The sequence below is a fragment of the Vibrio sp. 99-70-13A1 genome (genome assembly GCF_013114625.1).
Taxonomy (GTDB): Bacteria; Pseudomonadota; Gammaproteobacteria; order Enterobacterales; family Vibrionaceae; genus Vibrio.
On record NZ_VTXD01000011.1, the window covers coordinates 1 to 57,671 of the forward strand.

Here is a 57,671-nt window from a genome sequence, read left to right on the forward strand (position 1 = left end):
TGATGTGTATAAGAGACAGAATTTATAGTTTATTGATCAGTAATTACGTTAGAAGTGAAGCAGAGGTAAATATGAGTTATTCCATTCCGTGGCATGCATTAGCTGGAGGTATGTTGCTTGGTGTTTCAGCGAGTATTTTATTGTTGTTTATAGGGCGCGTTGCCGGAATTAGCGGGATCGTCAGCGGTTTGTTGAAGCCAGTAAAAGGCGAGTCTAGTTGGCGGATTACTTTTATAGTGGGAATGATTGCCAGCGTATTTATCTTGCTACCGTTTGGTGTTGAGCTGCCAGTCGTTGAAAGCAGTAATCTTGTTTTAGTGGCTATCGCAGGGCTTCTTGTCGGGTTTGGAACCAAAATTTCTAATGGATGTACGAGTGGACACGGGATTGTTGGGTTAGCGAGATTTTCTAAACGTTCAATCGTTGCAACATTAACATTTATGGCTTTTGCTGCTTTGACTGTACTCGTCACCAAAGTTACAGGAGTCATGTAATGAATGAATCAATGTATAAATCTGTTATTGGTTTAGTGTCTGGAGTTCTATTTGGTAGCGGTATGGTGATATCTGGAATGGTTGACCCTATTAACGTTCTCGGTTTCCTTGATATAACAGGAGAGTGGAACCCAAGCCTTGCATTTGTAATGGGAGGTGCACTGGCAGTATTTACACCTGTTTACCATCTAGTCATCAAGAAACGAAAACAGGCGTTTAATGGAGACGAACTCAAACTACCAACCAATCAAGTGATAGATAAGAAGCTAGTTGGCGGAGCTGCACTGTTTGGGATTGGCTGGGGGTTAGCGGGTTTTTGCCCCGGTCCAGCGGTAACCAGTTTAGGTGGCGGGGCGACAAGCGTTATTGTATTTATTATTACAATGCTCATTGGCATGAAAGCCGCTGTGGCTTTGCAAAGTAAATAATCAAAATCGAGATTAACGGCTTGGAGTGACTAATTGCACAACACTACTCACAGGGCAATGGTCACTAAGTTTAAAATCAAGTACATCTTGAGTCTTAAAAAGATTCTGCTCTGCAGGTTGAAAGCTCAGTGAATCACTCACCACAATATGATCTATAACAGAACGAAACTGGTGAGTTTTACCTTTATGTCTATTGGAGCGAATTTTACACTTAGCCTGAGTGTTTTTTGTCGCTAGGGTTGCTGATGTGTTATCGGTTAAAATATCCCACATCCAATCATTGGAGTAACCAAGGTTATGGTTGAAGTCACCAAGAATGATATAAGCATCATTACTTTCCTCTCTAGCTCTAATCCATTGATTTAATCTTTTACCTTGAGCTTTTAAACGCTGGCAATTCTTATTCCCTCTATAGGCTCCGCTGCAGCCTGCTTTCAAATGAATTGATAAGAGATGCACCTCGTTTCCATCAATCTCCACAGATATATAACTCGCGAATCTGAGCTTACTGTTCTTTTCAAGTGGGAAGTCAGCGTAGTTAGTGAAAGAGGTTCCTTTTCGTACAGCAAAGCCTGTGTATTGATTTATATGGCTGAATTGATGTTGTTTATTAACAGGATCAGCACGTTCTGATAAGAATAAATCGTACTCATTACCTGATATCCGACTCAGAGCTTCAATACTGTCTACTTCTTGAAAAGCGACTACATCTGAATTTAACTTGTTGAAGTACTCACTAAGCTTGCTTTTATCTTCTTGGGTGCGTTGAGGGATGCTTAATTGGTTAGAGGTTTTGGTTGTTAACCACTCTATATTCCACGTTGAAACGGTTAATGGAGTAGCAGATGATGAGATGCTAAAAAAGCAAAGAAGTGCAAGCCATTTATTTCGTTGTGTCATGCGAATTGTCCATAATAGAGTCTGCAATTGATAGTTAGCCTTTATCCTACAACACCTACAGAAAATTCAACTCTTTTAAGTTTTTTTTCATCAGTTACATTGTTTCTTTTCAACTGAGAAGTCGAGCGACAAGATCGAATTGTTATTAGTCAGCTTACGATTATTCTTGATCTAGATCAATGCTCTATCTCGGTGGTTCTCGTTAAATACGCCACAACATCTAGTGTTAGTTCAATAATAAATAGCTCTATATAGTGTATCTGTGGATAACCCTGTGAATGCACTCTGAGTAAGGAGACGTGGTGAAATCAATCGTAATCAAACGTGATGGCTCAAGAGCGCCGTTTAGCAGAGATCGTATTCAAGCTGCAGTAGAAGCCGCTGCTGAAAAAGTCAGCCAAGATATCGCTATTTATGCGTTGAATGTGGCATTAGCTGTTGAATTAAAGCTCGAAGAGTACGATGAAGTTCATATTTCTGAAATTCAAACCATCGTCGAAAATGAACTCATGCAAGGTCCATATAAATCACTTGCTCGTTCATACATTGAATACCGACACGACCGCGACATTGCACGTGAAAAGCAAAGTGCTTTAACTCGTGAAATCGAAGGTTTGATCGAAGAAAGTAACGTTGATTTAATCAACGAAAATGCAAACAAAGATGGCAAGGTAATTCCTACTCAACGTGACTTACTTGCGGGTATTGTGGCTAAACATTATGCAAAAACACACATTTTGCCACGAGATATCGTTCAAGCTCACGAAAGTGGTGATATTCATTATCACGATCTAGATTACGCACCGTTTTTCCCAATGTTCAACTGCATGTTGATTGATTTAAAGGGCATGTTAACTCATGGCTTTAAAATGGGTAATGCGGAAATTGACACACCAAAATCAATTTCAACTGCAACAGCGGTAACCGCGCAAATCATTGCACAAGTTGCTAGCCATATTTATGGTGGCACAACAATTAACCGTATCGATGAAGTGCTCGAACCTTATGTAATGGCAAGCTATGAAAAGCACCTGTCATTAGCAAAAGAGTGGGACATTCATAGCCCTGAAGCATTTGCTATCGCTCGCACTGAAAAAGAATGTTATGACGCATTCCAGTCATTAGAATACGAAGTAAACACGCTGCACACTGCAAATGGACAAACGCCTTTTGTAACGTTTGGTTTTGGCTTAGGCGAAAGCTGGGGCTCAAAGTTAATTCAAGAGTCTATCTTGAAGAACCGCATTGCAGGTCTTGGTAAGAACCGTAAAACAGCGGTTTTCCCTAAACTAGTGTTTGCAATTAAAGATGGCTTAAACCATCAGAAGCAAGATCCTAACTACGATATCAAGCAACTGGCTCTAGAGTGCGCTTCTAAGCGTATGTACCCAGACATTCTAAACTACGACAAAGTAGTAGAAGTGACAGGGTCATTTAAAACACCTATGGGCTGCCGTAGCTTCTTGAATACATACGAAGAAAATGGCGAACTGATTCATGAAGGTCGTAACAACTTAGGTGTTGTTAGCCTTAACTTGCCACGTATTGCGATTAACGCAAAAGGTAATATTGATGACTTCTATACATTGCTTGATGAAAAACTGCACTTAGCACGTCGAGCACTAGAAACGCGTATTAGCCGTTTAGAAAACGTGAAAGCAAGAGTTGCCCCAATCCTATATATGGAAGGCGCATGTGGTGTCCGTTTGAAAGCGGATGATTCAATCGCGGATATTTTCAAAAACGGCCGCGCTTCGGTATCACTTGGCTATATCGGTATCCATGAAGCGATGACGGCTTTGTTTGGTACTGATTCACACTTATACGACGATGCAGAGCAACGCAATAAAGCGTTAGAAATTGTTGAGTACATGAAGAAAGTGGTTGATTCATGGACTAAAGAAACAGGCTATGCATTCAGCTTATATGGCACGCCAAGTGAAAACTTATGTAGCAGATTCTGCAGCATCGATACTAAAGAGTTTGGTATTATTGAAGGGGTAACTGACCGTGGTTACTACACAAACAGCTTCCACTTAGATGTTCAAAAGAAAGTAAATCCGTACGACAAAATTGATTTTGAAATGCCGTATCCTCAAATTTCTAGTGGTGGTTTCATTTGCTACGGTGAATTCCCGAATATGCAAAAGAACATTGAAGCACTAGAAAACGTTTGGGATTACAGCTATACCCGCGTTCCTTACTACGGCACAAATACGCCAATTGATGAATGTTATGAGTGTGGTTATAACGGTGAGTTTGACTGTACCAGCAAAGGCTTCACTTGCCCTAAATGTGGTAATCATGACTCGACTAAAGTGTCAGTAACACGTCGTGTTTGTGGGTATTTAGGTAGCCCAGATGCGAGACCATTTAACTTCGGTAAGCAAGAAGAAGTTAAACGTCGCGTAAAGCACTTATAAACGGTTTGTAGATAGATATGAATTACCAGCAATATCATCCGATTGATGTGGTAAATGGACCAGGAACACGCTGTACATTGTTTGTTTCTGGTTGCGTTCATCAATGTCGCGGTTGTTACAACCAATCGACTCAGAGGCTTGATTCCGGTCACTTGTTTACACAAGATCTTCAAGATCACATTATTTCTGATTTGAATGACACGAGAATTAAACGAAGAGGGCTTTCGCTTTCTGGTGGTGATCCATTACATCCAGCAAATGTGAGTGAAGTGCTTGCATTAGTTAAACGTGTAAAAGAAGAGTGCCCCGGCAAAGATATCTGGCTGTGGTCTGGATACATGCTTGATGAACTTACGGTAGAGCAACGTGAATTGGTTAACTTAGTCGATACCCTTATTGATGGTAAATTCATACAAGAAGAAGCCGACCCAAGCTTAGAGTGGCGTGGCAGTGCGAATCAAATCATCCATCGATTTACTGATTTATAAGTCGATAAAAAAGGGCTTTATCGTTGGCAAATGCCGCAGATGAAGCCCTTGGGTGTGAGTTCTTTAACTTTCTGTCTACCTAAAGCTTGTTTTAGTTACTGTTAGATTCAATGTTGCATCGATATCTACAATTAGACTCTAAGTTTTCCAATAACCTATGCATTAACACCTAAGTGGGGTAGGTTCTTCAATAAGGTTATTAATCCACTTCTTAGAATTAATTCTCTGTGTGGTTAAACCGATTTTTACCACTTCCTCTATGATGACAATCAGTAATACCCATTCTAACGACCAACCATAGACAATCGCAGTTATGTACGCGAGTGGTATCCCAATTGCCCACTGACCAAACAAGTCGATGAAAATACTGTAATTTATATCACCGCCACTTTTCATCACTCCACCAATACCCACCATATTAAATACTCGGAAGATCATTCCGAAGATCATAACTAAACATACATTTACAGCAGTGTCTTTAAACTCTAAGTAAGTAAGGTCTATCGCATGAACAATCAGAGGTTTCGCTAAGAAACACAGGACTGCGAGTAAAATAGCGAGTGAGCAGCTGACCAAGACATATCCCCAAGCCGTGTTCTCGACTCTACTGTAGTTTTTAGCACCAATTTCATTACCAAGTATGATTGACGCTGCAACCGCAAACCCCATGAAAGCAGAGATTAATACACTTTCAACCGGTGACAAGAGGGAGATAATCGCCAATTCTCCAACCCCCATTTGCCCCACAATCACGTTATAAACGATTAACCCTCCAGCCCAAGCTGTATCGTGCACCATCATAGGAATAGCGACAGAGAGGTACTTCTTTCTATAGACAGGCATCATCGCTTCATTAAAGCTTTGGCGAGTCGGGAAAATATTTTTATGGTGTTTCATCGCAAGATAAAATAGAGCAATAGTCTGAATGAGTCTTGAAATTGTTGTACCTATAGCAGCACCAACAACCCCTAACTCTGGGAAACCAAACATACCAAAAATGAGCAGAGCATTTAAAACTGCATTTATAACAATAGCCAGAATGCTAATTTGAGTCGGTAATTTGGCATTTCCAACAGAACGAAGAGCACATTCAAGAGGGACGACCAACGCTGTACCTAAAATGCTGGCTCCTGTTATCCATAGGTAATCCTTTGCCATGAATATGTAATCAGGATCTGAGGCCACCACAGACACGACTGATTCAGGAGCCAACAAGTACAACGCAATGAAAGGAGTCACAGCCAGTAAAGAGAAAGCCCAAGACTGAACTAATGTCCTGCGAATACCATTAAAATCACCAGCCCCAAAATATTGCGAAGCTAGTATGCTAACCGCACCACTTATCCCTACCACCATGATTAAGTTGAAGAAAAAGATACGATTTCCCACACCAACAGCGGCAGTTGCGGCATCACCAAGCTGGTTAACCATGAAAATATCGATAACGCCAAGCAATGAAAACAGCATAGATTGCAATGAAACAGGTACACCTATCTTGATGATTTTTTGCCAGAATTCTTTGTCTAAATGATTATATGTATTGAGCATCGCAAATCTCCTTCTCCTAATAGGGAAAAAGTGTATAGAGATTTTTAGAATGTGTATTTTCTTAACTAATCATAAACTTTTGCCAAACTATCAAAATGAATGACAAGCAAGAAAAGTATGTAATATCTGAAAGTACCCACCAAGAATTTGTAGATCAAAGTCATGTCCTTGCATTTCAAGAACTAGGCATTGTTCAATGTGGAACAGCAACGTGTCGTGACTTTTTTTCGGTTTATCGTAAGAATCAACAAAAGCACATGCTGCTGTTTACCGTAAGAGGAAAAGGTTGGCTAGAAAGTGGGGCTTGTAGATACATACTTGAACCTGGCTCTTGCATAAGTGTGCCTGCTTTTATAGAGAATGGATTCGGGATAGAGGAAGAAACATGGCAAATCGCGTGGATCTTTCTATCAGCAGATAAAAAATGGAATGACGTTATTGGGTGTGAAGTGAATTATTCATTAACGCCGGCAGCAGAGGTGGTCGCATCATGCGTTCATACTTTGTTGAGGAGTATCTCTCTTCCAATTGACCTTGGAGGAAAAGTTGCAATTCACAGCGTTGCTCAAATTGAAGCCATAATTAATGCACCAATACCTCAAGAACAATCAAGAAACTCAATTCGATTAAGACGCGTATTTGATAATGTCCAAAAGCAATTGCATAAAGAATGGAATGTAAAAGAGCTTGCCGGTTTATTTCCTTGCTCGGAACCTCATTTCCACAGGTTATGCCAGCAATATCATTCTCATAGCCCAATGGAACATATAATGAGAATGAGAATGGAATATGGCGCAAGGTTGTTGAGGTCGAGTGATTGGTCCATTCAGCACATTGGAGAAATTGTTGGTTATCCGAATGCTGCGAACTTCAGCACAAGATTTAAAGCTTGGTCAGGTATGACTCCAAGGCAATTTAAGAAGAATGCTCCAACTTGATAGTTTGATAAACAGTAAAGGTTAGAGCGGTAAAAAATAGATCTCTCCAAAAGTGCTCATGAGTCATTTAGTCGTTAAATTAACCTAAATGAAACATACTAAACGCTTCTAATAAAAAACGTTTTTGATTTTGCTACGATAATGTTAACTTGAAACTATTACTTGAATTTCAAAGGGCTGTGACTTTCATGTTCGCACAACTTCCAAAACCAACTTTAGATCCAATTCTTTCCCTTTCTGTTGCTTACCGAGCTGATACTCGCGCTGATAAAGTCGACCTCGGCATTGGTGTTTACCGTAATAATCAAGGTGAAACACCAATCATGAAAGCCGTTTCTATGGCGCAAGACATTGTTGTTGAGACTCAAAAAACCAAAGCTTATGTAGGTCTTGCTGGCTGTGAAGAGTTTAACCAAAGCATGGTTGACCTTCTTCTTAAAGGAACGTCAGCAATGGATCGAGTTGCTGCTATCCAAACACCTGGCGCTAGTGGCGCTTTACGCATGCTAGGAGACTTATTAAAAGTTGCCCAACCTGATACCACTATTTGGATATCTAATCCGAGCTACGTGAATCATAAACCAGTCATGGAAGCTGCTGGCTTAAAAGTAAAACATTATTCTTACTTTAGCCCTCAGACTAAACAAGTCGATACTGCTCGTATGCTTGATGACTTAGCAAAAGCAGGTCCTAAAGATGTGGTCTTATTGCATGGTTGCTGCCATAACCCAACAGGTGCAGATATTGACTTTGCAGCTTGGCAAGAAATTACGTCACTCTCTCAAAAGAATGGTTTCTTACCTTTTGTTGATATTGCATATCAAGGTTTCGGCGATGGCCTAGAAGAAGACGCTAAAGGTCTTCAATTTATGGCTAATAACGTTGAAGAGATGATGATCACGACTTCATGTTCTAAAAACTTTGGTCTGTACAGAGAAAGAACAGGAGCCGCAATCGTTATTGGTAAAAACAGTGAGCATGTAGGGAACGCAAAAGGGAAGTTACTCACTCTGGCACGCTCAACTTACACTATGCCGCCAGATCACGGCGCTGCACTTGTCAAAACTATTCTTCAAAATCAAGAGCTAACAACGATTTGGAAGACAGAGTTAAGTGAAATGCAGCAGCGTTTGTTAAATTTAAGACAAACATTGTGTCTGGAATTGCGAAATATTCATAACACGTCACACTTTGATTTCATTGAAAGTCATAAAGGTATGTTTACTGTACTAGGCTTTAATGAATCGCAAATGCAACAGCTTCGTGAAGAGTATGGCATTTATGGTGTTGGTGATGGTCGAATCAACATAGCTGGTCTTTCAGAATCGCATATTCCTTATGTTGCTAGCGCGATTGCAAATGTATCTAAATAAATGGTGAATAAATGTACAACTGGAAAGTAATCATTACTCTTATGTTAAGTGGTGGTCTTGTTGCTTGTTCTACAACTAATCAAGTACCAGCAGAGCCAGAGCAAAAACCACAAATCGAACAACCTGTTGAGAAAGAAGTGACAGAGACTGAATCAACAGTTAAAGAAGAAACGGATAAGACGGAAGATAAAATATCGGAAGCAAAACCAGTTGAAGAACCAAAAAAAGAAGTAAAGCCACCAGTTGAGAAAGTAAAGAAGACAGCTGATGGAAAGCTAATTCTAGGTGAAGAAGAGTGGGTATTTGTTCCAGGGTTGAAAGAGACGCTGAAAGCAAGAATTGATACAGGTGCAACCACATCTTCTATCAGCGCTGTTGATATCGTGCCATTTGAAAGAGACGGCAAAGATTGGGTTAAGTTTAAAATCGAACACGACGGTATTAAAACTGCTGAAATTAGCTTACCAGTTGAGCGTTGGGTTAAAATCAAACAATCAAGTGCTAATAAGTCACAAGAGCGTGCAGTTGTTTCCACATGGATTCAAATTGGCGATCTAAAAGAGAAAACTGAATTTACTCTAGCCGATCGAACTCATCTGACTTTTCCATTACTAATGGGACGCAGTTTCTTTAGAGATGTTGCAGTTGTCGATGTAGGTCAAAAATACGTTCAGGATAAAATCACAAAATAATTCTTAGCGTTTACTCCATTTAATTAAAGCCCATTAGAAGTTATTTCGATGGGCTTTTTATTTATTAAAGACAAGCTCCGTATTTAGCCTCGACAATGTGATCCTGATCTCTGTATAATTCGCGCCTCAATTTCCTCTTTAATTCTTACTATCCTTGTTTTATTTTGCGTTGAACGCTGGATACTATTAGGCAAGTACTCTCCTAGGACATAATTTTTTGATCTCTACTGCGAACATCACAATGCAATTTGGCGCTGAACCTTTGTTTGAAAACATTTCAGCTAAGTTTGGTAACGGTAACCGCTACGGCTTAATCGGTGCTAACGGTTGCGGAAAATCGACTTTTATGAAGATCCTAAGTGGTGTTCTTACTCCTAGTTCAGGTAATGTTTCTATTACTCCTGGAGAGAAACTAGGCGTATTGAGCCAAGACCAATTTGCCTTTGAAAAATACAACGTAATTGATGTTGTGATCATGGGAGATAAGAAGCTTTGGGAAGTAAAACAAGAACGTGAACGTATTTATTCTTTGCCTGAAATGAGCGAAGAAGATGGAATGAAAGTAGCGGAACTTGAAAGTGAATTCGCAGAAATGGACGGCTATACCGCAGAAAGCCGTGCTGGCGATATTCTTATCCAAGCTGGTATTGAGGAAGAACTTCATTTCGGTTTAATGCAGCAAGTTGCACCAGGCTGGAAGTTAAGAGTACTCCTAGCTCAAGCATTGTTTGCTAACCCTGATATTTTGTTACTTGATGAACCAACAAACAACTTGGACATTCACACAATCAACTGGTTGGCAGAAGAGCTAAACCAGCGTAAATGTACAATGATCATCATTTCGCACGATAGACACTTCTTGAACTCTGTATGTACTCACATGGCAGATATTGACTATGGTGAACTAAGAGTTTACCCAGGTAACTATGAGTACTTCTTAGAAGCATCTGGTTTGATTCGAGATCAACTCCTAGCAAGCAATGCTAAGAAAGCTGCCGAGATCAGCGAGCTTCAAGATTTCGTAAATCGTTTTGGTGCTAATGCATCAAAAGCAAAACAAGCCAGCTCTCGTGCTAAGAAAATGGATAAAATCTCGTTGGATGAGGTGAAATCTTCAAGCCGTATGAGCCCATCAATTGATTTTGGTGAAGGTAAAAAACTTCACCGCCAAGCTCTAGAGCTAACAGAGCTTAGTCATGGTTTTGATGGCGAGACTCTTTTTGAAGGCGGTAACTTACTACTAGAGGCGGGGACACGTCTTGCAGTAATCGGTGAGAATGGTGTAGGTAAAACCACCTTCCTACGTTGCTTAGTTCAAGAATTAGAGCAAAATCAAGGTACGGTAAAATGGTCTGAAAATGCATCTGTTGGCTATTGCCCACAAGATAGCACTGCAGATTTCGATAACGATTTAAGCATTTTTGATTGGATTTCTCAGTGGCGTACAGTTAAGCACGATGACTTAATGGTCCGCGGAATTCTAGGGCGCTTGCTATTCACTGCTGATGACGCAAATAAGAAAGCTAGAAACTGTTCGGGTGGTGAAAAGAACCGTCTGCTATTTGGAAAATTGATGATGCAAGATATCAATGTTCTAGTAATGGATGAGCCAACAAACCACATGGATATGGAAGCAATTGAAGCGCTTAATGAAGCACTAAAAGTCTATACTGGCACATTGATTTTCGTCAGCCATGACCGTAAGTTCGTTTCATCTCTAGCAACTCAAATCATTGATGTTAAAGACAAGAAGCTGATTAATTTCCAAGGTACTTACGACGAGTACTTAGCACATCAAGTAAAAGTATTAGCGACTTCATAGTTTAGTTAGCTGTCTGGTTATCTAGACAAGATCTGAGTTATATAAAGACAAGAAAGCCCCAACGCAAATGCGTGGGGCTTTTATTTTATCTAATCAATTAGTGACCATTTATAGAGCCTAGCTGTACATACAGTGTTGCTTACTCAACTATATGTTTTCATCGGCTGACTGTTACAAACCGACACCATCTCATTAGTATTTGAACAACTGAACTTGTGTATTTAGTTGCTGAGCAATACCACGAAGCTCTTCTGATAGATGACGTGAATTATCCGCTTCATGTGACATGTTGTCAGACACATCATTCACCAATTGGATATTCTTACTCACTTCACCCGTCACGGTGCGTTGTTCACTCGCGGCATTAGATATGTGAGACGCCATATCCGAAATCTGTTGAATAGAAGTTGCAATCTCTTCTAGTGCTGTCGTGGCGTTATTTGCGTCATCAACACTTGATTGAGCCAAGTCTTGGCTGCGCTGCATTGATTCAACCGCATTAAGACTATTCTTCTGGAGCGTTTCGATCATGACTCGAATTTCATCGGTTGAACTGTGCGTACGCTGTGAAAGAACACGAACTTCATCAGCCACAACCGCAAATCCACGACCTTGTTCACCGGCACGTGCCGCTTCGATTGCCGCATTAAGCGCGAGTAGGTTAGTTTGCTCTGCAATATCCGAAATAGTAGAAAGAATGGTATTGATATCAAGTGCATTCTTTTCCAGTTCTTGAATAATGCCTGAAGCATTCTCAACTTGTTCTGCAAGGTTGGTGATTGAATCTTGGTTTCGAATAATAACTTGCTTACCTTGCTCACAGTTCTCAGTAGAGCTAATTGCAGAATCCGCTGTCATTTGAGCATTATTTGCCACTTCTTCAGCAGTAGCCGACATCTCGTGTACCGCAGTAGCAATTTGAGAAATCTCGTGCAGCTGTACAGATAGACCTTCACTCGTTTGACGAGCAACATTGGTACTTACTTCAGACTGCTGGTTTAGCTTTGAAGAGGAATCTGCAATATCACGAACGATCTCTTGCAACTTCGCAATAAACGCATTTACGTGAGTCGCTAAAGTGCCAATCTCATCTTTACTGTTCACTGTGATTCGTTGTGTTAAATCACCATCACCTTTAGAAAGCGCTTCCATAGCTGAACTTAACGTTGTAAGTGGAGATAGAGCCTGTTTAATAACGAACATCGCGACAAATGCGATAACCGCTAATTGCATCAAGCCAAAGATAGCAGACTGACGCAGTAGAGAACGATAAGAAGCAAAAGACTTTGTTTTATCGATAACAACCGTTAAATACCAATCGGTATGAGGGACTTTCTGAACGGATAAGAATGCTTCAGAATTGCTAATGACAGTTTCTTCAAATGAACTGCTCAAAGACATTGATTTGATTTTATTCGCATTCAGGTTATTAGAGATGTTCGAAACAGATTTTAGAGTCAGGTTTCGATTCTTATGGGCAACAATGTTGCCATTTCCATCAACTAAGAAAGCATAAACACCCGGTTGTTCAATACTTACAATGTCGTCAACCAACTGATTTAAGTTTAAATCGGCTCCAATTACACCTGAAAATCCATTCGTATTAAAAGGTGATGAAATAGTAACAACAAGGTCATTAGTCGCTACATCGACATAAGGTTCAGTAACAACGGTTTTACCTTGAGCCATGGTTTCTTTATACCAAGATCGAGTTCTTGGGTCGTAACCTACAGGAACAGGAAGGTCTACACCTTGTAAGAATCTACCATCAGATAAACCGGCATAAGCGATTTGAAATTGACCTGCATTGGTACTTTGAGTGAAATAGCTCGTAGGATCATCAGAGTATTTGAATGCATCTTTAGCGGCATTAACAACGTTAATACGACCTTCAATCCATTTTTCAATACCCGAAACATTAGAAGAAGTGAGTGTATCAGCGTATTGCTGAACAGAGCGGTATGTCTCGTTAAGTAGTTGTTTACCCGTAATATAGGTTTGAATCATTGTCATCGTAAAAATAATGACAACAAAGATTAGCGTCAGTTTATTTTTAATCGATATGCTGTTAAGACTCATGTTTAATGGTACTCCATATTAATCAGCAAGGTTATTTTTGCGAGATTACCAGTACGCTATACGCTGGTAAAGCTATTTATGCAACCTTGCTAATAATATGAGTATCATATGCAACAGAGAGAGGCTTACAACTATGAGTATGGATTAAAATCCAAATTTAGCTGACATTAAAATTTGGTGACCGTAGGTACCATTGTTACGAAAATCTAAACCAAGAGAGAGTTGATCTGTCGAATGGAATCGACCACCAAAACCAACAATTGAGTTTGTGCCATCGTTGTCTATCAATTGACCTAGACGAGCATTAACTTCTACGTTTGCCATCAACCATGCTCTAACGCCTAAGTTGATTTCTGTTTTAAAAGCATCGTCTTTACTGCTATCTGAATCATATTTGATATTATGAAGTAGCATTTGACCATACATATCAGCAAATTGACCGGCAGGACCATTAAAACCAATGCCACCAGCAAGATCCCAATCGCCATCAAACCCACTATCAAAACGACCTATAAAATGCGTATTTTCAGTAAAGTAAGTGGTAAATTCACCGCCAAATGTACTTGGGCTAGCTCCCATACGAACTTCAAAGGCATTGTAGTTAAAATTATTTGCTGAGACCGAAAATGAACTCAATACAGCTAATCCAATTAGCAACTGTTTGTTAGTTATGCCAAACATGGGAACTCCAAAAAATATAATTGTTTGCATTATAATACAAAAAGGTCTGCAAAATGCAGACCATATTTCAAAGAGTTTGAATAAATAGATGAATTAAATCAGTAATTCAGGCTCGTTCTAAAGAACTTGAATATGATCAACTTCAATCTCTGGTGTTTTTCCACCTTCGTACTCACCAAATATTCTTATGTTTGTATCTGCAGTTAACGGTTGAAGTAATTGAATGTCATCATCCAATTCAATTTGAATCTCACCGCTTCCGTCAGAAAACACAAAGGTGTCTTTATTAATTTGGCGAACTATTTTCCCGTCAACAACCGCATCCTTTTCAGTAAACATGCCTGTATCAGTAAGTAATGATTCAATTGAAATAGCTTCTACAGGTCCTGTATAGGTAACATTGTTTGAATCATTACGGTCATGCTCGACACCTGCAAATGCAAGAGTTGGCGCAAGGATGATAGTTGATGCGATAGCAATAATTGTCTTTTTCATAATAAATCCTATTGGGTCTGTTCGTTTAATGAAACGTTTTGTTTCGATGGAGCTATTAAACAACAGTCAGCTTGAATCTAGAGTGAGTAAGACATTCATTTTCCATTCATTTTATTGAGCAACTGCATGATATGGCGGTAAGATAGGGGTCAAGTTTGTAAGGAATTCAAATCAATGCTCACACCTCTCGACGCCCTTATGGTTCAAGGGACAACATCAGATGCCGGAAAAAGTGTTCTAGTGGCAGGCTTATGCCGCGTTTTAGCTAGGAAAGGGATAAAAGTCGCCCCTTTCAAACCACAAAACATGGCACTAAATAGTGCGGTAACTTCAGATGGCGGTGAGATAGGTCGAGCGCAAGCGGTTCAGGCGCAAGCATGTAATGTCGAACCAACGGTTCATATGAATCCTGTCTTATTAAAGCCAAATTCAGACACTGGCGCACAAGTTATTCTACAAGGCAAAGCCTTAAGTAATATGGAAGCAACGGGCTACCACGATTACAAAAAAGTCGCCATGAATACCGTAATGGACTCATTCAAGCGTTTAACGGATGGTTTTGAAAGCGTGATGATTGAAGGCGCTGGCAGCCCTGCTGAAATTAACCTTCGAGAAAATGACATCGCCAACATGGGATTTGCTGAAGAGGCGGATGTACCTGTAATCATAGTTGCGGATATCGATAGAGGCGGTGTTTTTGCACATTTGTATGGCACATTAGAGCTCTTATCTGAATCTGAACAAAATAGGGTGAAAGGCTTTGTTATCAACCGGTTTAGAGGTGATATCGCACTTCTTCAGTCAGGATTAGATTGGCTAGAAGATAAAACGGGTAAACCCGTAATTGGGGTACTTCCTTATCTGCATGGTTTTAATTTGGAAGCTGAAGATGCCATTACTTCTGAGCAAGTATCTGGAAGCCATATAAAATTAAATGTAGTAGTTCCCGTGTTAACACGTATCAGTAACCATACTGACTTTGATACTTTACGCCTTAACCCTGACATTAACCTTCGATATGTCGGTAAAGGGGAGTCCTTAAACAACGCCGATTTGATTATAATTCCTGGAACTAAGTCAGTGAGAGCTGATCTTGAATACCTTAAAAGCCAAGGTTGGGACAAAGACATTCAAAGACATGTCCGTTTAGGTGGCAAAGTGATCGGCATCTGCGGAGGGTATCAAATATTAGGGAACATAATTGACGATCCAGCTGGTGTAGAAGGACATCCTGGTCGTAGTTTAGGTTTAGGCTATTTAGATATTGATACGGTATTAACGCAGCAGAAAACATTAACAAAAAGTTCGGGTACTTTGACGTTAAATGGTAATACACAAACCGTCGACGGCTATGAAATTCATGTCGGTTTAACGAAGGTCAAAACTAAGTCTCCAATCATACTCAATTCAAATACTCCTGATGGAGCGATTAGTTCATGTAATCAGATTTTTGGTACGTATCTGCATGGTCTTTTTGATAACAGTGAAGCTATGAATCTAATCTGCGAATGGGCAGGCGCAAAAGATATTGCTGAAATAGACCATCAAGAATTAAAAGAGATAGGGATCAATCGAATTGCAGATGCGATCGAAAAATATATGGATTTATCCTTATTGTGGCCTGAACTAAACTTTGAAAGGAAATAGACGATGAAAATGCTCTACATCTTTCTGTTTAGCATGCTGATATCAACCACTGCATTTGCAGATGAAAAGCTGAGAATCTACGCAGCGTCATCAATGACAAATGCAACGAATGCATTAATAGAAGATTTTCAGAAGAAGCATTCGGTAGACATTATTCCAGTATATGCCAGTACTTCATCTTTAGTGCGTCAAATCGAAAGAGGGGCGCCAGCTAATATTTTCATTTCAGCAAATGAAAAGTGGATGGATTACTTAATCGATAAAGGCCCAGTAACAGGTGACAATGTCACTAGCTTGTGTGAGAACGAACTAGTACTTATTGCACCTAATAGTTCTTCACTTGATGCGCCAATAAACCTAGACCTGTCATTTGATATTCAATCTAAAGATGAGTGGGAGAAAAAACTGATTGGAGAACGCCTTGCTATTGGAAATGTTCAGTCAGTGCCAGCTGGCATCTATGCAAAAGAGGCATTAGAACATTTGAAAATATGGCACACCGTTGAAAGGCGACTTGCTCCGACGAATAATGTACGGATGGCACTCGCATTCGTTGAGCGCGGTGAAGCGGCAATGGGAATTGTATATAAAACGGATGCGATCTTATCTGACAAAGTGCAAATCATAGCTAGCTTCAATCATGATTACCACTCGACGATACGTTACCCTGTAGCAAAAATATCCAATTCAAAAATGACTAACAACTTTTACGCTTACCTAAAGACTGCTGAAGCAATCAGTATCTTAAATAGTTTTGGTTTTAAAACGATTAAATGATGTATTTATCTGAATATGAATCTCAGGCATTAGTATTAAGCTTGAAAGTCGCTGGTTTTTCGATTCTTTGGCTTATTCCAATTGGGATATCACTTGCTTGGTTAATGGCTAAAAAGCAATTCATTGGAAAAAGTTTGTTAGAAAGCCTAATTCATTTACCACTTGTTTTGCCTCCAGTAGTCATTGGTTACTTATTATTGATCGTAATGGGGAGGCAAGGTGTCGTCGGAGAGTGGCTCTATGATGTTTTCGGCATTGTCTTTAGTTTCAGTTGGAAAGGCGCTGTTCTCGCTTGTATTGTTGTTTCTTTGCCGTTGATGGTGCGTTCTATTCGACTTAGCATTGAAACCGTGGACAGTAAATTAGAAGAGGCAGCCGCAACACTGGGGGCTTCACCTTTAAAAGTTTTTTTTACCATTACACTCCCATTGATGCTTCCAGGCATAATCACAGGCACTATGTTGTCATTCGCTAGAAGCTTAGGGGAATTTGGTGCAACAATCAGTTTTGTTTCTAATATTCCAGGTGAAACGCAAACCATACCATTGGCAATGTATACATTTATTGAGACTCCAGGTTCAGAGATGGAAGCCGCTCGTTTGTGTGTCATTTCAATCGTCATTGCATTGAGCTCATTGATGTTTTCTGAATGGTTGGCTCGCAAGTCAGCCAACAGACTTGGGGGAGGATTATGAGTTTGATCACCTTAAATTATCAGCAAACCCTTGGGGAAACAGAATTTGATATTGATATCGAACTACCAAGTACTGGTATTACCGCAATATTTGGTCGCTCTGGTGCCGGGAAAACATCTCTAATTAATGTTATTAGTGGTTTAAAGAAACCAGATTCAGGTGTGATTGATATCGCCGGGCATCGAGTTTTTGACAGTAACAAATCGATTAACTTACCCATCCATAAGCGTAATGTAGGCTATGTTTTTCAAGAGTCTCGCCTGTTCCCACATATGAAGGTGGATGCGAATCTTAAATACGGAATAAAAACCGTAGATAATGATCACTTTGATCAAATCGTAACTTTGCTTGCACTCAAAGATATTCTTGGTCGATATCCAATTCGCCTTTCTGGTGGGGAAAAGCAACGTGTTGCAATTGGGCGTGCGCTTCTATCCAAACCAGATATATTATTGATGGATGAACCTTTAGCTTCGTTAGATCTACCTAGAAAAAGGGAAGTCATGCCGTTTCTAGAAAATCTCGCTGAAACCGTTAATATCCCGATACTGTATGTGACACACAGTTTGAATGAAATCCTTCGATTATCAAATCACCTTGTCATTATTGATCAAGGTAAAGTTGTGTCTTCTGGCGCGACGGAGAAAGTTTGGTCTTCTAGAGCGATGAGCCCATGGCAGTCATTCTCTGAACAAAGCTCCTTATTTGAGGGGACGATTATTGAGCATAATTCAGAGTATGGTTTATCCAAGCTTAAATTATCTGAATCAACGTCATTATGGGTTCAGCAGATTGAAAATAGACTCGGTACCTCAGTCAGGTTACAAGTAAGAGCAAATGATGTTTCTATAACGCTTGATAAGCCCTCTAACACCTCAATAAGAAATATTCTGCCAGCGGTAATACGTAAAGTAGAAACGCAGCAGAAGGGCGCTCATAAACAAAGTGTATCGGTTGAGTTAGAACTTGATGAAGGTTGTTACCTTTGGGCAACGATCACACTTTGGGCTTTGGATGAGCTTAATCTAACCATTGGGCAGAAGGTGTACGCTCAGGTTAAAGGTGTGAGTGTTACTCAAAGAGACATAGCAGTGACTCATTAACTAATTTGTATTGACTCATACACATTAGTTATATATTGACCTCAATGATGATTTGATTAATCAGACACCTACACTGTAGCGAAATAGCTTTAATCACATAGATAGTAAAAAAGCCGTTGAATCCAATATTCAACGGCTTTGTTTTATCAAAATTAATCGATAATTCTTAGAAAAAGTTGGAACGAAATAGAGGGGGAGAACCCAACCTATTACTTCGTAAACACTTCTTTAAAATCAGTTTTCAAGATTGGGTCACGACGAGCTTTCTTGATTTGTTTAACCATATCTTTCACACAGTTGTGTAAAACTTGATCAAGCAACTGCGCGCGGTACTCTTCTTTTCCTTCATCAGTCATGTCTTCAGGTAACTTAAGAGTCGGGAACTCTTCCATTACGTTCACACCTGCGAATGATTGGCTAACAGTAATCAATGCATGAAACTGTTCGAAGTTATCAAGAACATTTTGTGCGCTTGCAGGTAGAGTATCCCATGCTTCACGTACTGCTTCTTCAGACACTTCGTGAATAGAAGTAACCATGTTGTGCATCTCTTTTGGAACTTCATCAAATTCGATAACTTGGCGTAGCTCAGGTGAGATAGTGGTTAAATCAACTTCTTGTTGGTCGTTGTTTGTAGCGTCTGACATAGTATTTCTCTTCAAAAAGAAACAATGCTAAAAAAATCTGTAAAAAAGTCAATCAAATATAGTAATTAGTGCATGAATTAGAGCGGTTTTTCATATACTTTAGAGTATTCGGTAACCTGCAGGGTAAAGGAATGACAGGTAAAGGTTCTTCTATGCGTATTTTATTGGTGGATGATGTTCAGTTGGATAGAATGCAGCTGGCTATTAGACTCAAGCAATTAGGGCATGATGTTGAAGCTGTTTCCAGTGGTAAAGAAGCATTATCTTTGTATTCCCAGTTTGACCCAGAGCTAGTTTTACTTGATATAAGCATGCCAGAGATGGATGGTTTTGAAGTGGCTAACCAAGTACGAAAAACATTTCCTGAGTGGGTTCCTATTATATTTTTAAGTGGTCACGAAGAACCAGAGATGATCGCTCAAGCGATCGATGCTGGAGGCGATGATTATCTTATTAAGCCTGTAGACAAAGTCGTTCTAAATTCCAAGCTCATCGCAATGCAGCGAATTGCCTATATGAGAAGAGAGCTGAAACAAGCAAGTGCAAAACTTGAAGAGTTGAACACACTTCTTCAACTACAAGCGAATGAAGATGGGTTGACCAAAATTTATAACCGCCGCTTTATGGATACCAAACTTGAAGAAGTTTTAGCATGGCACGGAAGAAGAAAAGCTGCGATGACCTTAATATTACTCGATGTGGATTTCTTTAAACCTTACAACGATAATTATGGGCATATACAGGGCGACAAATGCTTACAAAACCTAGCCGCAACATTAAATCGCCTTTTTGAGCGAGCTGGTGAGTATGTGGGACGATATGGTGGTGAGGAATTTGTTGTTATTCTCAGCGATAGCGGTACTCAGAGTGCGTCTAAGCAGGCTTTACGGATTCAAACAGAAATTCACAATATGAATGACAAGCACGAGCATTCAAGTGTTTCAGATAGAATAACCCTCTCTCAAGGTGTGGTTTCTTTTAACCCCAAAGGCGCTGAATCATTAAATGAAGTGTATGAAGCCGCTGATAAAGCCTTGTATCAAGCGAAACAAAATGGGCGTAATACGTTTGTTTGTGGTTCATTAATATAGCGTGTAACTGAAAAATCAAACGCCTAATTATAGTCTTACCATCTTTAATTAGGCATGGTGGCTAACGAGGCAGTTTCTACCTGCTTTTTTCGCGCCATATAAAGCATTATCCGCAAGCTTTATGACTTCTTCCGGTTGGCGCGTTGTACTGCTATCTGCCACACCAATACTCACCGTAACATTCACTATTTTTGACGTAGGCGCTACTTTGCCACGCTTTTTCATTCCAGTTTCATCACTTTCTGGTCGCGACTGGTTATTGCGTATCGTCATATCATAACTTTCAATGTCATGAATCAAATCTTCAAGGTGTTCTTTCACTTGATGAATCTGCTTTCCTTTGAAAATAATAGTGAATTCTTCACCTCCATAACGGTAGGCTTTGGCACCGCCAGACGTTAACTTTAAACGGCTAGCGACCAATTTTAGAACATCATCTCCAGTATCATGGCCGTATGTATCATTGAATGATTTGAAATGGTCAATATCAACCATCGCCATCGTATATTTACGACCCAAGTGCTTCATGTCGACTTCAAGAGCGTGTCTTCCAGGGATGTCCGTTAATTGGTCATTGAAAGCCATAGCATGGCTCGCAGACATCACATAAACAATAATAAGTATCCCAGAAAGCGAGAACATAGTGCTGGAGATGTATTGTATATGGAAGAAAACAAAGGTAGTAGAAGCAAGCAAAATCGAACTGTATACAACGACATCAATAGGGCGGTTGTAAAGCAGAACCAGAATAGACGTTAACCCTGATAAACCTAATCCATATAGTACTAAGATTAAAGGAAGCTTAGACACTGAAGGGACAGTAAATAAGACCCCTTCACTCCAAGTTTCAAACCCACCATCGTTGAAGTGGTTAAGGATAAGCTGAGACCAGATGATGAAGAGCAATAAGATGCTCACATATAAGGCAATGACTTTTGAGTTCACGCCAGTATCAGGAAATGCATACACAAATAAGCAAGCAACTGGAAGTAAGGTTGCTAGAAGAGACAATTCAAGCAGCGTAGTTCCGCTACTTAAAGGGGTCTGTAACCGATATTGAATAATGCTATAAGCAGTAAGCATGGCAAGAGACACCATCGCCATTCTGCCTTGCTTAAAGGTATGACAAAGTACCCCTGCCACAATTAAGAGGATATAGGGTAGATTACTTGCGATACCTAAATTAGAGTTGGTGACTAATATGACGTTGTTCATGCCAATTAATAGGACGCCCAACAGTAACAAAGGAAAGAAAAATCGAAATAAACTCGATGTTACAAATGAAGATGTCATTTAAGTAATGTGCCTAGCTAAACTGATAATCTTATAATTAGAATTGACTTGTAGGATACGGCTAAAAAACAAATGGCCAAGCTTTTTACCCAGTTTCTAGGTAAAAATACAAAGCACTAGCTTAAAATATGATAGATGATTGACAATAGTTCAACCTTATTCATATTAGTTTCTATTTGCTATTGCACATTAATGAGACTAAATAGTATATAAGAGTTAAGTAGTTACTGATGGAGAAGCAGGATGCAGATTAGTGTCGATGTACATAACTATATGGAAACACTGGTAGGTCACGTACTCGCGAAAGACGAATATATTGAAAAGTATGATAACGAGCAGCTAGCTGATTTGGCCTGTTTGGCCCTAGGCCAGCTTCGACCTATTTACATTCGTTTCGACATAGACTTTCTTTCGGCTTTAGCTGAAGAAAAACTCGTTCAATACAAGAGCAACAGTGAAGTTGCTGTTAAAAATGCAGAGGCGATGATCCAGCAAGATCGTCGAAAAAACAGAGAAGACGATATTCCTGTCATATTTGCACATCAAAGTTTTGATGATGATGTTGAACTAGAGTGGTTCGAGAAGCCACTGCTGAAAGGCAATAAATAGTTATAAACAGATAAGGAGCAATACGTGGGGTTATTTTCTAGGTTATTTGGTGGCAAAGAAAAAGCAGTAAAAGAAGTCAGCATTGAGCCTGTTGAATATAAAGGTTTTCACATTTATCAAGATCCTATTGCTGAATCTGGGCAATACCGAGTTGCTGGTCGAATTGAAAAAAAAATTGATGGAGAAGTAAAATCTCATCGCTTCATTCGCTCTGATGTGGTTTCAAACAAAAATGATGCAAACGAATTAATGCTTAAGAAAGCACAAATGTTTGTTGATCAAATGGGTGATGGCATTTTTAGTTAACCAATTAGGGTTAGACTTGATGTTAGTCATAATTTTAAGAGCTTTCAGTGTATATGCTGAAAGCTCTTTTAGTTTGGGAAGGCAAACTCAACTAGCTGTCTGTTATTAAAGGGAAAATATTAAGGTGGTTTGACCTCTTGAATTATTTCCTATTAATACTCAGACAACCCAAGTGATTTATAAGCGTACAAAACTGTTATATGTAATAACATTTTCGATTCTTGTTACAAAAAACTTGAAGTATTAGTTGCCGTTAGATACAAACGAATAATCATTGTGCCAATAGTAAAGGAATCGCTATGCAAATTGGTGTACCAAAAGAGATACTCGCGGGTGAAACTCGAGTCGCTGCTTCACCTAAATCTGTAGAGCAACTGCTCAAATTAGGGTTTGAAGTTTGTGTTGAATCGCAAGCAGGAGCGCTAGCCAGTTTTGATAACGCTGCTTACGAAAAAGCCGGCGCTTCAATCGTAACGAAGGAAGACGTTTGGGATTCAGAATTGATTCTGAAAGTGAACGCTCCAATCGTTGACGAAACGGCTGACATTAATGAGATTGATCTGCTCAAAGAAGGCGCTAGTTTAGTCAGCTTTATTTGGCCTGCACAAAATCCAGAGTTAATGGAGCAATTGTCCAGCAAAAACATAAATGTTATGGCAATGGATTCGGTTCCTCGAATCTCACGAGCTCAAGCTCTTGATGCATTAAGCTCTATGGCAAACATTGCGGGTTACCGTTCAGTTGTTGAAGCCGCTCATGAATTCGGACGTTTCTTTACAGGGCAAATTACAGCCGCTGGTAAAGTGCCGCCAGCAAAAGTTTTGGTAGCAGGAGCTGGGGTTGCAGGTCTAGCAGCTATTGGCGCTGCTGGTAGCCTAGGTGCTATTGTTCGCTCATTTGATGTTCGACCTGAAGTAAAAGAGCAAGTTGAATCTATGGGTGCTGAATTCTTGGAAGTTGACTACCAAGAAGACACAAGTGCAGGTGACGGCTACGCAAAAGAGATGTCAGAGGCATTCAACAAGAAAGCTGAAGAACTCTATGCAGCACAAGCAGAAGATGTCGATATTATTATCACGACTGCACTTATTCCAGGCCGTCCAGCTCCAAAGTTAATTACCAAAGAAATGGTTGATAGCATGGCTGCAGGCAGTGTGATTGTCGATCTCGCTGCAGCTAACGGTGGTAACTGTGAATACACAGTCGCAGACCAAGTTATTACAACGGCTAATGGCGTAAAAGTAGTTGGCTATACCGATATGGTCGGTCGATTACCTACGCAGTCATCTCAGCTATACGCAACCAACTTGGTAAACTTGCTTAAGTTACTGTGTAAAGAAAAAGACGGCACTATTGATATCAACTTCGACGATGTTGTATTACGTGGCGTAACGGTGGTTAAAGAAGGTGAGATCACTTGGCCAGCTCCACCAATTCAAGTTTCAGCGCAACCTCAACAAGAAAAACCAAAAGCAATCAAACCAGAGCCAAAAGTAGAAGAGCCTACTTCTCCAGTTAAGAAGTATATTGGCTTAGGGGCTGCAGTAGGGGCTTTCGCTTGGGTAGCTTCTGTAGCACCAGCGGCATTCTTATCTCACTTCACAGTTTTTGTTTTAGCTTGTGTAGTTGGTTATTACGTTGTTTGGAATGTTTCTCATTCATTGCATACACCATTAATGTCTGTAACGAACGCAATTTCAGGCATTATCGTTGTGGGTGCACTGCTACAAATCGGGCAAGGAAGTGGCGTTGTAACGTTTTTATCTTTCATTGCCGTTCTAATTGCAAGTATCAATATATTTGGTGGCTTTACTGTGACCAGACGTATGCTTGAAATGTTCCGTAAAGACTAGTGAGGAGTAACCAATGTCTGAAGGATTAGTACAAGCGGCATATATTGTTGCTGCTGTGTTCTTTATTATGAGCTTAGCGGGTTTATCTAAGCAAGAATCGGCTCGTGCGGGTAATTACTACGGTATTACTGGTATGGCTATCGCATTACTTGCCACAATCTTCGGCCCTGATTCTCAGGGTGTAGTATGGATCATCATTGCAATGGTGATTGGTGGGGGTATTGGTATCCATTACGCCAAAAAAGTTGAAATGACCGAAATGCCAGAGCTTGTTGCTATTTTACATAGCTTCGTTGGTATGGCTGCCGTTCTTGTCGGTTATAACAGCTACATTGATGCACCAATCGCAGCAACTCATGCTGAGCATGTTATCCATTTAGTTGAAGTGTTTTTGGGCGTATTCATTGGTGCGGTAACGTTTACTGGCTCAATTGTCGCATTTGGTAAATTACGCGGTGTAATTTCATCATCAGCTCTGAACATTCCTCATAAACATAAATGGAACTTAGCGGCTCTAGTATCATCAGCATTACTTCTAAGTGTCTTCGTGAATGCAGATGGTAGCATGTTCGCTATGATTGTGATGACTCTAATTGCTTTCGCATTTGGGTATCACTTAGTGGCTTCAATTGGCGGTGCTGACATGCCAGTTGTTGTGTCAATGCTGAACTCTTATTCAGGTTGGGCTGCGGCTGCGGCTGGTTTCATGCTTGCAAATGATTTGTTGATTGTAACTGGTGCGTTAGTTGGCTCATCTGGTGCAATTCTTTCTTACATCATGTGTAAAGCAATGAATCGCTCTTTTATCAGTGTTATCGCAGGTGGTTTTGGCCAAGAGGTTTCAGTTTCTACAGAAGTTGAAGACCAAGGTGAACACCGTGAAACTTCTGCTGAAGAAGTCGCAGACATGCTTAAGAACTCTAAGTCAGTCATCATTACTCCTGGATATGGCATGGCAGTAGCTCAAGCTCAATACCCAGTGCATGAAATTACTGAAAAACTTAGAGCTCAAGGCATTAATGTTCGATTTGGTATCCACCCAGTAGCTGGTAGGTTACCGGGTCACATGAATGTACTGCTTGCTGAAGCAAAAGTACCTTACGACATCGTATTAGAGATGGATGAGCTGAATGACGACTTCGGCGAAACCGACACGGTACTTGTAATTGGTGCCAATGACACAGTTAACCCTGCTGCACTTGATGATCCAAATAGCCCAATTGCCGGCATGCCAGTACTTGAAGTATGGAATGCACAAAATGTAATTGTATTTAAGCGTTCAATGAATACTGGTTATGCAGGGGTCCAAAACCCATTGTTCTTCAAAGAGAACACGCAAATGTTATTTGGTGATGCTAAAGAAAGTGTGGATGCGATTTCTAAAGCGCTTTAAAAAAGCTGATTACTAATAACTAGAAGTTGTAGTTAACTAAAAGCCAGCAATTTGCTGGCTTTTTTGTGTTTATAAACCAGAATCGGGGCAGTAAAAGTCTAATCAATTTATCTTTGCCTTGTTCTGTTATATATTTGATTTAATAGAATGTAATTACGTATCGCTTGTGACTATAAAAACAATACTATCCTTCATTTCAGTGTCACTTTTAATTTCTGCAAATTCATTTGCAGATTCACTACCTGAGCGCATAGATAATTTCACAAAATTATTTGACCACCAAACTGCCATCGATTCATATGACATACGTGTTTTACAGTCTGATTACCCAAACAAGTTAATCACACCTTCTTCAATGCTACCTCAAACAGCTAAATATCCTCTAAAAGATATTCAACGGCTTTATCAATTATCAAAGACCTGTAGTGGAAAGCTTCCTTTAAGCCCTCTTATCACCGAACCACTCGTTTTTACCCGCGCATTATGTAAAGGAACTAAATTATCTGTTCGCTGGTTTAGTCGAAGTGGACTTATACACCCAGGTGGCGGCTCTTATGCCGCAAGGTATGTCGAAAAGTACCCGGAAAAATTTGAATCTCTTAAGCAGTTCATGCATATACAGGAACGTAAAAGTACAGATAGCAATGAGTTATTAGGTCGCCTTAAGAATATGGACAGTGATGCTATTACTGCATTAATTGCTGGCGCTAGTATGTTTGTCGAGTTAGACGAGATTTGGCTCAAACGTGGTGACCAGTACTATCTATATAGTGAAAGTATCTGGAAAGATAATGCCAAGCTATCAGGTCTTTCATTCAGTTTGCCTTCAGAAGGTCAAAGCTGCTTTGTTCAAAGAGGTAACATATGCTGGGAAATTGAAGATCACTCGGAACTTCTACAGCTATCAATGCTTGTTCTTGTTGTAGCGAACATTTTACTTGTCATCGGCTGGGCGCTTTATCGCTGGAATAGCAAGAAACAAGAGCTAAAAAGTAGAATGCTGGTACTCCAAATTTTGACTCATGAACTTCGCACTCCAATTGCAAGCTTGTCACTAACAGTTGAAGGTTTTCGCAGAGAGTTCGAACATTTGCCTGAGTCAGTATATGATGAATTTCGGCGTCTATGTGAAGACACAAGGCGCCTTAGACAACTTGCCGAAGCCAGTAAAGATTATCTTCAGTCAGATAATCAACCACTAGCAACTGAGTGGCTTCCTAGTGTCCAAGATTGGCTTGAATATAAATTGGAAGAAGAATTTCCAGCAGGCATCACTCTAAAAATTAATGCTGATATTGCAGCTAAAGTGAATATATACTGGCTAGGCACGTGTATTGATAATTTAATTCGCAATGCAGCTAAGTATGGTATTGCACCAATCACCGTCGATGTAACAACTTCTAACAAAAGTCTGACATTCAGAGTGATAGATAATGGAGACTTGACCCGAAAAGATTGGGAACAGTTAAAGAAGCCGTTTGTAAGTAAAAGCGGGCTCGGCTTAGGGCTAACGATAGTTGAATCTATGGTTGGCAAGATGGGAGGGAAAATGACATTAATTGGCCCACCAACGACATTTATTTTGGAGATACCTTGTGAAACAGACACTGCTACTCGTTGAAGATGATAAAAATTTAGCCGATGGCTTATTAGTCAGTTTAGAACAAGCTGGATATGAATGTTTACATGCTGAAACCATTTCTGAAGTAGAAGGATACTGGGAACAGGCAGATCTTGTAATTTTGGATAGACAACTTCCTGATGGCGATTCAGTCGATCATTTACAGGGTTGGAAACAGCTAAAAGATGTACCCGTTATCCTGTTAACAGCATTAGTGACAGTGAAAGATAAAGTTGCAGGGTTAGACTCTGGTGCAAATGATTATTTAACGAAACCATTTGCTGAAGCAGAGTTATTTGCAAGGATCAGAGCGCAGTTAAGATCTCCCGATTCTGAAGAACAAGACTCAACAAAAGTTTTCTCTCAAAACTTAGTAATAGATAAAGCGACACGCGAAGTATTCTTCAATGAAGACGCGGTAACTTTGACAAGAACTGAATTTGATTTGCTTTTATTCTTAGCGAGTAACCTAGGCAGGGTATTTACACGCGATGAATTACTTGATCACGTGTGGGGGTATAATCACTTTCCAACAACAAGAACAGTTGATACACACGTTTTACAATTAAGACAAAAACTACAGGGCTTAGAAATAGAAACTTTACGCGGTGTTGGCTACAAGATGAAAGCTTAATGAGAATAACGACCTTATCAGTGATGTTACTTGCTAGCTTGTGCAATTTTGTACAAGCTGCGGATTGGTTTGATAATAATGATACGCTTACACAAGTTCATAAACATTTATTGGACGACGACCTTCCTGGAATGTTTGAGTCTCTTGTTGAAGTTTGGCAAAACAACCCAACACAAGTGAAAGAAGAACACCTGAATGAACTTTTCACCCAAGCTCTTGATAGAGACTGCGGTAAAAGCCTAGCAAAACCAGCACTTCCTAGCTGGATAAGTTCATTAGTGATTAAGCGCATAGCAATCCAAAGCCCAGGAAGAGACAGTTACCGCGTTGTTGTCGATGCTGAAACTGAAGGCTTAATTCAAAATATCGAATTAAGTCAGTGGGTCGATAAACCAATTTCAAGTGATAGTATTTTCTCTGAACCTCCTTTTCAAGATTCAGATAAGTCTACGAAACTCTACAGAAAGCGTTATAACTTAAACTCACCCCTTGATTCAGGCTTATTTAGATTAACGGTAAAATCAAAAAGTAACGAAACTTGGAGTTCATGGGTAATACTAGGCGAAGTCATACTTAAGCAGCAAGTGCGCTGGGCTTCAAAAGATTCATGGCGAGTGGATAAAAAAGAATTATTAAACCCCTATTGTCCATTACCTCGTCTTGAGGTTGGACTGTTCGATTATATCGACGGACAATATGAAGAAGTCTGGGGTAAAAGGTATGAATCTGATTATCCAACAACCGTAGAAAGTGGAAATATATCTAATGATCGATATGTTTTAGCAATCTCAATGGTTCATTCCCGCTGGCAAGGTGATATTGCTATCGAACAAACGCAAAGTATTAGCAAAACATTCGATATTTCTGGTAGTGAATAGTTAAAGTAATTTAAAATTATGCCGTTAACAATGTTAGGGATATAACAAAGAATTATCAGCATGAATAAAACAATAAAACTACTCGCAGCATCTATTTCAATAGCCAGCCTTCCAATAAGCGCTGCCAATTACGCGATCGAAGCAAGAGGAGATGCAATGGGGGGAGTTGGTGTTGTATCTGCTAATTTCTTAACCGCTCCTTTCTATAACCCTGCACTTACTGCTATATATCGACGAAATGACGATGTAGGCATGATCACTCCAAGTTTTGGTATTTCTTATAATGACCCTGATTCACTAGTCGATGATATCGATGCGGTTTTGGGGGCATCATCCTCTGCTGATATCACAAGCGCTTTAAATGACTTAAATGGCGATAAGCTAAAATTAGAGATTGGGGGTGTCGTTGCTTTTGCAATCCCTAATCAATTTATTGCCGCCAATGCATTTGGTAAAGCGTACACAGAGTCATTTGTCACTCCCGAAGTTTATACTGCTTCCGGGACTGCTTTAACAAATGCTGAACTTACAGCAATCAAAGCAGTCTCTATTGGTGTTACGGAAGTTGGTATTTCACTTGCCAAATACCAAACTTTCATGGGACAACATATTTCATTTGGTATATCTCCAAAACTTCAAAGAATTTATACATATAACTATATTGCATCGGTAAACGACTATGACTTATCAGATGTAAGAGAAAATGATTCAGCAGATACACAATTCAATATGGATGCTGGAGCCTTATGGTTTTTTGGTCCATTCAGAGTCGGCTTTGCTGCAACGAATTTGATTAGCCGAGACATTGAAACCAAGTATGTAGAAAAAGTGCTTACTGCAACAGATTCATCTACAACAACGGTAACAGCACAACACTCTTATAGTATGGGGCCTGTATATACCGTAGGCGCAGGCATTGTTTCAGACTACTTCACGGTGAGTGTCGATTATGATTTAAATGAAGCTAAGAAGTTTAGTTCTTTTGATGATAATGAGCAGATGATACGTATTGGTACTGAAGTCGACTTAATGCGCCAATTAAAGCTAAGAGGAGGTTACTACCAAAACTTAGCATACTCTGGTTCTGAAGGTACGATTACAGCAGGTGTGGGAATATCTCCACTGAACTTATTCCAATTAGATATCAGCGCTAATTACACAAATGAAAATGCAATGGGTGCATCCATCAATTTTCTTGCTAGTTACTAACTCTCCTTATATAGTTCGGCTTCTAGTATTTGGAGCCGAACATGCTAAACGACTTACCAACACTTTCTCATGCAGAACAACAAGCCGCAGTTGAAAAAATTCAAGAGCTAATGACTCAAGGAATCAGCACAGCCCAAGCCATTAAAATTGTTGCAGAAGACATCAGAAAAGAAATGAATGAGAAAGAGTAGGGGATCGTTTAGGTCAACCTACTTATAGCGAATACTAAGTCGCTATTTCGTTGAATTTCAACAAAAGCCGATAAGTTTAACTTATCGGCTTTTTTCATATCTAAACCATCCTCTCTAGATCCACGATTCGCCCATAATTTAAGTTAATGCATAAACATGTGTATGAGCCAAATCCTAGAGCACTATAAATTTAAACTTACGTGTTCAGGGTAAAATCCTGCCATTAAACTTTCTACTGAATTCATTGAAAACATTAACCGAAAGTTAAAATTAACAATTTAAAACAATAGCTTATAACAGATTATTACTCTAAACAGGCCTTTACCACTCCGAAATCTGTAATAAAGATACAGATCCAAGCGTAACTCAAACAAAAGGTGTCATTAATTATGACACTGACTGTTCAGCATGAAAATGAGTGAATCAGTACGAGAAATGACTGATTTAGTAAACGTGTATTGATTTATTTGAACAATCAAATAAAAGGCGCGTAGATCTTAGGTATCTATTCCCATAAATGATTTTGGTTTTGAATGGTGATTATCAGGACACTAAAAAATTCTGTTCTTACTATTCATATGGAGAACACCAGTTAATGCTCGTTGATAAATATTGATTTTGATGTTAGTTAATAAAGGCGGCTTTTAGCTCTCGATACACTGTAACTTATATCCATTTAGACTGAACACAGAACGACATCAATTGAAAAATTTGGTTGCTAGCTATGATTATATTCAGCAGTCACAACACTGGCGACATCTGATTTAACAGCTTATAGGATTTCACCAGCACATAATGGAAAGCCGTATATTGGTAAGCAACGTGCAAGTTGATATAGAGATAGATGTTTTTGTTCTTGAACGAAGGGAGATTTTATTAAGTATTCACAAAATATAGATCCCGAAGAATACCTAATTTGCAGTATAGCCCAATATAGTTAAACCTCAGGAGACTGTTCACGGGATTAGATCGATAAATGCCTCTAATCAAAATATAACTGAATTCTTGTCATAGTAATTATTTCATTAAATTTGTAATACTCAGATATGGTTATTCCAAGCCTAGTGCAGATTGTAAAATCCCCACCGCCTTGGTGCGTATTATCTATCTTATGTTAAATTAACTGCAAGATAATAAAGGGAGCGGCTATCTTGCGGCTCCCTACTCGTTAAGCTCTTGGCTTTGTTAACTCTGGTGTTCTAATTCCGACTATTTAACAGTAATGCTTATTTACCATAAAATACCTAATATCTATCAATAATAATCTTCGATTTTATCTCTAGTATTAGAATATAAAAATTAGCCGCCTGAGAATTTAACTTTAAAGCCTTTCTTTTCTAAGTGAGCTTTGATTTTTTCTCTGGCGTCGCCCTGTATCTCAATGTTTCCATCTTTAACTGAGCCACCGCAGCCGCATACCTTTTTAAGTTCAGCAGCCATCAGTTTCAGTGGCGCATCATCTAGGTCAAGACCTGTCACAACAGAAACGCCTTTGCCTTTACGACCTTTGGTTTCTTTTTGAATTCTTACAATGCCATCACCCTTAGGGCGTTCGGCTTTTTTCTCTTCAGGTGCAATACGACCAACATCGGTGGAATATACTAAGCTCATAATTTTTACTTCTTTTGTTGCTGTGCTTTTTGTTTAGCGACTAAATAGGCTTCAATATGCCTTTGAATTGCAGGTTTAGCGCCCTTGATCAGTTTACCATTAAACATACAATACCAGGCATTTGGATCACCGGTATCATTTTTGATTTGGTACCCATTAAAGGTTTCAGCTTGGTTAGCCCCTGGTCTTTCTTTATTTAGAGCTGAGAATTCTTTAGGTTCAATAATTGATGCTGTGTCTAGCCACCAATCAATGCTCTTTTTTACAGCGGTCAAATTACCTTGAATGACGCGCGTTTTAAGCTTTGCTTGCCATACTGTATTCTTTGCATCTGTTGAAAGCAGATGTACTCCACGATAAATAGAATTAGCCATATTTATGAATCATCTTTTAGGTTTCACTGCATTAATCATAATTGCACTTCTGTTGATATCAAGCATAATATGTCAAAAATATTAATTTAAAGGCTTTAAATTGCGAAAAAAAATACCAGAATTTACAGACGCTTCCGAAATTAAAACAATTGTCCAATTACTGGAGACGCAACCTACAATAGATCTGATCGATTCCATCACAAATCATGAATATTCCAAAAACTCGATACTTGGAATCTATTCTGATTGGAATCACTATAGAACCTTTTGCCAATCTCACCACATCAAAGCGTTGCCAGCATCAGTAACGGCAATCCGCCGTTTCCTTGAAGTTGAATCGCAAAGAAGAAAATTTGCATCCCTTAAACGTTACACTGCAACATTGAGCATGCTTCATACCATCTTGGGGTTTGCTAACCCAATACCACATAGGCAAGTCCGTTTTACGATATTAAATCTACAAGCAAAGATGTCGGGAGATGCAAAGCAAACTGTGGCTTTTACTCATGAGCACCTAACACAATTAAATGCTCTTTTATCAAATCCGGCTGCGCTTTATCAGGTTAGAGACTTAGCTTTATATAATGTGATGTTTGAATGTGCCCTTAAACGAGCAGAGCTAAAAGCCCTTAGATTTTCTGATTTACAATGTGAAGATGTGACCCAACTAAAGATTTCTATAAACGGATCTATTTATCAACTATCGAGTGAAGCGTCTTCGTTATTAAATAATTGGCTAGTAGCTTCTAGTTCTAAAGATCAACTTCCCCTATTTCGCTCGATTGATCGGCATGGGAATGTGAGTCTAAATCACCTGGATGACTCTTCTATCTTTAGAATATTAAAAAAAGCAGGCGATTTGTTACATTTACCAAAAGGTTGTTCATTTTCAGGTCACTCAATAAGAGTGGGTGCCGCTCAAGAGTTATCAAATCAAGGTATGAACATTCGTGATATTCAAGATTTCGGGCGTTGGTTGAGCCCAGCAATGCCGTTGCAATACATCGGAGCAAAAGACACTGCGGGTAAAGAAATGCTTAAATTTAAATCAATAACACCTTGGTACTAAACCCTCAGCTATGACGGTATTAGGCATTAAGTGTTTACTAAACTTGTTCTCACACAATTCTCTAAGAACTTTGAAAATTGGTGCCCATTGTGCTCAACCATTTTGGGAAACATAGAAATTGGTGTCATTCCTGGGAAGGTATTCACTTCATTAAGATAGATCTCATTATCTTCTGTTAAGAAAAAATCTATTCTTGAAAGGTGTCTTAACTTCATCTGCTTGAAGACTTTTCTCGCACTATTTTCAATCAGTAACAATTGTTCTTCAGACAGTTCATCTGCTTCAATCTTAGTTATTGAGTGGCTATCTGAACTGTACTTCTCTTCATAAGAATAAAAAGCACCATTAGGCGCAATAACTTCACCTGGTTTACTCAAAAACAGCTCGCCATCAAATTCGTATGCTGCCACTTCAAGTTCACGTGGAACGACTGCTTTCTCAATGAGAACTTGTTCTGAATAACCAAAAGCTTGATCTATAGATGAGTCCAAACTGTCGATATCGGTTACTTGATAACAGCCAATTGATGACCCTTGGCGTGCAGCTTTAACAAAGACTTTCTTCCATTCTTTAAACGCTTTTGAAGCACTGTCATGCGACTCTTTATCATTTTCAGAAAGGAATAAATAAGGCGTATTTGGTATGCAAATAGCGTCATACCATAGCTTTGATGTGATTTTGTTGAAACTGTTATTACTTGCTTCTGAACCACAACCTAGATAAGGAATCTTTGCTAATTCAAACAGAGATTGTATGTCACCCGTCTCACCTGGGAAGCCATGAATACACGGAACAATAAAATCAATGCTTTCCTTAGTATCATAACCACACAATGATTGATCATTAATATCAAGATATACCACTTCTCCAGTATCTAAACACCAACCTTCCGTTTTAATTTCTACCTTGATGACTTCAAAATCCTGAACCGTATTTAACTGTTCAAACAGATACTTAGCAGAAACTAGAGAGACTTCATGCTCAGAGGAGCCTCCACCACATAGTAAGAGGATTTTAGTTTTGTTCATGGGGGAATTCGTTCCTTGATACTAGAAGTGCATTTTGTTCATGATAAACAATTGAAAACATAGGTACAGTGTTTTGCAAACTAATTTACAGTTGAGAGAAACAAGTGATTAAGTATTCATCAAAAAAGGAGCCGAAGCTCCTTTTTTACTTATCAGATTTTATTAATTCAGTTTATTAAGCGTTGGGTAATCTGAATTTTTTATATCGTCGATACTTTTAACGAATGGTTTCAAATTTTGAAAACTTTGAGGCAACGTAGAAATAGCTTTTTTAGCATCAAGTTTTGTTGCGTAGTCACCGTACAAAACACTGAACCACTTAGTTCCGTTCACTACTTTGTAGTTTTCCCAAATTGGTTGAGACGTTTGAGGCAGCATATTCACAAAAGTATCTACTTTAGCTTGGCTACCAACAGCAACAACTTGTACTGTGTAACCAAAACGCTGATTCATTTTAATTTGTTTTTTCGTTGGTGGAACAACTTTTGCGCTTGGTGATTCAGGGCTTAGTTTCACTACTTTCTTATCTTCAGCAGGAGATAGTTTTACTACATTAACTTCTACGCTCTCTTCAGTAACACCCGCACCCATTTCATTAGATTTAGACACGACAGGCGCTTGCATTGTCGCTGTTTTATATTCTTCCTGATAACTTTCAGAAGTTACATCTGTTATGTAATTCTCAGATGCACATGCAGCCAAGAGCAGTGGCAAAATCGCAATTGCAAATTTTTTCATGGAATGCTCAACGTCCTTAATAATAAATTACTATAAATCATGCCCATAGCACGGGATGGAATCAAGTTAACTTTATCATTATACACCATTACTGGGTGACCTATTTCACAAACTTTATTATGTATGTACGGTCTATCATCAATTTGTCGAAATCTTTATCACTTCGTACATTGTATATACGCTACGATACTTAATCATATTTCTTTGAAATTATTACGGTTAGGGAATGCTTATGAACCATTTAGACTCTTTACTAAAACCGCGTTCAATTGCCGTAATTGGCGCTTCTCAAAAAGGAAATCGAGCGGGTTTTATTGTTATGAATAACTTGCTCCACAGTGGATTTTCAGGGGCGATAATGCCAGTCACCCCTAGATATCAATCTGTTGCAGGTGTTCTCGCATACAAAAGCATATCCTCCCTTCCAATTACCCCTGAACTCGCAGTTATATGTACCAACGCATCTCGTAATGTACAAATCTTCAAAGAATTAGCCGAGAAAGGAATATCTGCCGCAATTGTACTTTCATCTGAAATGTATAAGAAAAGTGACAGCGGAATCTCTCTTGATGAACAATGCCTTAACATTGCTAAGAAACATAATATAAGGATTCTAGGTCCAAATAGCTTAGGGATTATTTTACCTTGGTTGAACCTAAATGCGTCGTTTTCACCTATCGGTGCCCTACCAGGAAAAATTGCTTTCGTTTCTCAGTCAGCGGCTGTTTGTACAACGGTTCTAGACTGGGCTAATGACAAAGAGATTGGCTTTTCTGCTTTTATTTCAATTGGTAATAGTAGTGATATAGGTTTTTCAGAGTTACTGGATTACCTCAGTACTGACTCACATACAGATGCTATTTTGCTTTACGTCGATACAATAAAAGATGCTCGACGATTTATCTCTGCGGCAAGAGCTGCTTCCCGAAATAGAAGAATATTAGTACTAAAAGGAGGAAAGACACCAAGAGGAAGAGCGGCAGCAATGGCTCACACCGGCGGTGCTGACACTCTCGACATTATCTATGATTCTGCTATACGACGAAGCGGTATGTTGCGTGTTAACAATATGCATGAACTCTTTGCAGCGGTTGAAACTTTAACTCATTCAGTGCCGCTTAGAGGGGAAAGGCTCGCAATTGTAACGAATGGCGGTGGTCCAGCAATTATGGCTGTAGATACACTTTTCGAACGTGGCGGTAAGCTTGCAGATCTTTCTGACAATACTTTTCACAAACTAAATGGATTTCTACCAGATAGTTGGTCTCATAATAACCCAATAGATATTGTTGGTGATGCCAATCAAAAACGGTACATAGATACGATTAATGCCTTGCTAGATGGGGATGAAGCCGATGCCATACTTATTATGCACAGCCCTTCAGCTATTGCTCACTCAACAGAAACCGCACAAAAAATCATTGAAGCAATCAAAGCACACCCTAGGCATAAGCGATTTAATATATTAACCAATTGGTCTGGCGAATTGACTGCAAAACCAGCTCGAAAACTATTCACCGAAGCAGGTTTCCCTACCTATAGAACACCTGAAAGCTCAGTTGTAGCATTTATGCATCTAGTGGAATATAGGCGAAACCAAAGACAATTAATGGAAACACCGACTACAGCTGAGAAAGTACACATAGAAGATCTAGCGGATGCGAAATTATGGATAGAACAGCACTTACTGGATAAAAACACAGTACAACTCGATACCCACCAAAATAGCCATTTATTTAAAAGTTTTGACCTTGAAGTTTTACCGACGTGGATAGCTTCTGACCCAAGTGAAGCGGTACATATTGCAGAAAACATCGGTTACCCTGTAGCGGTGAAATTACGCTCTCCGGATATAGCGCATAAGTCAGATGTGCAAGGTGTGATGCTGAATTTACGCAATAGCCAAGAAGTAGCTAATGCATCGCAAGCTATATTAGATCGCTCTCAACTTTCATACCCTACAGCAAATATTCATGGGTTACTTGTTCAAGGAATGGCTAAGTTAGCCGGTGGACAAGAATTAAGAATCAAAGTCACCACAGACGCGACCTTTGGACCGATCATTTTACTTGGTCAAGGAGGCTCTGAGTGGGATGAATCTATTGATGCGGCGGCTGCATTTCCACCTTTAAATATGACGCTAGCTCGTTACTTGATTATAAGAGCAATCAAAAGTGGGAAGATTCGATTACAGAAACTTCCTCACCCGATCGATATTAAAGGCTTGTCTGAGCTTCTTGTTCGAATATCACAGATGGTTGTGGATTGCCCGGAAATAACAGAGTTGGATATTCACCCACTACTCGCTAATGGTGATAAATTTACCATTCTTGATGCTGATATCACACTCACCCAGTACAAAGGTAACGCTCAAGAAAGGCTGGCGATTCGGCCCTACCCTGTAGAGCTAGAGGAAATCATCCAACTCAAAGACGGTTCTGAGATCCTTCTTCGTCCTATTCTTCCTGAAGATGAGCCATTACATGCAGACTTCATTAATAAAGTTTCGAAAGAAGATTTATATAAGCGTTTCTTTAGTGACATCGGAGAGCTCAATCACGAAGCTTTAGCCAATTTTACGCAAATTGATTTTGATAGAGAAATTGCATTTGTTGTTCTGAAAGAAATAGATAATAAACAGGCAATCATTGGTGTATCTAGAGCTTTAATCAATCCCGATAATACTGATGCTGAATTTGCTATTTTGATTCGTTCAGATCTTAAAGGGATGGGTTTAGGACGAATTCTGATGTCAAAAATTATCGATTATTGCCGTTCAAAGAAAACAACGCAAATGTCAGGTATGACAATGCCAACAAACAGAGGCATGCTCACTCTAGCTCAAAAGTTAGGGTTTGAACTAGAAGTAAGCTTTGAAGATGGAACTGCAGACATGCTGCTGAAATTAAACGAGTGACCACGTTTTTTTGATGTGTTGAATACACCAAGATTTAGCGTCACCAATTTTATTGCGTCTCCAGGCGAGTACAATATCGATCCCATGTGGCTCTGTACCCGCAATTTGTTTCAATTGACCAGATTCAATTAATGGTTTCGCTATCACTATTGGCAATGTACCAATACCTAACCCTGCAGTTAGCGCCTCTACCTTATATTTAATGCTCGTTACGGTTAATCTAGGTTGTTTTTCTAAAATGTTTACACTTAATGCGGGTTGCTCCCTTGCTGTATCAGCAATTGCTATAACCCTGTAACTTTCTCTGGCGGCTTGATCAAACTCACCAGATCTATTATGAACATAGTGGTCACTAGCCGCTACCCATATTAAATCGATATGACCAATTGTGTCACTTTTAACATCATTCGGTATGGTTTCAGGTTTAGGGCAAACAAGAAGATCAGCCCTGCCCTCTGCTAGTGATTCCCAACAGCCTGCTAGTATTTCTTCCTGTAAACGTACACGTGTTTTACTCACCTTACCCAATTCATCGACAAGAGAGAAAAAATTATCGATTGGAATTAACCCGTCAAAGGCAATGGTGATATCCAGTTCCCAACCGTTCGCTAATACAGTCGCGTCATTTACCAACTGTTGAGTCGCACTCAAGATAACTCGACCTTGCTCTAAGATAAGCTTTCCAGCCTCGGTAAAGTTCGCTTTATGCCCTGAACGATCAAAGATCATGATGTCTAAATCTTGCTCTAACTTTTGAATTTGATAGCTCAATGAAGAAGGTGCGCGATCAAGCTCATTAGCTGCTGCTGCAAAGCTACCTCTCCGATCTATAGCGTCTAAAATGTGTAAGGCTTCTAATGTAATAGGACTTTGCATCTTTTCTCCAGTACGATATATCGTGACTTAAATCACATTACTGCCAAATGTAATTCAAAGCGAACGAATTTATTTTACCTTAATAAACAATAAATTAAATACATTTCAGGCTAAATAACTGTGTAACTTATTAATAAAGTTAAATGCAAACAATAGTAATTATCATTTAGATCTAATATTATTCGACCAGCTCAAAATAATAGACTACGGAACTAAGGTAATTATTAGATGTATAAGCACACCCTACTCTCAGCTTCAATTGTATTAGCTCTCACGACAACTTCTGTTCAAGCTGAAGATTATGCCCTATTTGATGAAGTTGTAGTATCTTCAACTCGAACAAATCAGACGATTCAAAATACTGCCGCATCTGTCACTGTGATCAATGACCAAGCTATTCAAGAAAGCATGGCTAAAGATGTTAACGAAATTTTTGAATACACTCCTGGCGTAACAATGAACTCAAGCTCACGTCAAGGTGCACAAACTATCAACATTCGTGGAATGGAAGGTAAGCGTGTAAAGATTCTTGTTGATGGTTCATCACAGCCAGGTTCATTTGATGGTGGTCCATATAGCTTCATTAATTCAAGTGGCATCTCAATTGACCCTGACATGCTTAAGAGCGTAGAGATTATAAAAGGTGCTGCATCAAGCTTGCATGGTAGTGATGCCATTGGTGGCGTTGTTGCATTTGAAACAAAAGATCCCGCCGACTTCCTTAAAGGCGGCAAAGATATTGGTGGGCAGGTCAAATTATCTTACTCTTCTGAAGATAAATCCTTTAGCGAACATGTAGCTCTAGCGAACCGTTTTGGCGATCTCGAAACTCTAGTCGCTTATACACGCCGTGATGGTGAAGAAACGCAAAACTTCAGAAACCCTAACGATCTAGAAAACTATGGTCTGGAAGGACAAGATACATCAGCTGATAACTTATTAGTAAAGTTGCAATACCAATTAAACGATGATCATCGAATTGAGTTTTTAGCTGAACTGATTAAAGACACTTCTGATTCCGATATTCATCATTCTAGCTACACGACTTATACAGGTGAAGATGATACCGAGCAGAATAGATTCGCGATTAAACACATTTGGTTTGCCGACGCTGCAATAGCCGACACGATTACGAGTAAAGTGTCTTACATCACTAAAGAAGAAAACGGTGTAACGAATCGCTTTAAACCTGCAGGTCCAGGTATGCCACCTTGGGTTCCTGCAAATAACGACAATATGCAAACTAAAAACTATGTGTATACCGAAGACAAACTTGAAATTGAAAGTCAGTTAGATAAAGAAATTGATAACCACTATCTTGTTTATGGCGTTACGTACACTAAGAGCGATATCAGTAATACCAACATGGAATACAATTCTGACCCGGCAACAGACGATAAATTGTATGTCTATACACCTGATGCTAAAGAGCAGAAATTTGGTTTGTTCTTACAAGATGAAATCAGTTTAAACAATGACAGACTAGTATTAACTCCAGGTGTTCGCTTTGACCATTTCGAGACAGACCCTGGTAACAATACAGGTGATGAACTTACTAAGTTCTCAGACTCAGCTGTAACCGGTCGTTTAGGTTCTACGTATAAAGTAACTGAAACAGGAACTGTTTTTGGTCAAATAAGCCAAGGTTTCCGAGCCCCGTCTTTCGATGAACTGTACTACACCTACGACAACCCAGCTCATGGCTATGTTAACGATCCAAACCCTGATCTTAAGTCTGAAAAGAGTATTTCTTACGAGCTAGGTTACCGACATAACACTGGTGCTTCATCTACAGAAGTTGCAGCTTACTACAGCGATTATGATGATTTCATCGAGACTGTAGTAACGAAAAAAGTCGGCGGAACAACGCATTACTCTAATGTAAACTTAGACTCAGCAACAATTAAAGGCATCGAGTTTTCAAATACTTTGATGTGGGATGTGTTAGTTGGTGCGCCTGAAGGTATCTCAACTCATTTTGTTGCTGCTTATACGGAAGGTGAAGATGGGAATGGCTATGCGCTAAATAGTGTTAATCCATTGAATGCTGTTCTTGGTTTAAACTTTGATGCACCAAGCTCTAAATGGGGAACAAGCTTTAAGGTTAATTACACGGCCAGCAAGTCAGGTTCAGACATCAACAACGATGATGATAATGGCGGTAACACAGGACAAGCTGAGCTTCCAAGTGCAACGGTTCTTGATTGGACGGCATATTACAAACCAGTCGATAACTTAACAATCCGTGGTGGTATTTTTAACCTAACGGACAAAGAATACTATCGTTGGAATGATATCCGTGGCGATGATGCACTTTATAAAGAAAACACTCAAGCAGAGCGTAACTACGGTATCTCCGCTAACTATCAATTCTAAGTTTTCTTAAATCATAAACACAAAAAAGCCAGCATAAATGCTGGCTTTTAGCTATTTCACTAAAAAATGTATAAAAAAGGTATAAAAGTGAAATTATTTGTCAGCCATCTCTTTCTTAACCATTACTGCAGAAGCAACGATGAAAGCAATAATAAGACCAAGTTCCATTACAAACTCCGTAAAAAGGTAACATTTCGTAAATATATCGTGCGGATAATAACATATTGAACGATTAATGATACTTTTTAACCGCCACTTTATGTTTTTTACGACTTAGATCAATATTGGCTTTCCAAGCTGTCTTTTTGATAACTTTCATAATTAACTATTCTAGGTTCGATAAAACTTCCCTGCAGACACAACATACTTAGTAGTTAGCCTCTTGGTGACTATCAATTCATATACGTAAACCACGATATTTAGGTCTAAACCCAGAGAGGGGATCTATAAGTGTTTGATTTTATTAAGAATAAACATAACAACCTTTACCCTGTTTCTTGGCTTCATACATTGCCTGATCTGCGGCTTTTAAAATGACATCTAAATCCCTTTCATCATTTTCAACCAAATTAATTCCAATACTTGCCCCTACTTTTAAAGAGCGTTTTCTGTAAATTACTTCTTCAGTAATAATGCTTAATAGACGGTCCGCAAGAGCTGACATCATCGCTTTGTCAGTCTTTTTAATTATTAAGACAAATTCATCACCCGATAATCGAGCAACTAAATCTCCTGATCTCACTTGAGACAATAAGCGACTCGCAACTTGTCTTAGCATTTCATCTCCAGCATCGTGACCATACGTATCATTGACCTCCTTAAAACCATCTAAGTCTAGATAAAGTACGGCAAAATAATTTTCTGAATATTGGCTTGAAGAAACAACTTCATCTAACGTTTTATAGAGGTGAGAACGGTTAGCAAGCCCTGTAAGTGCGTCGTGATGGGCGAGATGTTCAAGGCGTTCCATTTCTTTCACATTAGAAAGGTCTGATAAGGTCAACACCATATCAAACTCACCACGTTGCTGATTTGAAACAATTCGGTTTATTTTGACAAACATTGGGATCAGTTTACCTGAACTGTGTTTTTCCCATACTTCACCCTGCCATTGTCCGAAGTTTTCTAATGAATCCGTAATTGTCGGCATCAAGGACGTAAACTGTTGCCAAGGAAGCACTTCAAACGGTGTTTTTCCTAGCAGTACATTAGCTTCATAACCAAGCAAACTCGTTACCGCGGGGTTTACCATCGTAATTTCATTTGAAGCGTTTAAAACAATCAATCCATCTTGGCTATTTTCAAACACTCCGGCTGCCAATTTTTGCCTATTCATTGCAGTTTCTATTTCAGTAACATCTTGAATAGCAAATAGCGTTTGACCTTGTTTGGAAAGTGCACGGCTACTAATGTGTAAAAGCTGTTTACTGCTAAACACATCGATCGATTCAATGAGTTGATCGTTGAGAACAAGATGTGAATCAATGGCTGACTGCAATAGATCAGCTTGTTTAGTCACTATAAGCTCTTTAATCGTCAAACATTCAAGATAAGCTGAAGTACAACGGAAAATTTCCATTGTTGCCGCATTTGCGTGAATGATTTCACCATGTTCATTAACTACGATAAGAGAGTGCTGAACGGTTTCAATGACTTCATTTGCAAACGACTTTTCTTGTTCGAGCTTATCTAAAGTAAAGTTTACTTGTTTCTCTCGCTGCCCAAGCCTTTCCAGCATCGTATTAAAAGCATGAACTAAATCACCAATCTCATCGTTACTGTTTAACGTGATTTTTTTCGTACGTTCTCGCCTTTCAACAAACGCTTGCATACCCTCATTCAAGTTAAATAAAGGCTCAATGATGAATCGTTGGATTATTTTATAAAGGATGGTTCCCAACAATAAGAGCAGTATTAAGTAAATACCCGCTGTTTTGAGTGTAACTAGGAAAATATTTTGGAAACTTTGCTTGGATATGGTTACTCGTAACTGGGCAATAACCTCTTGTTCAAGAACCACAGGGACCAGTAGAAAAATATACTGTTCAGAAATTGAGAACTGCTTTTCGTTAATCTCATTTCGTTCTTGTTCATTTGGTACTGGCGGAATTCGATCTTGCTGCTGATACATAGCAAAAAGCTGTGGTTCTGTATCAAATAGTTTCACACGTACAATGTCTCTGTCAGCACTAAAAGCTGACAAGATTTCATTTGCAGATTCTTTATCATCAAACAGAATGGCTGCTTGAAGATTGTAGGCAACACCTTTAGCTAACACCTTTACACGCTGGACTAGGTTATCTCTTTCGCGTTCATAAGTGACAGTGTAATTTACCCACTGAATGGTAATGAAAGTAACACTGATAAAGATGATTATTGGTAAAAATAATTTATTTTTTATGGATAGGTTTTTTATGGATGACAGCATTACTTGCCCTCCACTGTTGCGATGCGCAATAAATTTGAACCAATAGTATAATCCTCTAATTGAGCATTTTCTAAATTAATCTTTGGTTTGATCTGATTGCTCACAGTTTGCAATTCAATCACACCACCTTGCTGTGTAAAACCTTCGTTATCGCTAATGGTTACGTTCGGCGATGAAGCATACTTAGCATGCTCAAATTTTGATTTATACCCTGAAACGTATGTGACATGACAATCTGACCGCAGCCCAGATATCACTTTTATAGGCAGTGAGCGAATTACTTGCCCTTTGGTAATCGTACTAAGAACTTTCTTAACTCTATCATCACCAATGACACAAAAATTAAGCGACTTCATTTCAGCTTCATTAGTCCAACGAATAAAATTAGCCATTCTGAACACATAAACAGCCTTTACTTGGTGAGGTTTAAAGCTGGCTGCATACACTTTACACGAGCTAATAAGTGAAACAGTAAGCAAGGTTAATACAAGAAATACTCTCTTAAAATTCATGAGATATCCTTACATAAACGGACTCTTGATTCGCTTCTTTATAGGTTGCGTAGTCGGCTTGGTAACCACTTTTCTTACCAATATTTTCAATGACCACTTCGAACAATGGGGCTTTACTCGACTTCTGCCACCCTAACCTTGCGTCAAATGACAATTCGTGTGGGTAAGACTGCCAATCTATTGTTTCGTTAGTGTAAGTGACATAATGATCAGGGTAATTAACGTTCATATACTTACCGAGCACATCAAACTGCAACCCTTCAAAGACATTCCATAAGATCTGAACCGTCGCCAAATGTTCACTGTCTATATCATGCGTTGATTCAGAGTACGGACTAGATTCAGGATCATCTCCCTTATGCTCACCTTCCACAGATAAATAGGAATAACTAAAGTAGCTTGTTAAGTTATCTGTGAGCTTATAAGTGGCACCAACTTCAACGCCATAAGTTCTGGCTTTGTAGTCATCAGTTAAAACACCATTAATAACATGTGGAGCCTGGCTGTTTGAGCTCTGTAAGCTATGTTGACGAACATTACCGTGAATACTGTAAAAAGCCGTACTATCTACTTCTAACCGTTCGCCATTAAAGAAACGGTAACCGATTTCAGTAGTGATAACATTTTCATTATCTAGTTCGCTGTTTAATCCGTAGTAAGCGATGTAATCAACATACCCTTGGTTTTCATCATAATAATATGAGTTTTGGAAGTAAGCCGAGTTTGAATCCATATACGAGGGTGCTACAACTGCGCGGCTCACACCACTCCATAAAGAATGCTTTTCATCTAACTTATATAATATGCGTAATTGTGGTGACAGTTCGGTCGTTGAGTTTTGAGTAAAGTGTTCAAGTTTGACTCCCATTACCGTCGATAGACGCTCATTCCATGAGATTTGAGATTGAACAAATACATTAGTAATAAAATCATTAGCCGTTTCTATATCATAGGCTCGTCGATAATAATCAACATTGTAAAAATCAATATCATCAATTTGGCTAGATGAGAAATCCAGGTGCATGTAACGAATGCCGCCACCTAATGTGAATTGGTGGCTATCTGACAATTGTGTAATGAGTGTAGAATCAAAATCAACCGTAGAGTAACTTCCAGGCGCGTCCAAGGCATTATCATCATTGTATTGTCCCCAAATTGAATAGGACAAGACAGATTCAGGATTGAGGTCTAAGTGATCGTTAAATTGGGCATAAATGGATTGGCTTTCATTTTCAAAATCCTTTGCAGAATAATCGTACCAACCTTGATCGTCATAGTAATAGGTATATGAAGTTGTTTGGTACGAGCTTTTTTCTCCGCCCAGTCTTAAAGACCAGTTTTTATCTGAATTGGTTGGCTCGAACACCATTCCAGCAGATTGCGCTTTCCAAATTTCATTGCCTGTATCATTGGGTTTGTATGAAGGTTCTTCTTTGTATTTATAGAAAGCACGCCCAAAAAGGTGCTCGTTAAACTTTAAACCCTGCCTAACGCTGAGTTCATAATTATCGTCAGCAGACGCAACTGCAGACACATAAGTTCCTTGCGTGTCTTCTGACGATTTAGTAATGATATTCACCACACCATTTGCTGCGTTTCCACCCCAAACAGTACCACCAGGTCCTTTTAATATTTCGATTCTTTCAATATCAGCCAGAATATAGTCAACATCAGTCCAATACGTTCCGCCATAAACAGGGCTAAACAAACTGCGACCATCAATCATCACTAGCATTTTGTTATACAAGCCATCATGAAAACCACGAGTAGAAACAAACCATGACGTTTCATTAAACTTTGTCACTTTCAAACCAGGTACGAGCACCAGAGCTTCTGCAATTGTTTTTGCACCGCTTCTTTGAATTCGCTCGTTAGATAAAACATAAACAGAAGATGGAATGTCCGACAGCTTTTGTTTTGCCTTGGAAGCTGTTTCCATTTCTACGTCTAACATAGATAGCTCTTCAAGACTCATCGACATTAAATGTTCAAGTGAGTTCTCCTGAGAATAGAGAGAAAATGAAGGCAATAGTGCTAGAGCAGCGTATATAGATGAATGTTTCATTGTATAACCTGAGGTGAAGATAGGCATTTATCCTTGGTTTGCTGGTGACTATATACAGAAAGGCATTCTGGTAAAATTAGAAGTCGAAAAGTTTGAATTGGCTCACTGTTTCATACTGCTAATTGCTAGAATGTCTTAATAAAGTAAAAATAATGGATTGAGAACAAGTGACAACAAAGATATTACTTAATTGTGACATGGGAGAGAGTTTCGGACATTGGAAAATGGGAGATGACGAGCTTGTCATGGAGTGGGTTGACATGGCGAATATTGCTTGTGGTTTCCATGCTTCTGATCCTCATGTAATGTCTCGAACGATAAAACTGGCGCAGCACTACAATACTCAAATAGGGGCTCACCCAGGTTATCAAGATCTTATCGGCTTTGGTCGACGCTCCATTGCCCATACTCCAACGGAAATATCTGAATTAATTTCATATCAAGTCGGCGCTCTAGAAGCGTTGTGCCGTTACCATGGCACGTCAATAAAGTATGTGAAACCTCATGGTGCATTATATAACGACATGATGGATGATTTAGAAGTGTTTGATGCCATTGCTGATGCTGTGTCTGACTTTCAAGTCCCTCTCATGATTCTTTCTTCTTTAGATAATCAAAACTATCTAGATATCGCTGACAAGCATGATTTACCTTTGTTATTTGAAGCTTTTGCTGATCGGGCATATACCAATAATGGTCGACTCGCATCTCGAAACCTGCCTAATGCTGTCCACAACCACAGTGATGATATCTATAATCAAGTCATGCAGCTAATCAATTATGGCAGTGTCACAACAATAGATAAAGAGCGCCTTCATTTAGAAGCCGATACGATTTGTGTTCATGGTGATAACCCTCAATCAATAGCATTAATAAAGAAAATCAGCCAAGAATTACATTCCGGTTCAATCAATCGATAGCTCAGTTCCCTACAACGCAATATCAAATTTGGTGAGTGATATGATTCAACCCAGTTTTAAAATTGAGCCAATAGCAGAGTGCAGTTTATTGGTTACGTTTACAGTTAAGGCAGAGACAACAGGTAAAGAACAAAGAGTTGGTCATATTGCTGATGCGATTCGTTTTAATTTTTCAGACGTCATAATGAATGTCACACCAGCTTATCATTCAATATTGGTCGACTACCTTCCTTACCGTATTACTGAAGATGAATTCATTCTAAAATTGACTAACGTGATTCAAGGTATTGAACAAACCGGTTTTTCTGCTAGCCCTTCAGAGCTAATAGTTTTACCCGTCTATTACGCACATGAAACGGGCATAGATATAGATCGATTTGAAAAGAAAGGGGTTTCCTTAGATGAACTCATCAAGCTCCATACACAACCTGAATATACAGTAAGCGCTATTGGTTTTGCTCCAGGCTTTGGTTTCTTATCTGATGTGCCAGCAAAGCTTATGATGCCAAGGCACAGTACTCCTCGTTTATCAGTAGCAAAAGGCAGTGTGGCAATTGCAAATACCAAAACGGCCGTTTACCCAAGTGAATCTCCTGGCGGTTGGAATGTTATTGGAAACTGCCCTATTCCATTATTTGACTTAGAGCACCTGAATCGCGCTAACACGGATACATGCTTGGCAAATATAGATTCGATTTCTAAGTTGAAAATTGGCGCTAAAGTGAAATTCAAAGCAATTTCACGTGAAGATTTCCTATCTCTTGGAGGCTTGTTATAAATGACGACTTCTTCATTAACAATTATAAAGCCGGGGCAAATGACTCTAATCCAAGATTTTGGACGTTTTGGAACGAGTCATTTGGGTCTCACTCAAGGTGGACCTGTTGATGACTACGCATACAGTTGGGCGAATCATCTCCTTGCTAATCCAGTGAATCAATCGGTTATTGAAATTACGTTAGGTCAGGTAAAAATTCGCGTTGATGAAGATTGCGAACTGGCTATTTGCGGTGGGGATTTAGACGCCAAATTAGATGGCAAACCAGTAAGTAACTGGAGTACATTCATAGCTCATAAAGGACAAATGCTGTCTTTCGGTTTACCTAAGAATGGCTTAAGAGCTTACCTTGCAATAAAAGGAGGTTTTAATATACCACTAACTCTGGGCAGCAGCTCGACGGTTGTTCGCGAAAAAATTGGAGGAGTGAACAATGGTGCTCCTTGCGAAGCTAATGTGAAACTCAATTTTTTTAAACATCCGATCCCGACTCAATATAAATCACGATCGTTAACTTTCCGCTTTAAACCTAATTACAATTTACCTGTAACATTAAGAGTAGTGGAAGGTTATCAAAATCAATATTTCTCAGAAGAAGCCAAGCAAGCTTTTTACAGCCGAGAATTCAAAGTTGACCAAAACTCAAATCGTATGGGTTATCGATTACAAGGTGAAGCCATTGAATCACCTAAACTAGATATGCTTTCAGAAGGTATTGCCCTTGGTGCAATACAAATACCACAAGATGGGCTACCAATTATTTTGTTGAATGACAGGCAAACGATTGGTGGATATCCAAAATTTGGATGCATAGCCCGTATTGACTTACCTAGGCTCGCTCAAGCAAAACCTGGGCATTCAATTTCATTTGTTAAAGGTGACCGGTTGGGTCTTCAAGATGTGTGGTGCCAGTGGGCTAAATTCTTTGGTTACTAGATATCGCCTTGAACCGTAAAGTCACCTTCCAGTTAGTAATCACCTTCCAGTTAGTAATCACCTTCCAGTAAATAGCTTATCTTTCAGCCCACTACTTTTCTTCAAGGAATAGTGTAGAGATACAAAAAACGAGCCTCTATAGGCTCGTTTTTTAATTAGGTAGTTAAGAAAAACCAAAAGTATATTGAGTTAACTCTAACAAACATCCGCTAACGAACTTCACCAGTCACAATCGCCAAGGCTGCTGGGTAACCTCTTTCCTGAGTCAGTTGTACGGCTTTAGTTTCTACATTTTCCAAGTTTAGTAACATTGTTTTAGGATGTACGATTTCAATATCAGAACTAATTGGTAACTCAAACCAATGCTTCGCAATTTTTTGCGCAGCTTCGAGCGTGGAAGAAGCTTTTACCACTTCTAGTCGAGCGTAATTATCCCCAGCAAAAGAAACATCAGCGGCTCTTAAACTAGGATCTGAACCTGGTATTTGCTGAGCGCCAAATAAAGGTTTTCCGCCTACTAACGCACTTGAGAACGTCGGGATAAATTGAGACATATGTGAAATTGCCGCCTCAGTTCTTTCTTGAAGCTGTTCTTCTGTCCATCCAGATGTAATTTTCTTTTGTAAACGAGCAGGCAATTTAGGTTGTGAAGAATCACTAGAAGACGATACTAATCCATCTTTAAACAAGGTTATTCCTTCCGTCATGCCATGCAATTGAAATACGCCATCTGCATAAGGCGTCAACTGAGCCATGCCTTGTGGAGTCCCCCTAGGTCCATGGAAAATAACTTCTGGCCATTCTTCAGTACAACCTTCCCATTTCGTAATATAGGCAGCTTTAAATTCCACCAGCCTTTGCTGTTTAGAACCAATGAAGTCATCAACAACACCTGTTTCAAAACCACTGGCATTGATTAAGTAATCGGATTGGAAAGATTGGAGGTTTTCTTCATCATCTAAATAACTCAGCTTCCATTTCCCAGGTACGCTTTTCTGCAGTTTGCTAGATTGTTTCGTGTCAGCTTCCACTTTATCGACAGAAAGCAGTTGGCTATTGGTTAGCACTTGGCAATTAGGCTGTTTTTGTAACGAAAGTTGAGCCGCAGCAGAAAGCCTAAAAACACTTAATCCGTATTCTTGAACAATCACTACCGGAAACTTCAAGGTTTCGAGATTGCTGTGTTTAGCGAAAGGAATACACCATTCATCTAATGTACTTGGTGATTTAGGCTGAGTACGCAAAGCTAACACTTGTAACTGTTCTTTGTCATATAGCTTGAAATAATCATCAGGAGAACCCAGAACGCGGTTATTCTCATCTTTTTCGATAAGAGCTTTGTAAGATTCTTGGATCACATGAAGACGAGGAAGAAGGTCGTCAGGGTTTCCTCCATCAGAATGGGGGACCGCGATAATAGTTGGACGAATATTCAAAGAATGCGGAAATAACCGGATAGTGTCGATTGATTGCTTAAGTAGAGTCAAACACTGATCTTGAGAAATATCTCTATAAAGATTTCCACCAGCATGAAGGTGACAAATTGGAGGTCCATTAACTAAGCTAGGGCCTTTCTCCAAGATAGTGACGCTATATCCTAGCTCACTAAAATGAATTGCACTTGTTGTTCCAGCAATACCTCCACCAACGATGGCGATAGAAGGTTGAACTTTATCCGTTTTATTGTCAGTCATCATGTTCTTTAAGGCAAAATTAACTGACGTTATTCTACTTTCGAATTGAAATGATTTAAATCACATTTTTTTCAAGGTCTTAGCTTTCGACCATTTTATCAGCATATAAAAAGTGAAATATTTCTTGACTCATTTCCCAAACAACTCGATTTTAAGGGCGTTAAATCGACAATAAAAGCCGGAAGTAACGCCACATAAAGCCTGCCGTGTAAGTTGTTAGAATACCCGACTAACTTATCCCTAAAGTTATCCACCGTTTTTGTGGATAACTGTTGATAAGATTATTTACACATTAACCAAAGTCTTTATTAACAGGGACTAACAGTCGTTTTATCAAACTGTTGACAACTGCCGCTAGTGTAATAAATGTTAAAGCAGGTAAAGCTAGCCACAGCATTGGATGCGCATTTGGAGAGAGTTCAAAACCAAAATTCATGACCCCGGCCACACTAAGTTCAGCACCTAATGCTGCGATACTACCCGCCACTAGAGCCATTACTCCATATTCACACCAGATAGTGTTCAAAATACGCTTCTTACTCGCCCCTAGAGTTCGATACAAACGTATTTCTTGCTGACGCTGAGAAAGGCTCAATCGCAGTAAGGTAAATATAAGTAACAAGCCAGCAACCACACCTAGCGCCGCTAACACTGTTATTGACCAAACGATTTGTTGCAGTAACTGTTGGATCTTAGAGCCCATGATACGAATGTCCATCAAACTTACGGTTGGATGGTTTCGTGATAAGTCACTAAGCATTGCATTATGCATATCTTCTAATCGAAAACTTACCAGCCAAGTTGATGGAATTGAACTTAGAACGTCAGGGGTGAATATAAAGTAAAAGTTAGGCTTCATTTCTCGCCACTCGACTTTACGTATAGAGTTCACATCTGCTTCAAACGTTTGACTATTAATTGTAAACGATAATGTATCCCCTATTTCTAAACCCAAATCGCTTGCGACTTCAGATTCAATCGAGACACCATTTTCTTGCGTCCATTGACCTTCAATCACATCGTTATATTCAGGTAATGCTTCACCCCACGTAAAGTTCAATTCACGACTTAATGCATCGGTATTTTCTGAGTTATTTACATACTCTTTTGCTTCCACGCCATTAATATTGGCCAAACGACCTCGAATAATTGGAAAAGCTTGTGAACGTTCGATCTCGTTAGAATCTAATACTTCTAAATATGTGTTTTTTTCATAGTCAGCAATATTCAAAGCAAAAGCATTGGGTGCATTCTCTGGCAAGGTCTGCTGCCAATCGGTAAGTAAATCACTTCTTACTAACCAAATAATAGAAAGTAGCATCAAGGATAAAGCCAGCGAGCCAAACTGTATTCCTGTAGCCAAAGGGGTTCTGTTAATTCGACTTAGCGCTAATCTCATTGCCGTGGATACTGGCAATTTAGATAGCACCTTTAGAACACCGATACTGACAGATGCTAAAAGAAGAAATAAAACAACTATTCCAGCCAATACAATCCATACCAAGGAATTATCACCATACATTGCAAGCATTGGCAGAACAGGCACAAGTAATAGTAGATACTTTTTCATGCCCTCCGCTGATTTATGCCCCGATTGAATAACACTGATAGCAGATGTATTAACCAATCCAAACAATGGAATTCCAAGCGCAGGAACACCGATAAGAATACTCGACAAAATCGCAAGTAAAGCAGGTTCAAAGCCATAACTAGGTAAAGGGCTTGGCAGTAAGTCACCTAATGGAATTCTAAGCAGAGTTTCTAGCCCTATGCCGATACCGACACCAAGAACCGCAGCAATAGCAACCAATAAAGCAACTTGTACTGAAAGCCACTTAATAATCCACTGCTTACTCGCCCCTAAGCTTTTTAGCATAGCAATGGTTTTCTTACGGCTTGCCACATAGTGTTGACATGTAAGAACCAAAGTAGCTGCCGCCATGATCACAACAATAGCAACGGTTAGAGACAGATATTGAGTCGTACTTTCAAACATCTCATTGGTACGGCTTGCTGTATCTTGCGTGCGCCAACGATCACTTGGGGTTAATTCAACTTGATCCTGAATGGCTTTAAGTGTCGATTCATCACCATTTAGATACAAGCTAAAGCGAACTCGGCTTCCCGGTTGGATAGCACCCGTTTTCTCTATATCTGAACTATGGATAAGAACAGAAGGCATTTGTTGGAATGGGTTAAAACTCAAACCAGGCTCTTGAGCAATACGTCCTGAAATAGCTAAATCCGCATCACCAATAGTGACAATGTCACCAATTTTAACTTCTAATTGCGAAAATATGCGTTCATCAAGCCAAAGTTCCTCTGCTTGCACTTCATTTGTTTGCTGGCTATTTGACTCTAGAAGCATTTCGCCACGCAATGGATAAGCACTATCAACCGCTTTAACCGTCACTAACTGCATACCATTATCACTAAATGCCATGGTAGAAAATCGAGTCAGTTGAGAGCTTTCGAGTTGGTTAACTTGAGATAAATCTAGTAACTGTTCAGGAATAGGATTTGCCGACACAAACACACTATCAGCGGTTAGCGCATCTTTTCCCTGCTTAACTATTACTTGCTCCATTCGTTCTGCAAGTGCAGACAATGCAAACACACAGGCAATAATTAGAGTTAACGCTATTGATACTGGCCATAATTGCCCATGACGTATTTCTTCAATACTCCATGAGAACAGGCGCTTATTAAGTCCTTTGGATGAATTCACGTTACACTTCCTCTATGTTGCCTAAATGCATCTTTAACGTGCGCTGACAACGCTCTGCCAATTTAGGATCATGTGTAACCAGCACTAAAGTTGTGCCGTGATGGGCATTCAATTCAAATAGTAATTCGACGATTTTTGCAGCGGTTTGCTGATCTAAGTTACCTGTCGGTTCATCGGCAAACAGGATTTTAGGTTTGATCATGAACGCTCTTGCTAATGCAACTCTTTGTTGTTCACCACCAGAGAGCTGAGAAGGAAGATGATCCACTCGGTCTTTCAATCCAACAGATTCTAATAATGCTGTCGCGCGTTCAATATTTTCATCTTCACCTTTTAACAAACAAGGTAAGGTCACATTTTGTAATGCAGACAAGCTTGGGATCAATAAGAAACTTTGAAACACAAACCCAACCGATTCACTACGAATTTTCGCTCTTGCTTCATCATCAAGCTGTGAGAGTGCTTGACCAAGTAAGCTAATTTCACCTGTAGTGGGAACATCTAGCCCAGCAAGTAACGTCATTAGTGTTGATTTACCTGCACCTGAAGTACCGACGATAGCGACCGTTTCACCTTCTAGAATATCAATATTGATCTTCTCTAAGATTGTTAAATGTTCTTGATTAGTAGACACTGTCTTCGAAACAGCTTCAGCTTTAATTATGGATGTGTGCATGACTAGACTAATTTCCTTTCTATTATTTTTCTTATTTTCCGCTACGTCTCTGGCGCAGACGAATACGTTACTAATCCTTGGTGACAGCTTAAGTGCTGGCTACAACATGGATATTAAGCAAAGCTGGCCAAGCTTATTGCCGGAGGCTTTACTAGAACACGATAAATCAGTAAAAGTGATTAATGGCAGTATCTCTGGCGATACAACAGGAAACGGCTTAGCCCGTTTACCTCAGTTATTAGAAGAACACACACCAGACACAGTTTTAATTGAATTAGGTGCGAATGATGGTTTAAGAGGCTTTCCGCCTAAACTTATGTCTTCTAATTTACAAAGTATTATTGAACAAGTAAAAGCTTCTGGTGCAACACCAGTCATGATGCAAATTAGAATCCCGCCAAATTACGGAAAACGTTATAACCAACAATTTGAATCTGTTTTTACTTCGACTTCTGAGCAACATAAAGTTCCATTGCTGCCTTTCTTTCTTGAGCACATCATTTTAAAACCAGAGTGGATGATGAATGATGGCTTACACCCAAAGCCAGAAGCACAACCTTGGATTGCTGAATTTGTTGCGTCTGAATTATATCAGTATCTTTAGTTTTTAATGGTCTAGCTCAATAAATTTTACATAGCTTTACGTTAACCTAAATGCATATCACCTCTATATGTAAGGTTATTTATGCTGATAGAACCCATTATCAAAGGTGTGGTAGCAAAAAGTGCCCACCCTCTTGGTTGTAAGCAAGCAGTAAAACAACAAATTGACTATGTAAAAAATGCTCCGCAAATCAAGAGTGGACCTAAACGCGTTCTTATTATCGGAGCCTCTTCAGGCTTTGGGCTTGCTTCAAGAATTGCTCTTACATTTGGTGGCGCTCAAGCTGACACTATTGGTGTCTCGTTTGAGCGAGGTCCTAATGAAAAGTCTTTAGGTACCGCTGGCTGGTACAACAATATCTATTTCAAGAAAGAAGCGGAAAAAGAGCATCGTCAAGCCATTAATATTATTGGGGATGCTTTCTCTCAAGACACCCGTAATCGCGTTATTGAAGCCATTGAGACCTATTTCGAAGGTGAAGTCGACCTAATAATTTATAGCCTAGCTGCTGGTGTGCGCCCTAAAGGTGAATCAAAAGATGAGTCAGGTGAATTCTGGCGTTCAGCGATTAAACCTATCGGTGAAAGTGTCACTGGCGCAACTATTTCATTAGAAGATGATAGTTGGACTGAAACAACGGTTGAACCCGCTACTGAGGAAGAAACTCAAGCGACTTTAAAAGTAATGGGCGGTGAAGATTGGGAAAACTGGATTGATGAGTTAATCAATGTTGAGTCGATTGCACCAGGCTGTCAAACCATCGCATTCTCATACATGGGACCTGAAATTACTCACCCTATTTATCTCGATGGTACGTTAGGTCGAGCAAAGATAGATTTACACCAAACCAGTCACTCTTTAAATCTCAAACTCGCAAACTTTGATGGTCATGCTTATGCTACTGTCTGTAAAGCCCTTGTGACTAAAGCGAGCGTATTTATTCCGGCTCTTAGCCCTTACCTACTTGCTCTCTATAAAGTCATGAAAAATCATGGCACACACGAGAATTGTATCCAACAAATGCAAAGGTTATTTAGTAGTAAGCTCTACGGACAAAAACTAGTACCTTTGGATGGGGAACGATTACTGCGAATGGATGATTGGGAGCTAAACCCTGAAACTCAAGCTGAAGTTACTGAGATTCTGCATAGCATGAATTCAACTAACTTTACTCAATTGGGCGATTATGAAGGTTTTAAACAAGAATTTTTGCAGTTAAATGGCTTTGATATTCCATTAGTTGATTACTCTAAGAGATTGAATAGTGACAGTTTTGTTAGCTTAACTCCATGATGAAAAACAAATCTCAATTGTGAGATAGACTTCTATCTTTTAAAGCCTTGGTAAAATTGCCAAGGCTTTTTTTCGTAAGCTTACTTATACTTATACAAAACCCATGTTTATTGTTTTTTAAATTCGATACATGCAACACAGGATGTGTTGTTCAATTCAAATAAGGAACATGATTTCGTATGAAGAAAGTTAATACTTTAGATTTAGAAATCCCAGACAATATGAGGGTTGGGTGGCAAAACATTGTCGACCTACTGGCACAGATAACTGATGTCCCAGCCGCTTTAGTGATGAGAGTTCATCCAGAGTCGATTGAAGTGTTTTCCACCAGTCAAACGGAGGGTAACCCATACAAGGTTGGAGACTCAGAAGAATTAGGCAATGGTCTGTATTGTGAAACCGTCATCAATAATCAACAAATGCTAACCATTCCCAATGCTCATAAAGATCCTGCGTGGGCGGATAACCCTGACATTCAGTTAGGCATGATTTCTTACTGCGGTATTCCACTATTGTGGCCAAACGGAGAAAGTTTTGGCACTATTTGTATTTTAGACAGTGAAGAAAATCATTATACCCCTACCTATATCAAGCTCCTCGAAAGCTTTCGTGTTTCGATTGAATCCCAGTTAACCACATTATTCCAACATGCCAAGCTGGTACAAATGAACAAAGAGCTGAAAAGCCGAGTTCATACCCGAACTAAAGATCTCGCCAGCTTGAATTATTCTTTAAGCCAAGAAATAGATAAACGTAAAGCTGCTGAACAGAAAATTTATTACCAAAAGAGTCATGATTTAGGTACCGGATTTCTGAACCGTCACACTTTTGAAGCACAACTCAATCATCAGCTTCTTTCCAAAGATCGTGAACCAGACCAATCATTTGCCGTTATTCACATTGGCTTTACCAATGGTCGCCGCATACAAGCACGTTATGGATACAAAGCATTAGATAAGGTGTTAGTCGAATATCGTGAAAGATTAGACTGCATTGATGATTTGGATGTCATCATAGGTCGCCCTACCTCAGTAGACTTAGCGATTGCCTTTAGCGTTAAAGATTTACAGCATAGACTTGACGAGTTGTGCAATTACTTAGTTGAAATTGGTCACTCTGAATTTGTCATTGATAACGATAAAATCCACCTTCATGCTTTCATCGGTATTGCATCAAGTAACATAGGGGATAATGCAGAATCGGTTTTACAAAAAGCAAATGAAGCGATGATCGCTTGTAAAGATTCAGGGAAAAAATTCGCGTATTACTCTCAGTCTCACTCTGAAACCCAAACCCACATAAATAAGCTTGAAAGTTACTTATTACAAGCCGTCCGTAATGACGACTTAATGTTGTATTTCCAACCGAAGGTCTGCCCTGTTACACACAAGTGGATTGGTGCTGAAGCACTGCTTAGGTGGCGTCACCCCGTTCTTGGTGATATTTCTAATGAAACCCTCATTCATATGGCTGAACAAAATGGGTTAATCTTTGAAGTTGGTAGTTTTGTTCTTCGAGCAGCAATTGAGAAAGCGAAAGAATGGTCAGAGTATGTCGATAACTTTAAGATGGCTGTTAATGTCTCTGCCGTTCAACTTAAAAATGCTCAATTTTCAGAACAGGTAGTCCATTTATTGGAAACCTACCACTTACCGCCACACTTCCTTGAACTTGAAGTAACTGAAAGCGGGCTGATTGCAGATGAAGTTGTCGCTAAGAATACTCTAGATTCATTGCATG

At 39.4% G+C, this 57,671-nt stretch carries 49 protein-coding genes (1 of these 49 running past the window's edge); 31 read left to right on the top strand and 18 right to left on the bottom strand.

The window, feature by feature from the left end:
- Positions 1-71: 71 nt before the first annotated feature.
- Positions 72-494 carry a YeeE/YedE thiosulfate transporter family protein gene (locus tag F0226_RS09170; protein WP_171735362.1) on the top strand — a complete coding sequence of 141 codons (423 nt, stop codon included), beginning with the start codon at positions 72-74 and terminating at the stop codon, positions 492-494.
- A complete protein-coding gene (locus F0226_RS09175) occupies positions 494-922 on the top strand; it encodes a YeeE/YedE family protein (RefSeq protein ID WP_171735363.1) in 429 nt (142 codons plus the stop codon). The genes F0226_RS09170 and F0226_RS09175 overlap by 1 nt, the downstream gene beginning before the upstream one ends.
- Before the next feature lie 12 nt (positions 923-934).
- Here the strand turns inward: F0226_RS09175 and F0226_RS09180 are convergent, their stop codons facing one another.
- Positions 935-1,822 carry an endonuclease/exonuclease/phosphatase family protein gene (locus F0226_RS09180; protein ID WP_171735364.1) on the bottom strand — a complete coding sequence of 296 codons (888 nt, stop codon included), beginning with the start codon at positions 1,820-1,822 and terminating at the stop codon, positions 935-937.
- Positions 1,823-2,124: 302 nt separating this feature from the next.
- Between F0226_RS09180 and nrdD the strand changes: the two genes are divergently transcribed.
- Together nrdD and nrdG are read left to right on the top strand one after the other, a co-directional pair.
- The gene (nrdD, locus tag F0226_RS09185; protein ID WP_171735365.1) at positions 2,125-4,245 is read left to right on the top strand and encodes an anaerobic ribonucleoside-triphosphate reductase; all 2,121 of its coding nucleotides are present in this window, start codon (positions 2,125-2,127) and stop codon (positions 4,243-4,245) included.
- A 17-nt stretch (positions 4,246-4,262) separates the two neighbouring features.
- Entirely contained in the window at positions 4,263-4,733 is a 471-nt protein-coding gene (nrdG, locus tag F0226_RS09190) for an anaerobic ribonucleoside-triphosphate reductase-activating protein (protein ID WP_171735366.1), read from the top strand.
- 162 nt (positions 4,734-4,895) lie between these two features.
- On the opposite strand, the gene F0226_RS09195 is transcribed toward nrdG, so the two are convergent.
- Entirely contained in the window at positions 4,896-6,281 is a 1,386-nt protein-coding gene (locus tag F0226_RS09195; RefSeq protein ID WP_171735367.1) for an MATE family efflux transporter, read from the bottom strand.
- 95 nt (positions 6,282-6,376) lie between these two features.
- On the opposite strand from F0226_RS09195, the gene F0226_RS09200 reads away from it, so the two are divergent.
- From F0226_RS09200 to F0226_RS09215, 4 genes are all read left to right on the top strand, one after another.
- The gene (locus F0226_RS09200) at positions 6,377-7,219 is read left to right on the top strand and encodes an AraC family transcriptional regulator (RefSeq protein WP_171735368.1); all 843 of its coding nucleotides are present in this window, start codon (positions 6,377-6,379) and stop codon (positions 7,217-7,219) included.
- Between the two features lie 188 nt (positions 7,220-7,407).
- Complete coding sequence (locus F0226_RS09205; protein ID WP_171735369.1) at positions 7,408-8,592, top strand: amino acid aminotransferase; 1,185 nt, start codon at positions 7,408-7,410, stop codon at positions 8,590-8,592.
- 11 nt (positions 8,593-8,603) lie between these two features.
- Positions 8,604-9,284, top strand: coding sequence for an ATP-dependent zinc protease (locus tag F0226_RS09210; RefSeq protein ID WP_171735370.1), 681 nt, complete (start codon positions 8,604-8,606; stop codon positions 9,282-9,284).
- A gap of 217 nt (positions 9,285-9,501) precedes the next feature.
- Positions 9,502-11,106, top strand: coding sequence for an ABC-F family ATPase (locus F0226_RS09215; protein WP_171735371.1), 1,605 nt, complete (start codon positions 9,502-9,504; stop codon positions 11,104-11,106).
- Between the two features lie 192 nt (positions 11,107-11,298).
- Here the strand turns inward: F0226_RS09215 and F0226_RS09220 are convergent, their stop codons facing one another.
- From F0226_RS09220 to F0226_RS09230, 3 genes are all read right to left on the bottom strand, one after another.
- Positions 11,299-13,185, bottom strand: coding sequence for a methyl-accepting chemotaxis protein (locus F0226_RS09220; protein WP_171735372.1), 1,887 nt, complete (start codon positions 13,183-13,185; stop codon positions 11,299-11,301).
- A 144-nt stretch (positions 13,186-13,329) separates the two neighbouring features.
- On the bottom strand, positions 13,330-13,866 hold the full coding sequence (locus F0226_RS09225; protein ID WP_171735373.1) for a hypothetical protein: 537 nt from the start codon (positions 13,864-13,866) through the stop codon (positions 13,330-13,332).
- A gap of 117 nt (positions 13,867-13,983) precedes the next feature.
- Positions 13,984-14,361 carry a NirD/YgiW/YdeI family stress tolerance protein gene (locus F0226_RS09230; RefSeq protein WP_171735374.1) on the bottom strand — a complete coding sequence of 126 codons (378 nt, stop codon included), beginning with the start codon at positions 14,359-14,361 and terminating at the stop codon, positions 13,984-13,986.
- A gap of 174 nt (positions 14,362-14,535) precedes the next feature.
- Between F0226_RS09230 and F0226_RS09235 the strand changes: the two genes are divergently transcribed.
- Genes F0226_RS09235 through modC form a run of 4 tightly spaced genes read left to right on the top strand, consistent with a single transcriptional unit; the run spans position 14,536 to position 18,583 of the window.
- A complete protein-coding gene (locus F0226_RS09235) occupies positions 14,536-16,008 on the top strand; it encodes a cobyric acid synthase (RefSeq protein WP_171735375.1) in 1,473 nt (490 codons plus the stop codon).
- Positions 16,009-16,011: 3 nt separating this feature from the next.
- Positions 16,012-16,785, top strand: coding sequence for a molybdate ABC transporter substrate-binding protein (modA, locus tag F0226_RS09240; RefSeq protein ID WP_171735376.1), 774 nt, complete (start codon positions 16,012-16,014; stop codon positions 16,783-16,785).
- Entirely contained in the window at positions 16,782-17,480 is a 699-nt protein-coding gene (gene modB / locus F0226_RS09245) for a molybdate ABC transporter permease subunit (RefSeq protein ID WP_171735377.1), read from the top strand. Before modA ends, modB begins: the two co-directional genes overlap by 4 nt.
- Entirely contained in the window at positions 17,477-18,583 is a 1,107-nt protein-coding gene (modC, locus tag F0226_RS09250; RefSeq protein ID WP_171735378.1) for a molybdenum ABC transporter ATP-binding protein ModC, read from the top strand. The genes modB and modC overlap by 4 nt, the downstream gene beginning before the upstream one ends.
- 209 nt (positions 18,584-18,792) lie before the next feature.
- Here modC and F0226_RS09255 read toward each other — a convergent pair whose 3' ends face one another.
- A complete protein-coding gene (locus tag F0226_RS09255) occupies positions 18,793-19,230 on the bottom strand; it encodes a DUF3069 domain-containing protein (RefSeq protein WP_171735379.1) in 438 nt (145 codons plus the stop codon).
- Positions 19,231-19,361: 131 nt separating this feature from the next.
- Between F0226_RS09255 and F0226_RS09260 the strand changes: the two genes are divergently transcribed.
- Positions 19,362-20,321: a diguanylate cyclase gene (locus F0226_RS09260; protein WP_253820795.1), complete on the top strand. Its 960-nt coding sequence runs from the start codon at positions 19,362-19,364 to the stop codon at positions 20,319-20,321.
- Between the two features lie 48 nt (positions 20,322-20,369).
- On the opposite strand, the gene F0226_RS09265 is transcribed toward F0226_RS09260, so the two are convergent.
- On the bottom strand, positions 20,370-21,614 hold the full coding sequence (locus tag F0226_RS09265) for a GGDEF domain-containing protein (RefSeq protein WP_171735380.1): 1,245 nt from the start codon (positions 21,612-21,614) through the stop codon (positions 20,370-20,372).
- 243 nt (positions 21,615-21,857) lie between these two features.
- Between F0226_RS09265 and F0226_RS09270 the strand changes: the two genes are divergently transcribed.
- From F0226_RS09270 to F0226_RS09310, 9 genes are all read left to right on the top strand, one after another.
- Positions 21,858-22,223: a late competence development ComFB family protein gene (locus F0226_RS09270; protein ID WP_171735381.1), complete on the top strand. Its 366-nt coding sequence runs from the start codon at positions 21,858-21,860 to the stop codon at positions 22,221-22,223.
- A gap of 24 nt (positions 22,224-22,247) precedes the next feature.
- Positions 22,248-22,529 (top strand): HlyU family transcriptional regulator, encoded by a 282-nt coding sequence (locus F0226_RS09275; RefSeq protein WP_171735382.1) that lies wholly within the window; start codon positions 22,248-22,250, stop codon positions 22,527-22,529.
- 299 nt (positions 22,530-22,828) lie between these two features.
- Entirely contained in the window at positions 22,829-24,382 is a 1,554-nt protein-coding gene (locus tag F0226_RS09280; RefSeq protein WP_171735383.1) for a Re/Si-specific NAD(P)(+) transhydrogenase subunit alpha, read from the top strand.
- Positions 24,383-24,395: 13 nt separating this feature from the next.
- Positions 24,396-25,775, top strand: a complete 1,380-nt coding sequence (gene pntB, locus F0226_RS09285; RefSeq protein WP_171735384.1) for a Re/Si-specific NAD(P)(+) transhydrogenase subunit beta — start codon at positions 24,396-24,398, stop codon at positions 25,773-25,775.
- Positions 25,776-25,941: 166 nt separating this feature from the next.
- On the top strand, positions 25,942-27,396 hold the full coding sequence (vxrA, locus tag F0226_RS09290; RefSeq protein ID WP_171735385.1) for a sensor histidine kinase VxrA: 1,455 nt from the start codon (positions 25,942-25,944) through the stop codon (positions 27,394-27,396).
- Positions 27,371-28,030, top strand: coding sequence for a response regulator transcription factor VxrB (gene vxrB, locus F0226_RS09295; RefSeq protein ID WP_171735386.1), 660 nt, complete (start codon positions 27,371-27,373; stop codon positions 28,028-28,030). The genes vxrA and vxrB overlap by 26 nt, the downstream gene beginning before the upstream one ends.
- Positions 28,030-28,908, top strand: a complete 879-nt coding sequence (locus F0226_RS09300; protein WP_171735387.1) for a DUF2861 family protein — start codon at positions 28,030-28,032, stop codon at positions 28,906-28,908. Before vxrB ends, F0226_RS09300 begins: the two co-directional genes overlap by 1 nt.
- Positions 28,909-28,968: 60 nt before the next feature.
- Positions 28,969-30,117, top strand: a complete 1,149-nt coding sequence (locus tag F0226_RS09305; protein WP_171735388.1) for a conjugal transfer protein TraF — start codon at positions 28,969-28,971, stop codon at positions 30,115-30,117.
- Positions 30,118-30,158: 41 nt separating this feature from the next.
- A complete protein-coding gene (locus tag F0226_RS09310; protein WP_171735389.1) occupies positions 30,159-30,308 on the top strand; it encodes a YoaH family protein in 150 nt (49 codons plus the stop codon).
- A gap of 1,299 nt (positions 30,309-31,607) precedes the next feature.
- Here the strand turns inward: F0226_RS09310 and yciH are convergent.
- Together yciH and F0226_RS09320 are read right to left on the bottom strand one after the other, a co-directional pair.
- On the bottom strand, positions 31,608-31,919 hold the full coding sequence (yciH, locus tag F0226_RS09315; RefSeq protein WP_171735390.1) for a stress response translation initiation inhibitor YciH: 312 nt from the start codon (positions 31,917-31,919) through the stop codon (positions 31,608-31,610).
- A gap of 5 nt (positions 31,920-31,924) precedes the next feature.
- Complete coding sequence (locus F0226_RS09320) at positions 31,925-32,293, bottom strand: DUF3319 domain-containing protein (RefSeq protein ID WP_137374223.1); 369 nt, start codon at positions 32,291-32,293, stop codon at positions 31,925-31,927.
- 100 nt (positions 32,294-32,393) lie between these two features.
- Here F0226_RS09320 and F0226_RS09325 point away from each other — a divergent pair, with 100 nt between their 5' ends.
- On the top strand, positions 32,394-33,362 hold the full coding sequence (locus F0226_RS09325) for a tyrosine-type recombinase/integrase (RefSeq protein ID WP_171735391.1): 969 nt from the start codon (positions 32,394-32,396) through the stop codon (positions 33,360-33,362).
- A 26-nt stretch (positions 33,363-33,388) separates the two neighbouring features.
- Here the strand turns inward: F0226_RS09325 and F0226_RS09330 are convergent, their stop codons facing one another.
- Together F0226_RS09330 and F0226_RS09335 are read right to left on the bottom strand one after the other, a co-directional pair.
- Positions 33,389-34,390 carry a D-alanine--D-alanine ligase gene (locus F0226_RS09330; RefSeq protein WP_171735392.1) on the bottom strand — a complete coding sequence of 334 codons (1,002 nt, stop codon included), beginning with the start codon at positions 34,388-34,390 and terminating at the stop codon, positions 33,389-33,391.
- A 162-nt stretch (positions 34,391-34,552) separates the two neighbouring features.
- On the bottom strand, positions 34,553-35,128 hold the full coding sequence (locus tag F0226_RS09335; protein WP_171735393.1) for an SPOR domain-containing protein: 576 nt from the start codon (positions 35,126-35,128) through the stop codon (positions 34,553-34,555).
- Between the two features lie 232 nt (positions 35,129-35,360).
- Between F0226_RS09335 and F0226_RS09340 the strand changes: the two genes are divergently transcribed.
- Positions 35,361-38,045, top strand: a complete 2,685-nt coding sequence (locus tag F0226_RS09340; RefSeq protein ID WP_171735394.1) for a bifunctional acetate--CoA ligase family protein/GNAT family N-acetyltransferase — start codon at positions 35,361-35,363, stop codon at positions 38,043-38,045.
- Here the strand turns inward: F0226_RS09340 and F0226_RS09345 are convergent.
- Positions 38,034-38,921, bottom strand: coding sequence for a LysR family transcriptional regulator (locus tag F0226_RS09345; protein ID WP_171735395.1), 888 nt, complete (start codon positions 38,919-38,921; stop codon positions 38,034-38,036). The two genes, F0226_RS09340 and F0226_RS09345, sit on opposite strands and share 12 nt — an antisense overlap.
- Before the next feature lie 228 nt (positions 38,922-39,149).
- Here F0226_RS09345 and F0226_RS09350 point away from each other — a divergent pair, with 228 nt between their 5' ends.
- The gene (locus F0226_RS09350) at positions 39,150-41,297 is read left to right on the top strand and encodes a TonB-dependent hemoglobin/transferrin/lactoferrin family receptor (protein ID WP_171735396.1); all 2,148 of its coding nucleotides are present in this window, start codon (positions 39,150-39,152) and stop codon (positions 41,295-41,297) included.
- Positions 41,298-41,760: 463 nt separating this feature from the next.
- Here the strand turns inward: F0226_RS09350 and F0226_RS09355 are convergent, their stop codons facing one another.
- From F0226_RS09355 to F0226_RS09365, 3 genes are read right to left on the bottom strand one after another with little or no spacing between them, the layout of a single operon-like run.
- Positions 41,761-43,725 carry a diguanylate cyclase gene (locus F0226_RS09355; RefSeq protein WP_171735397.1) on the bottom strand — a complete coding sequence of 655 codons (1,965 nt, stop codon included), beginning with the start codon at positions 43,723-43,725 and terminating at the stop codon, positions 41,761-41,763.
- Positions 43,725-44,237, bottom strand: coding sequence for a YfiR family protein (locus tag F0226_RS09360; RefSeq protein ID WP_171735398.1), 513 nt, complete (start codon positions 44,235-44,237; stop codon positions 43,725-43,727). The genes F0226_RS09355 and F0226_RS09360 overlap by 1 nt, the downstream gene beginning before the upstream one ends.
- Positions 44,227-46,302, bottom strand: a complete 2,076-nt coding sequence (locus tag F0226_RS09365) for a TonB-dependent receptor (protein ID WP_171735399.1) — start codon at positions 46,300-46,302, stop codon at positions 44,227-44,229. The genes F0226_RS09360 and F0226_RS09365 overlap by 11 nt, the downstream gene beginning before the upstream one ends.
- Before the next feature lie 167 nt (positions 46,303-46,469).
- Between F0226_RS09365 and F0226_RS09370 the strand changes: the two genes are divergently transcribed.
- The 3 genes from F0226_RS09370 to F0226_RS09380 are packed head-to-tail and all read left to right on the top strand — an operon-like array spanning position 46,470 to position 48,936.
- Entirely contained in the window at positions 46,470-47,222 is a 753-nt protein-coding gene (locus F0226_RS09370) for a 5-oxoprolinase subunit PxpA (protein ID WP_171735400.1), read from the top strand.
- 28 nt (positions 47,223-47,250) lie between these two features.
- Positions 47,251-48,000 carry an allophanate hydrolase subunit 1 gene (locus tag F0226_RS09375; protein ID WP_171735401.1) on the top strand — a complete coding sequence of 250 codons (750 nt, stop codon included), beginning with the start codon at positions 47,251-47,253 and terminating at the stop codon, positions 47,998-48,000.
- Positions 48,001-48,936: a biotin-dependent carboxyltransferase family protein gene (locus F0226_RS09380; protein WP_171735402.1), complete on the top strand. Its 936-nt coding sequence runs from the start codon at positions 48,001-48,003 to the stop codon at positions 48,934-48,936.
- Positions 48,937-49,145: 209 nt separating this feature from the next.
- On the opposite strand, the gene F0226_RS09385 is transcribed toward F0226_RS09380, so the two are convergent.
- From F0226_RS09385 to F0226_RS09395, 3 genes are all read right to left on the bottom strand, one after another.
- Complete coding sequence (locus F0226_RS09385) at positions 49,146-50,630, bottom strand: FAD-dependent oxidoreductase (protein WP_171735403.1); 1,485 nt, start codon at positions 50,628-50,630, stop codon at positions 49,146-49,148.
- Positions 50,631-50,922: 292 nt separating this feature from the next.
- On the bottom strand, positions 50,923-53,358 hold the full coding sequence (locus F0226_RS09390) for an FtsX-like permease family protein (RefSeq protein WP_171735404.1): 2,436 nt from the start codon (positions 53,356-53,358) through the stop codon (positions 50,923-50,925).
- Between the two features lies 1 nt (position 53,359).
- Positions 53,360-54,034 (bottom strand): ABC transporter ATP-binding protein, encoded by a 675-nt coding sequence (locus F0226_RS09395; protein ID WP_171735405.1) that lies wholly within the window; start codon positions 54,032-54,034, stop codon positions 53,360-53,362.
- On the opposite strand from F0226_RS09395, the gene F0226_RS09400 reads away from it, so the two are divergent.
- The 3 genes from F0226_RS09400 to F0226_RS09410 form a co-directional block, all read left to right on the top strand.
- Positions 54,033-54,638, top strand: a complete 606-nt coding sequence (locus tag F0226_RS09400) for an arylesterase (protein ID WP_171735406.1) — start codon at positions 54,033-54,035, stop codon at positions 54,636-54,638. The two genes, F0226_RS09395 and F0226_RS09400, sit on opposite strands and share 2 nt — an antisense overlap.
- Before the next feature lie 81 nt (positions 54,639-54,719).
- Positions 54,720-55,931 (top strand): enoyl-ACP reductase FabV, encoded by a 1,212-nt coding sequence (fabV, locus tag F0226_RS09405; protein WP_171735407.1) that lies wholly within the window; start codon positions 54,720-54,722, stop codon positions 55,929-55,931.
- Positions 55,932-56,110: 179 nt separating this feature from the next.
- Positions 56,111-57,671 carry the 5' portion of an EAL domain-containing protein gene (locus F0226_RS09410; RefSeq protein ID WP_171735408.1) on the top strand. 353 nt of this gene lie beyond the right edge of the window, so only the first 1,561 of its 1,914 coding nucleotides appear in the window; it begins with the start codon at positions 56,111-56,113; its stop codon lies beyond the right edge, outside the window.

Bases quoted from the DNA above. Each gene is read 5' to 3' on its own strand.
- F0226_RS09210 (WP_171735370.1), top strand. From the start codon at position 8,604: ATGTACAACTGGAAAGTAATCATTACTCTTATGTTAAGTGGTGGTCTT.
- F0226_RS09205 (WP_171735369.1), top strand. From the start codon at position 7,408: ATGTTCGCACAACTTCCAAAACCAACTTTAGATCCAATTCTTTCCCTT.
- F0226_RS09280 (WP_171735383.1), top strand. From the start codon at position 22,829: ATGCAAATTGGTGTACCAAAAGAGATACTCGCGGGTGAAACTCGAGTC.
- modA (WP_171735376.1), top strand. From the start codon at position 16,012: ATGAAAATGCTCTACATCTTTCTGTTTAGCATGCTGATATCAACCACT.
- F0226_RS09195 (WP_171735367.1), bottom strand. From the start codon at position 6,281: ATGCTCAATACATATAATCATTTAGACAAAGAATTCTGGCAAAAAATC.
- F0226_RS09350 (WP_171735396.1), top strand. From the start codon at position 39,150: ATGTATAAGCACACCCTACTCTCAGCTTCAATTGTATTAGCTCTCACG.
- fabV (WP_171735407.1), top strand. From the start codon at position 54,720: ATGCTGATAGAACCCATTATCAAAGGTGTGGTAGCAAAAAGTGCCCAC.
- yciH (WP_171735390.1), bottom strand. From the start codon at position 31,919: ATGAGCTTAGTATATTCCACCGATGTTGGTCGTATTGCACCTGAAGAG.
- F0226_RS09360 (WP_171735398.1), bottom strand. From the start codon at position 44,237: ATGAATTTTAAGAGAGTATTTCTTGTATTAACCTTGCTTACTGTTTCA.
- F0226_RS09320 (WP_137374223.1), bottom strand. From the start codon at position 32,293: ATGGCTAATTCTATTTATCGTGGAGTACATCTGCTTTCAACAGATGCA.
- F0226_RS09270 (WP_171735381.1), top strand. From the start codon at position 21,858: ATGCAGATTAGTGTCGATGTACATAACTATATGGAAACACTGGTAGGT.
- F0226_RS09345 (WP_171735395.1), bottom strand. From the start codon at position 38,921: ATGCAAAGTCCTATTACATTAGAAGCCTTACACATTTTAGACGCTATA.
- F0226_RS09400 (WP_171735406.1), top strand. From the start codon at position 54,033: ATGACTAGACTAATTTCCTTTCTATTATTTTTCTTATTTTCCGCTACG.
- nrdG (WP_171735366.1), top strand. From the start codon at position 4,263: ATGAATTACCAGCAATATCATCCGATTGATGTGGTAAATGGACCAGGA.
- F0226_RS09200 (WP_171735368.1), top strand. From the start codon at position 6,377: ATGAATGACAAGCAAGAAAAGTATGTAATATCTGAAAGTACCCACCAA.
- F0226_RS09310 (WP_171735389.1), top strand. From the start codon at position 30,159: ATGCTAAACGACTTACCAACACTTTCTCATGCAGAACAACAAGCCGCA.
- F0226_RS09395 (WP_171735405.1), bottom strand. From the start codon at position 54,034: ATGCACACATCCATAATTAAAGCTGAAGCTGTTTCGAAGACAGTGTCT.
- F0226_RS09335 (WP_171735393.1), bottom strand. From the start codon at position 35,128: ATGAAAAAATTTGCAATTGCGATTTTGCCACTGCTCTTGGCTGCATGT.
- F0226_RS09255 (WP_171735379.1), bottom strand. From the start codon at position 19,230: ATGTCAGACGCTACAAACAACGACCAACAAGAAGTTGATTTAACCACT.
- modC (WP_171735378.1), top strand. From the start codon at position 17,477: ATGAGTTTGATCACCTTAAATTATCAGCAAACCCTTGGGGAAACAGAA.
- F0226_RS09175 (WP_171735363.1), top strand. From the start codon at position 494: ATGAATGAATCAATGTATAAATCTGTTATTGGTTTAGTGTCTGGAGTT.
- F0226_RS09225 (WP_171735373.1), bottom strand. From the start codon at position 13,866: ATGTTTGGCATAACTAACAAACAGTTGCTAATTGGATTAGCTGTATTG.
- F0226_RS09355 (WP_171735397.1), bottom strand. From the start codon at position 43,725: ATGCTGTCATCCATAAAAAACCTATCCATAAAAAATAAATTATTTTTA.
- F0226_RS09220 (WP_171735372.1), bottom strand. From the start codon at position 13,185: ATGAGTCTTAACAGCATATCGATTAAAAATAAACTGACGCTAATCTTT.
- pntB (WP_171735384.1), top strand. From the start codon at position 24,396: ATGTCTGAAGGATTAGTACAAGCGGCATATATTGTTGCTGCTGTGTTC.
- F0226_RS09235 (WP_171735375.1), top strand. From the start codon at position 14,536: ATGCTCACACCTCTCGACGCCCTTATGGTTCAAGGGACAACATCAGAT.
- F0226_RS09170 (WP_171735362.1), top strand. From the start codon at position 72: ATGAGTTATTCCATTCCGTGGCATGCATTAGCTGGAGGTATGTTGCTT.
- F0226_RS09180 (WP_171735364.1), bottom strand. From the start codon at position 1,822: ATGACACAACGAAATAAATGGCTTGCACTTCTTTGCTTTTTTAGCATC.
- F0226_RS09380 (WP_171735402.1), top strand. From the start codon at position 48,001: ATGACGACTTCTTCATTAACAATTATAAAGCCGGGGCAAATGACTCTA.
- F0226_RS09230 (WP_171735374.1), bottom strand. From the start codon at position 14,361: ATGAAAAAGACAATTATTGCTATCGCATCAACTATCATCCTTGCGCCA.
- F0226_RS09365 (WP_171735399.1), bottom strand. From the start codon at position 46,302: ATGAAACATTCATCTATATACGCTGCTCTAGCACTATTGCCTTCATTT.
- F0226_RS09340 (WP_171735394.1), top strand. From the start codon at position 35,361: ATGAACCATTTAGACTCTTTACTAAAACCGCGTTCAATTGCCGTAATT.
- modB (WP_171735377.1), top strand. From the start codon at position 16,782: ATGATGTATTTATCTGAATATGAATCTCAGGCATTAGTATTAAGCTTG.
- F0226_RS09265 (WP_171735380.1), bottom strand. From the start codon at position 21,614: ATGACATCTTCATTTGTAACATCGAGTTTATTTCGATTTTTCTTTCCT.
- F0226_RS09260 (WP_253820795.1), top strand. From the start codon at position 19,362: ATGACAGGTAAAGGTTCTTCTATGCGTATTTTATTGGTGGATGATGTT.
- F0226_RS09385 (WP_171735403.1), bottom strand. From the start codon at position 50,630: ATGACTGACAATAAAACGGATAAAGTTCAACCTTCTATCGCCATCGTT.
- F0226_RS09305 (WP_171735388.1), top strand. From the start codon at position 28,969: ATGAATAAAACAATAAAACTACTCGCAGCATCTATTTCAATAGCCAGC.
- F0226_RS09300 (WP_171735387.1), top strand. From the start codon at position 28,030: ATGAGAATAACGACCTTATCAGTGATGTTACTTGCTAGCTTGTGCAAT.
- F0226_RS09330 (WP_171735392.1), bottom strand. From the start codon at position 34,390: ATGAACAAAACTAAAATCCTCTTACTATGTGGTGGAGGCTCCTCTGAG.